54 protein-coding genes, 1 tRNA gene and 1 pseudogene (2 of these 56 running past the window's edge) are annotated in these 57,671 nt (G+C 53.2%); 34 read left to right on the forward strand and 22 right to left on the reverse strand.

Going from position 1 to position 57,671, the window contains the following annotated elements; translation table 11 throughout:
* The 3 genes in view from JOE25_RS02705 to JOE25_RS02715 are tightly spaced (each overlapping or abutting the next) and all read left to right on the forward strand, a layout consistent with a single transcriptional unit that may run on beyond the window.
* A protein-coding gene (locus JOE25_RS02705; protein ID WP_209632616.1) for a portal protein crosses the window boundary here: on the forward strand, window positions 1-751 show its end. It extends 872 nt beyond the left edge of the window; only the last 751 of its 1,623 coding nucleotides appear in the window; the start codon falls outside the window, past its left edge; the stop codon is at window positions 749-751.
* Complete coding sequence (locus JOE25_RS02710) at window positions 751-984, forward strand: hypothetical protein (protein WP_209632617.1); 234 nt, start codon at window positions 751-753, stop codon at window positions 982-984. Before JOE25_RS02705 ends, JOE25_RS02710 begins: the two co-directional genes overlap by 1 nt.
* Window positions 971-1,798: a hypothetical protein gene (locus JOE25_RS02715; RefSeq protein WP_209632618.1), complete on the forward strand. Its 828-nt coding sequence runs from the start codon at window positions 971-973 to the stop codon at window positions 1,796-1,798. The genes JOE25_RS02710 and JOE25_RS02715 overlap by 14 nt, the downstream gene beginning before the upstream one ends.
* Before the next feature lie 40 nt (window positions 1,799-1,838).
* Here the strand turns inward: JOE25_RS02715 and JOE25_RS02720 are convergent, their stop codons facing one another.
* Window positions 1,839-2,135 (reverse strand): hypothetical protein, encoded by a 297-nt coding sequence (locus JOE25_RS02720; RefSeq protein ID WP_209632619.1) that lies wholly within the window; start codon window positions 2,133-2,135, stop codon window positions 1,839-1,841.
* A gap of 185 nt (window positions 2,136-2,320) precedes the next feature.
* Here JOE25_RS02720 and JOE25_RS02725 point away from each other — a divergent pair, with 185 nt between their 5' ends.
* From JOE25_RS02725 to yccX, 4 genes are all read left to right on the forward strand, one after another.
* Window positions 2,321-2,725: a phage capsid protein gene (locus JOE25_RS02725; RefSeq protein ID WP_245209682.1), complete on the forward strand. Its 405-nt coding sequence runs from the start codon at window positions 2,321-2,323 to the stop codon at window positions 2,723-2,725.
* Between the two features lie 34 nt (window positions 2,726-2,759).
* Window positions 2,760-3,590, forward strand: coding sequence for a phage tail fiber protein (locus JOE25_RS26520; protein ID WP_245209683.1), 831 nt, complete (start codon window positions 2,760-2,762; stop codon window positions 3,588-3,590).
* Complete coding sequence (locus JOE25_RS02735) at window positions 3,587-3,844, forward strand: hypothetical protein (RefSeq protein WP_209632620.1); 258 nt, start codon at window positions 3,587-3,589, stop codon at window positions 3,842-3,844. Before JOE25_RS26520 ends, JOE25_RS02735 begins: the two co-directional genes overlap by 4 nt.
* 264 nt (window positions 3,845-4,108) lie before the next feature.
* On the forward strand, window positions 4,109-4,387 hold the full coding sequence (gene yccX / locus JOE25_RS02740; RefSeq protein WP_209632621.1) for an acylphosphatase: 279 nt from the start codon (window positions 4,109-4,111) through the stop codon (window positions 4,385-4,387).
* A 4-nt stretch (window positions 4,388-4,391) separates the two neighbouring features.
* Here the strand turns inward: yccX and tusE are convergent, their stop codons facing one another.
* Together tusE and yccA are read right to left on the reverse strand one after the other, a co-directional pair.
* Window positions 4,392-4,721, reverse strand: coding sequence for a sulfurtransferase TusE (gene tusE / locus JOE25_RS02745; protein WP_037419323.1), 330 nt, complete (start codon window positions 4,719-4,721; stop codon window positions 4,392-4,394).
* Window positions 4,722-4,831: 110 nt separating this feature from the next.
* Window positions 4,832-5,491, reverse strand: coding sequence for an FtsH protease modulator YccA (yccA, locus tag JOE25_RS02750; protein WP_004942825.1), 660 nt, complete (start codon window positions 5,489-5,491; stop codon window positions 4,832-4,834).
* A 228-nt stretch (window positions 5,492-5,719) separates the two neighbouring features.
* Here yccA and JOE25_RS02755 point away from each other — a divergent pair.
* A tRNA-Ser gene (locus tag JOE25_RS02755) sits at window positions 5,720-5,807 on the forward strand.
* A gap of 140 nt (window positions 5,808-5,947) precedes the next feature.
* Here JOE25_RS02755 and JOE25_RS02760 read toward each other — a convergent pair.
* A pseudogene (locus tag JOE25_RS02760) lies at window positions 5,948-6,410 on the reverse strand (DUF4942 domain-containing protein); the annotation flags it as partial.
* An 882-nt stretch (window positions 6,411-7,292) separates the two neighbouring features.
* Between JOE25_RS02760 and tssB the strand changes: the two are divergent.
* The 22 genes from tssB (at window position 7,293) to JOE25_RS02875 (ending at window position 36,636) form a co-directional block, all read left to right on the forward strand.
* Window positions 7,293-7,790 carry a type VI secretion system contractile sheath small subunit gene (gene tssB, locus JOE25_RS02765; RefSeq protein ID WP_209632622.1) on the forward strand — a complete coding sequence of 166 codons (498 nt, stop codon included), beginning with the start codon at window positions 7,293-7,295 and terminating at the stop codon, window positions 7,788-7,790.
* 34 nt (window positions 7,791-7,824) lie between these two features.
* Window positions 7,825-9,372 (forward strand): type VI secretion system contractile sheath large subunit, encoded by a 1,548-nt coding sequence (gene tssC, locus JOE25_RS02770; protein ID WP_209632623.1) that lies wholly within the window; start codon window positions 7,825-7,827, stop codon window positions 9,370-9,372.
* 17 nt (window positions 9,373-9,389) lie between these two features.
* A complete protein-coding gene (tssK, locus tag JOE25_RS02775; RefSeq protein ID WP_209632624.1) occupies window positions 9,390-10,730 on the forward strand; it encodes a type VI secretion system baseplate subunit TssK in 1,341 nt (446 codons plus the stop codon).
* Window positions 10,727-11,416, forward strand: coding sequence for a type VI secretion system protein TssL, short form (gene tssL, locus JOE25_RS02780; protein WP_209632625.1), 690 nt, complete (start codon window positions 10,727-10,729; stop codon window positions 11,414-11,416). The genes tssK and tssL overlap by 4 nt, the downstream gene beginning before the upstream one ends.
* Complete coding sequence (locus JOE25_RS02785; protein ID WP_209632626.1) at window positions 11,413-13,125, forward strand: OmpA family protein; 1,713 nt, start codon at window positions 11,413-11,415, stop codon at window positions 13,123-13,125. The genes tssL and JOE25_RS02785 overlap by 4 nt, the downstream gene beginning before the upstream one ends.
* A gap of 4 nt (window positions 13,126-13,129) precedes the next feature.
* Window positions 13,130-13,621, forward strand: coding sequence for a type VI secretion system effector Hcp (hcp, locus tag JOE25_RS02790; protein WP_024558534.1), 492 nt, complete (start codon window positions 13,130-13,132; stop codon window positions 13,619-13,621).
* A gap of 300 nt (window positions 13,622-13,921) precedes the next feature.
* Window positions 13,922-16,576 carry a type VI secretion system ATPase TssH gene (tssH, locus tag JOE25_RS02795; RefSeq protein ID WP_209632627.1) on the forward strand — a complete coding sequence of 885 codons (2,655 nt, stop codon included), beginning with the start codon at window positions 13,922-13,924 and terminating at the stop codon, window positions 16,574-16,576.
* Window positions 16,573-18,924, forward strand: a complete 2,352-nt coding sequence (gene vgrG, locus JOE25_RS02800; RefSeq protein ID WP_209632628.1) for a type VI secretion system tip protein VgrG — start codon at window positions 16,573-16,575, stop codon at window positions 18,922-18,924. Before tssH ends, vgrG begins: the two co-directional genes overlap by 4 nt.
* Window positions 18,925-18,938: 14 nt before the next feature.
* Entirely contained in the window at window positions 18,939-21,227 is a 2,289-nt protein-coding gene (locus JOE25_RS26525) for a M23 family metallopeptidase (protein ID WP_245209684.1), read from the forward strand.
* A gap of 3 nt (window positions 21,228-21,230) precedes the next feature.
* A complete protein-coding gene (locus JOE25_RS02815) occupies window positions 21,231-21,935 on the forward strand; it encodes a hypothetical protein (protein ID WP_209632630.1) in 705 nt (234 codons plus the stop codon).
* A gap of 139 nt (window positions 21,936-22,074) precedes the next feature.
* Window positions 22,075-22,290 carry a hypothetical protein gene (locus JOE25_RS02820; protein WP_209632631.1) on the forward strand — a complete coding sequence of 72 codons (216 nt, stop codon included), beginning with the start codon at window positions 22,075-22,077 and terminating at the stop codon, window positions 22,288-22,290.
* Between the two features lie 445 nt (window positions 22,291-22,735).
* Complete coding sequence (locus JOE25_RS02825; protein WP_209632632.1) at window positions 22,736-23,944, forward strand: hypothetical protein; 1,209 nt, start codon at window positions 22,736-22,738, stop codon at window positions 23,942-23,944.
* A complete protein-coding gene (locus JOE25_RS02830) occupies window positions 23,941-27,405 on the forward strand; it encodes an ImcF-related family protein (RefSeq protein ID WP_209632633.1) in 3,465 nt (1,154 codons plus the stop codon). Before JOE25_RS02825 ends, JOE25_RS02830 begins: the two co-directional genes overlap by 4 nt.
* Window positions 27,406-27,409: 4 nt before the next feature.
* Window positions 27,410-29,011, forward strand: coding sequence for a type VI secretion system protein TssA (tssA, locus tag JOE25_RS02835; RefSeq protein WP_209632634.1), 1,602 nt, complete (start codon window positions 27,410-27,412; stop codon window positions 29,009-29,011).
* A gap of 31 nt (window positions 29,012-29,042) precedes the next feature.
* Window positions 29,043-30,323, forward strand: a complete 1,281-nt coding sequence (locus JOE25_RS02840) for a PAAR domain-containing protein (RefSeq protein WP_209632635.1) — start codon at window positions 29,043-29,045, stop codon at window positions 30,321-30,323.
* The gene (locus tag JOE25_RS02845) at window positions 30,320-30,736 is read left to right on the forward strand and encodes a hypothetical protein (protein ID WP_209632636.1); all 417 of its coding nucleotides are present in this window, start codon (window positions 30,320-30,322) and stop codon (window positions 30,734-30,736) included. Before JOE25_RS02840 ends, JOE25_RS02845 begins: the two co-directional genes overlap by 4 nt.
* Before the next feature lie 86 nt (window positions 30,737-30,822).
* The gene (locus JOE25_RS02850) at window positions 30,823-31,251 is read left to right on the forward strand and encodes a hypothetical protein (protein ID WP_209632637.1); all 429 of its coding nucleotides are present in this window, start codon (window positions 30,823-30,825) and stop codon (window positions 31,249-31,251) included.
* 89 nt (window positions 31,252-31,340) lie between these two features.
* Window positions 31,341-33,095, forward strand: a complete 1,755-nt coding sequence (tssF, locus tag JOE25_RS02855; protein WP_209632638.1) for a type VI secretion system baseplate subunit TssF — start codon at window positions 31,341-31,343, stop codon at window positions 33,093-33,095.
* Entirely contained in the window at window positions 33,059-34,144 is a 1,086-nt protein-coding gene (gene tssG / locus JOE25_RS02860; RefSeq protein WP_209632639.1) for a type VI secretion system baseplate subunit TssG, read from the forward strand. Before tssF ends, tssG begins: the two co-directional genes overlap by 37 nt.
* Entirely contained in the window at window positions 34,122-34,667 is a 546-nt protein-coding gene (tssJ, locus tag JOE25_RS02865) for a type VI secretion system lipoprotein TssJ (RefSeq protein ID WP_209632640.1), read from the forward strand. Before tssG ends, tssJ begins: the two co-directional genes overlap by 23 nt.
* Window positions 34,667-35,116, forward strand: coding sequence for a type VI secretion system baseplate subunit TssE (gene tssE, locus JOE25_RS02870; RefSeq protein ID WP_209632641.1), 450 nt, complete (start codon window positions 34,667-34,669; stop codon window positions 35,114-35,116). The genes tssJ and tssE overlap by 1 nt, the downstream gene beginning before the upstream one ends.
* Window positions 35,117-35,244: 128 nt before the next feature.
* Window positions 35,245-36,636 carry a VasL domain-containing protein gene (locus JOE25_RS02875; protein ID WP_209632642.1) on the forward strand — a complete coding sequence of 464 codons (1,392 nt, stop codon included), beginning with the start codon at window positions 35,245-35,247 and terminating at the stop codon, window positions 36,634-36,636.
* A 170-nt stretch (window positions 36,637-36,806) separates the two neighbouring features.
* Here JOE25_RS02875 and betT read toward each other — a convergent pair whose 3' ends face one another.
* The gene (betT, locus tag JOE25_RS02880; RefSeq protein WP_209632643.1) at window positions 36,807-38,801 is read right to left on the reverse strand and encodes a choline BCCT transporter BetT; all 1,995 of its coding nucleotides are present in this window, start codon (window positions 38,799-38,801) and stop codon (window positions 36,807-36,809) included.
* Between the two features lie 468 nt (window positions 38,802-39,269).
* Between betT and JOE25_RS02885 the strand changes: the two genes are divergently transcribed.
* Window positions 39,270-39,485, forward strand: a complete 216-nt coding sequence (locus JOE25_RS02885; RefSeq protein ID WP_037419327.1) for a hypothetical protein — start codon at window positions 39,270-39,272, stop codon at window positions 39,483-39,485.
* A gap of 105 nt (window positions 39,486-39,590) precedes the next feature.
* Here the strand turns inward: JOE25_RS02885 and JOE25_RS02890 are convergent, their stop codons facing one another.
* From JOE25_RS02890 to JOE25_RS02925, 8 genes are all read right to left on the reverse strand, one after another.
* Window positions 39,591-41,000, reverse strand: coding sequence for a cytochrome c (locus JOE25_RS02890; RefSeq protein WP_209632644.1), 1,410 nt, complete (start codon window positions 40,998-41,000; stop codon window positions 39,591-39,593).
* Complete coding sequence (locus tag JOE25_RS02895; RefSeq protein WP_209632645.1) at window positions 40,997-42,652, reverse strand: GMC family oxidoreductase; 1,656 nt, start codon at window positions 42,650-42,652, stop codon at window positions 40,997-40,999. Before JOE25_RS02895 ends, JOE25_RS02890 begins: the two co-directional genes overlap by 4 nt.
* 15 nt (window positions 42,653-42,667) lie before the next feature.
* Window positions 42,668-43,228, reverse strand: coding sequence for a sorbitol dehydrogenase family protein (locus tag JOE25_RS02900; RefSeq protein ID WP_209632646.1), 561 nt, complete (start codon window positions 43,226-43,228; stop codon window positions 42,668-42,670).
* Window positions 43,229-43,638: 410 nt separating this feature from the next.
* A complete protein-coding gene (locus tag JOE25_RS02905; protein ID WP_209632647.1) occupies window positions 43,639-44,436 on the reverse strand; it encodes a DNA/RNA non-specific endonuclease in 798 nt (265 codons plus the stop codon).
* A 170-nt stretch (window positions 44,437-44,606) separates the two neighbouring features.
* Entirely contained in the window at window positions 44,607-46,067 is a 1,461-nt protein-coding gene (locus JOE25_RS02910) for a TrkH family potassium uptake protein (RefSeq protein ID WP_209632648.1), read from the reverse strand.
* Window positions 46,068-46,204: 137 nt separating this feature from the next.
* On the reverse strand, window positions 46,205-46,516 hold the full coding sequence (locus tag JOE25_RS02915; protein ID WP_037419344.1) for a hypothetical protein: 312 nt from the start codon (window positions 46,514-46,516) through the stop codon (window positions 46,205-46,207).
* A gap of 239 nt (window positions 46,517-46,755) precedes the next feature.
* Window positions 46,756-47,355, reverse strand: coding sequence for an NAD(P)H:quinone oxidoreductase (wrbA, locus tag JOE25_RS02920; RefSeq protein ID WP_209632649.1), 600 nt, complete (start codon window positions 47,353-47,355; stop codon window positions 46,756-46,758).
* A 78-nt stretch (window positions 47,356-47,433) separates the two neighbouring features.
* Window positions 47,434-48,051 (reverse strand): LysE family transporter, encoded by a 618-nt coding sequence (locus JOE25_RS02925; protein ID WP_209632650.1) that lies wholly within the window; start codon window positions 48,049-48,051, stop codon window positions 47,434-47,436.
* Between the two features lie 68 nt (window positions 48,052-48,119).
* Between JOE25_RS02925 and JOE25_RS02930 the strand changes: the two genes are divergently transcribed.
* Complete coding sequence (locus JOE25_RS02930) at window positions 48,120-49,043, forward strand: LysR family transcriptional regulator (RefSeq protein ID WP_209632651.1); 924 nt, start codon at window positions 48,120-48,122, stop codon at window positions 49,041-49,043.
* Here the strand turns inward: JOE25_RS02930 and JOE25_RS02935 are convergent.
* Complete coding sequence (locus JOE25_RS02935; protein WP_209632652.1) at window positions 49,027-49,497, reverse strand: helix-turn-helix domain-containing protein; 471 nt, start codon at window positions 49,495-49,497, stop codon at window positions 49,027-49,029. The genes JOE25_RS02930 and JOE25_RS02935 overlap by 17 nt on opposite strands.
* Window positions 49,498-49,627: 130 nt before the next feature.
* Window positions 49,628-50,203 (reverse strand): XRE family transcriptional regulator, encoded by a 576-nt coding sequence (locus JOE25_RS02940; RefSeq protein WP_209632653.1) that lies wholly within the window; start codon window positions 50,201-50,203, stop codon window positions 49,628-49,630.
* A 67-nt stretch (window positions 50,204-50,270) separates the two neighbouring features.
* Between JOE25_RS02940 and JOE25_RS02945 the strand changes: the two genes are divergently transcribed.
* Entirely contained in the window at window positions 50,271-51,188 is a 918-nt protein-coding gene (locus tag JOE25_RS02945; RefSeq protein ID WP_209632654.1) for a DMT family transporter, read from the forward strand.
* Window positions 51,189-51,216: 28 nt separating this feature from the next.
* Here the strand turns inward: JOE25_RS02945 and rutG are convergent, their stop codons facing one another.
* From rutG to rutA, 6 genes are all read right to left on the reverse strand, one after another.
* Window positions 51,217-52,536, reverse strand: a complete 1,320-nt coding sequence (gene rutG / locus JOE25_RS02950) for a pyrimidine utilization transport protein G (RefSeq protein ID WP_209632655.1) — start codon at window positions 52,534-52,536, stop codon at window positions 51,217-51,219.
* 70 nt (window positions 52,537-52,606) lie between these two features.
* Window positions 52,607-53,134, reverse strand: a complete 528-nt coding sequence (gene rutF / locus JOE25_RS02955; protein ID WP_209632656.1) for an NADH-dependent FMN reductase RutF — start codon at window positions 53,132-53,134, stop codon at window positions 52,607-52,609.
* Between the two features lie 15 nt (window positions 53,135-53,149).
* Window positions 53,150-53,953, reverse strand: a complete 804-nt coding sequence (gene rutD / locus JOE25_RS02960) for a pyrimidine utilization protein D (protein WP_209632657.1) — start codon at window positions 53,951-53,953, stop codon at window positions 53,150-53,152.
* A 24-nt stretch (window positions 53,954-53,977) separates the two neighbouring features.
* The gene (gene rutC, locus JOE25_RS02965) at window positions 53,978-54,364 is read right to left on the reverse strand and encodes a pyrimidine utilization protein C (RefSeq protein ID WP_209632658.1); all 387 of its coding nucleotides are present in this window, start codon (window positions 54,362-54,364) and stop codon (window positions 53,978-53,980) included.
* A gap of 48 nt (window positions 54,365-54,412) precedes the next feature.
* The gene (gene rutB / locus JOE25_RS02970; RefSeq protein WP_209634163.1) at window positions 54,413-55,159 is read right to left on the reverse strand and encodes a pyrimidine utilization protein B; all 747 of its coding nucleotides are present in this window, start codon (window positions 55,157-55,159) and stop codon (window positions 54,413-54,415) included.
* Window positions 55,159-56,259, reverse strand: coding sequence for a pyrimidine utilization protein A (gene rutA / locus JOE25_RS02975; protein ID WP_209632659.1), 1,101 nt, complete (start codon window positions 56,257-56,259; stop codon window positions 55,159-55,161). Before rutA ends, rutB begins: the two co-directional genes overlap by 1 nt.
* Before the next feature lie 327 nt (window positions 56,260-56,586).
* On the opposite strand from rutA, the gene rutR reads away from it, so the two are divergent.
* Complete coding sequence (gene rutR / locus JOE25_RS02980; protein WP_209632660.1) at window positions 56,587-57,225, forward strand: HTH-type transcriptional regulator RutR; 639 nt, start codon at window positions 56,587-56,589, stop codon at window positions 57,223-57,225.
* A gap of 48 nt (window positions 57,226-57,273) precedes the next feature.
* On the opposite strand, the gene cycA is transcribed toward rutR, so the two are convergent.
* Window positions 57,274-57,671, reverse strand: partial view of a D-serine/D-alanine/glycine transporter gene (gene cycA, locus JOE25_RS02985; RefSeq protein WP_209632661.1) — the 3' end only. It continues 1,003 nt past the right edge of the window; the window shows 398 of its 1,401 coding nt (coding positions 1,004-1,401); the start codon falls outside the window, past its right edge — the gene reads right to left on this strand; its stop codon occupies window positions 57,274-57,276.

Raw genomic sequence — 57,671 nt, forward strand, 5'->3', positions numbered from 1 at the left:
CGCACAAGATCTGGCTATCTCCGGCATGTGGATTGCTGAGGATGACGGCGTGCTTAACCCGCGAACCGTCAAGGTGGGCCCACGCCGCATTATAGTGGCGAACAGCGTTGACAGCATGAAGCCGCTGCTCACCGGCGCAGACTTCAACGTTGCATTTACCGCGGAAGAACGCCTGCAGGCATCCATCCGCAAAATCATGATGGCCGATCAACTGCAGCCGCAGGACGGACCGGCCATGACCGCTACTGAGGTGCATGTTCGTGTTGCCCTAATCCGCCAACTGCTTGGGCCCGTTTACGGTCGCTTCCAGGCTGAATACTTGCAGCCATTGGTTGAACGCTGTTTCGGCATTGCCCTGCGCGCTGGCGTGTTCCCTGAGCCACCAGAAAGCATGGCTATGGCCAACTTCAACGTGCGCTACATCTCCCCGCTGGCACGCGCACAGAAACTGGAGGACGTTACGGCAATTGAACGCTATGGCCAGAACATCATGCAGCTGGTTCAGGTATATCCCGACATTGTGGATAACATGGACAGTGACGAGGCAAGCCGCGTTGTGGGTGAGGCGCTCGGGGTGCCAGCCAAGGTTATGCGCTCTTCCTCTGATGTAACGACCATGCGCGACCAGCGCGCCAAAGCGCAACAGCAACAACAACAGCAGGCAATGATGATGCAGGCCGGACAGCAGGCCGCAGATGCCGCAGGGCAGTCAGCTGGTACCGCAATCGGCCAACAATTAGCGGGGGGATGATGGGCATTAAGAAAGTTTCACCACTGGATTACAAACGGCTGTTTGAAGAAACGGCCGGCGGGGCAGAAGTCCTGGACGAATTAACAAGGCGTTTCGGTGGATCAATTTTTGTGAAAGGTGGCCCGGAAGGTGATCGCCAAACTTGTTTTAAGGCCGGGCAACGCGATGTGCTCGATTTTATTTTGCTGCAACTCAATAGAGCTGATGGAGTAAACGACGATGTGGAAGCTTAAACACTTATTCATGAATGCTGCCGCCGGTGAAGGTGGCGAGGGTGGCAACGGTGACGCAAATGATCCAGGCACTGGCGACAATGGCGGTACTTCTCTGCTTAACACCGGGGCGCAAAACCAACCGGCCGAGGGTGATTTTATTCCTGAGAAATACCGCACCAGCGGCGAGGATGGAAAATTTAACCTGCAGGACTCGGCGCGCAAGCTGGCTGATGCTTACACGCACCTCGAGAAGCGCTTCGGGAGTGGCGATGCGCCGCCGAAAACGTCTGATGAATACGCGCCCAAGGTAGAGGTTGATGGTTTCAAGTGGGACGAGTTCAAAGCTGACCCTGAAATGCAGGGGTTCCTTAAAGCAGCTCACGCAAAGGGCATCACCAACGATCAGATGGGCTTTATTCTCGGCGAATACATGCAGCGTGCATCTGGTCTGGTGAGCGGTGCTGCCGAGTTGGATGCGGAAACTGCCACTACCGCACTGCGTGAAACGTGGAAGACTGATGCGGATTTCCAAAAAAACATCGGTTTGGCGCACCGCGCATTCATGTCGCTGGTCGATCCGGCTGACAAAGGCAAGATGGACGAAATCGGCAATAACCCGATGGTGATCCGTATGCTGGCGAAAATCGGTGCGGAAATGGGCGAGGATACGCCTGTCGGCAATGGCGAGATCAATCTCGAAGAGCAGCGGAGCATCCGAGATATGATGAAGACGGAGGCATACACCAATCCTAAGCATGCTGACTATGAACGAGTTACTGCCCAAGTTCGTGCGTTCTACCATAAAACCTATGGTGAGCAGGCCGTTGCGTAATAATGGTAAGAATCTATTGGCCGGATTTATCCGGCCTTTCTTATAAACCCATTGTTGCTTTTTGAAATAAGTAATCCTCGGTAACTTTAGTTTTTTTCCCAGATGTATTTTCTAGTTTTTTCTTCTCCTCATGGAAGTGCCACTCTTTATGATATTTACCCAGGTAAGTGCATATTAAACAATTTTCACTGTCAACTATTATTGGGTAATACCACTCACCGCCAGAAACGGTTTTACCTGGAGGGATATCTTTTTCAATTATCCATGTGTCACCCATACCAGATAACTTATCGTAAAGTTCATCTGTACGGCACAGGACAGGTTCTTTTTCGCTCACAACTAACCCCCTATTGATTTGGTCGGGATTCCGACCGCCCACCTCACACATTATCACTCCAACAGCCCGGGGTGGTAGCCGGATACCTGATTTCCCCGCTGCCCGTAAGCGCCAACCGGTCAGCGTAGAACCGAGCCGGGAAACCGACACCTTACCAGGCGATAATTGATATTGGAGTGTGCACTATGGCTTTCGATGCCAACAAGAACATGATTAACGCTGCATTTGTGCAGCAGTTCCATGATTCTTTCGAAATTGCGTCGCAGCAGAAGGACTCGCGCCTGCAGGCTGCCGTTCATGACCGTGGGATGATCACCGGCGCGTCGTTCACCATCAACGATATGGGTACCATCGAGATGAAACAGGTCACTGAGCGTTTTGGTGACACTGTTTGGGATGTGCCGGAAGCCGGTACCCGTAATGCGCTGATGGCGGATTACGCTGTATTTGTGCCTGTAGAGAAACGCGACCTGCGCAAGCTGATTGCTGACCCTCAGGGGCCATACCTGAATCTGACTTTATCTGCCGCCAATCGCAAAAAGGATGATGTGATTTATCGCGCGCTGCTGGACATACGATGGCGATCATGAGGTCGCAGTGGATTATTAAAACCGAGGCTGCCTTATGTCGGTACCCAACCAGACCCCATACAATATTTACACCGCCAACGGCCTGACAACCGTTTTTCCTTACGAGTTTTATCTGCTTAATGCCGGTGATATCGCGGTATCAATTAACGGTACCGTCATCACATCGGGCTATACGATCACCGGCGTTGGCAACGTTGACGGTGGCGATATTACGTTCCTGACGCCGCCTGCTAATGGCGTCACTGTCATGCTTGAGCGCGTGATCCCCACTTACCGCCTGACCGATTACCAGGACAACGGCGATCTGTTGGCTGATACCGTAAACAAGGATTTCGATCGCCTGTGGATGGCTATTCAGCAGGCGTTTATCTACCTCGGCCTGGCGCTGACTCGCCCGCTCCTCGGCGGACCATTTAATGCTAAAAAATATCGAATTGAAAACGTTGGCGATCCTGTAAACGATCAGGATGCAGTCAATCGACGCTCGATGTATTCCTGTGTCGAGAAGATGATCGCCGGTGTGGTCGGTGGTTTTGGTTGGTTTCGGCAGTTCGGAGCAGGCGCAATTGACAGGACGTTTCAAGATAAGATGCGGGAGCGTCTTTCTGTCATTGATTTTGGTGCTGACACCAGTCGTCAGCAGTCGGCGACAATCACCAGCCAGAACGCTGGCATTGAGGCGTTACGGCGTGCGGATGCAGAACGAGAAGCCAAGGCTAAGGCCGCTCAGGAAAAAGCCCGCAGGGAGGCGCAGGGTGACTACGGCAAGGCTAACGAGGTTCTTTCTGAGCGCACTACCGGCGCAGCCTGCGCAGCGGCATCGGCTGCGTTTGACGAAGAGCTGCGCAGGGAGCGAGCACAATGAAAATTCTGATCATGGTTTGCTTGCTGGTGCTGGTAGGTTGCGCCGGCGCGCCGCCTGCACCTTCCTATGTTGAAGTTAAAGTCCCGGTCACCGTACCGTGCAAAACAGCCGACGTTGCGCGACCAGCGTTCGTTGTTGAGCAGTTGCCGATCGGTTCTCCAATCGACACTCAGATGCGAGCGCTGCGCGCTGAGCGTCATCAGCGTATCGGTTATGAACGTGAGTTATTGGCGGCAAATGAGGCGTGTAAATAAGATTTGGCAGGTCACTATTGAGCGTAAATTATTGTTTAATAGTGACTGATAACGTAGTTTTTTGCAGTGTGATGTAGTGTGTTATTTGCGCTAATTTTTATTTAATACATTGAATATTAATGTTTTTTATTGGGATTTCACTTCTTTTGGCGAGAAACAGGCGTACGGTCATAATTAAGAATGCTGCCAGCTAGGTAAAAAGAGTGATATCGCCGTACGGAAACACAGGCAATACCATAAACGATAGTGATAAGGGGGTCGATTATGACACAAGTTTGCATTGCTGCGTATGTCTATGGCGTGGTGCAGGGCGTAGGGTTTCGCTATAACACTCAGCATCAGGCGACTGCGTTGGGATTAAGCGGTTATGCGCGTAATCTTGATGACGGCAGCGTTGAAGTGGTGGCCTGCGGTGCACAACCGCAGGTAGACAAGCTGGTGGAATGGCTGAAAAATGGCGGCCCGCGTAGCGCACGTGTCGATCGCGTACTGGTAGAGCCACGCGGCACGGCCGATTATCAAGGTTTCAGCATTCGCTATTAATGCATCAGATGCATTTTACCGGTTTTGGCAGACCCGCTATTTTTGTTGCCTGCTTGGCTGGCCCTTTAGGGAATAAACGGTAGAGATAGCGGCTGTTGCCTTTCTCTTCACCGTACTTCTGCGCCATGGCTTTGACCAACATGCGGATTGCCGGTGAGGTATTAAACTCCAGGTAAAAGCCGCGTACGAAACGCACGACTTCCCAATGTGCCTCGGTAAGCGTTATTTCTTCCTGGGCGGCCAGCAAAGGCGCGAGGGCCTCATGCCAGTCGGCGCTGTTTTTCAGGTAACCCTGTGCGTCGGTTTCAATAACCTGACCTTCATACTCCAACATACTGCCTCGGTAACGGGTAATTCAGAACGGTCGCCAGTTTAGCAAACTTTGCCGCTGCAAAAAATAAAGCCCCGCCGGAGCGGGGCTTTAGGTATTTATCACGTGCGATATCAGTTGCTGCGTGCGAAGCCTAAAATGCTCAACAGGCTGATGAACATGTTGTACAGCGACACATACAGGCTGACGGTGGCGCGGATATAGTTAGTCTCGCCGCCGTGAATAATGTTGCTGGTCTCCCACAGGATTGCGCCTGCAGAGAACAAGATAAACAGCGCGCTGATAGCCAGATGCAGGGCAGGGATCTGCAGGAACAGGTTAGCGATGACGGCAACCAGCAGTACCACAAACCCAGCCATCATCATCCCAGACAGGAATGACATATCCTTGCGCGTGGTCAGCACGTAGGCTGAACAGCAGAAGAACACGACTGCAGTGCCACCCAATGCAAGCATAATCAGGTCGCCAGCACCGGTATTAATGAATGAACTGAGGATTGGCCCCAGGGCATAACCCATAAAACCGGTCAGTGCGAATGCGGCCAGAATGCCCGCAGGGCTGTTTGCCAGCTTGTGGGTCAGGAACATTAACCCATAAAAACCGACCAGCATCAGCAACAGACCCGGTGCCGGCAGCCCCAACATGGTGCTGGCAGTGGCGGTAAGCGCCGAAAACGCCAGCGTCAAAGAAAGTAGAAAATACGTGTTACGCAAAACCTTATGTGTACTCAGCAACGAGTCACGCGAGGAGGATGAGACGACAATACGGTCCATAATGATCTCTCTTATCAGGTCATCACAAAATTAGTGACGATGATAGGCAGCGCAAGCGTTTGATTAAAGTTTGTTTACCAATCTTTACCCTTAGTTATCATTGTTGCAACCTTAAGCGGGAGTTGATGGTTTCTTCAACGCTTGCGTGTCAAATGCTGGTTTTTCGTTCGGTTGAACAGTAATGGGCTTTACAAGCGGATCAGCTCTGTTTATAGTTCGGCTCGTTGCGGAGGGGTGGCCGAGTGGCTGAAGGCAACGGTCTTGAAAACCGTCGACGGGAAACCGTTCCAGAGTTCGAATCTCTGCTCCTCCGCCATTATTTAGCTCATGTTATTTATTAACATGGGCTTTTTTGTTTTATGCTTTCCTCGATATGCCATCCAGTATGCCAATTCCGCCTGCCTTGCGCTGGTAGCCATGAGAATACATTGGACAGGTTATCATTCACCTCCGGTTTCATCTTGTTGCCAGCGCTCCCGGATAATGTCTGGCGATAATGTCATTCAACTTATCAACCCGTTCCAGTCACTTAAATGTGATACGCGCCATTCCCTTCTGAAATTCTTAATAGAAAACGACTCATCCTTATAGCGGGTGCTGTGGCGCTCCTCATGGATATGTTCGCCCAGATGATGGGTAACATCGGGGCGGTTGTCGTGAATAGGTTGGCCATCGAGTATCATCGCATGCGCTCAAGATCGGCTAACTTACCACGTTGCCAGCCCCAGTTGAGTCCAAATCCCCATTCGTCGTGTTTTACGACACCTTCCACAATAATCTTTTTCCCGAATATGCAGGGACTATTCGATTTGTAGTCCCCACTAAGATTTTTGAACATGTTGATAACGCTCCGCTCAAACACCTCTCCCTTGCTCTGATGGAGTTGTTCAAAAGAACTGGGGATGTTGGCTTCGCTGACGGTTCGGTCTGCATGTTTTGTCTCCATAAATAAAAATACCCGCCGGTTTAAGGGCGGGCGCTATGCGATGTTGTTAAGAGTGTTACTCGGGGAAATGGCGGTGTTAGCGTCAGGGATTACCAATCGAATAGGGCAAAGCCCGGCAGGGGGACAGACTGACAGGGTTCGAACTACTGAGGCGGCGGAGGATGCATCGATGCGCATAGTACCTTTTCAGTCGAAAGCACCGCATGCCGTTATCCTGGGAGCGCAGAGAGTGTGAATAGGAGAGTAGAATCGATATTCTTAGCCGGGTTGCACAACCCATGATTTCCTCACCCCCGTATGTTACGAAATAAATAAATTTATCTTAAGTAAAAGATTGCAGCCTTGCCGCTAAGTCTGATCGTTGCATTTTTGCTTGCCCAGTTATGCGTGGCCTCTCATTTTTTTAAATAAAGCCTTAAATGAGACTTTTCTTACAACGTTGTCGTAAGTTATCCCATCTTGAACTTAAGTCAAACCGATCACTTTCTGAATACCCTTACCCCATGCGGTTTATAAGGCGCCTTCTAAGAAATCTCTTATTAATCAATTTGATGATCTATTTTTGTTAAATTAACTTTCTGTAATATCATGTTACATTTATTTATTTCCAATGACCCAACTAACGTTTCTACACTCCGGCAATAGGTATTTATCCGAAATCTTCCGGCTTCAGAAAAATGCTTAAAAACATTGTGTCATGCTCGCTGGTGAATGGAATGTGCCTGCTTTTGACCCTAGCTTTATTGGCGTCGCTGGGTGACGTAAGGGAAGAATTGCTCTGGTATTATTAATGTTTCTTATTAATTTCACGGTGGCATTGACCATTTCTATATATTTCATAGAACAGGGACAGCCATGTCTAACTCCTATCAGTCCGAGATCCCCAAAGCGCGCGTCAATATCAAACTCGACCTGCATGTCGGTGGGGCGCAGAAAAAAGTCGAATTGCCTCTCAAATTAATGGTGGTAGGGGATTACAGCAACGGTGCCGAGCAACGTCCGTTATCGGAGCGTGAAAAGGTCAACGTTAATAAAAACAACTTCGACAGCGTGATGGCCGAGTTTTCCCCTTCTGTAAACCTTTCCGTTGTAAACACGCGGGCCGGCGATGGCAGTGAGGAAAACGTCAGCCTTTCCTTCAATGAAATGAAAGACTTCGAGCCTGAACAGGTTGCCCGCCAGATACCCCAGTTAAAGGCGATGCTCGCTATGCGCAACTTGCTCCGTGACCTCAAAGCCAATCTTTTAGACAACCAAACCTTCCGTAAAGAGCTGGAAAAAATTCTGCTCGACCCAGCGCTGAGCGCTGAATTGCGCAGCGAACTGTCTGCTCTGGCACCGAAGCAAGCCTAGCGGTCGTGATGTTTAACGGATTAACGAAGAGAAAATGCTGATGTCTGTAAAAAATGAGAACGCCACGGGTGGCGAAAGCACCGTGCTGGAGCGTCAGGACGCGGGTAGTGTGTATGCCTCCCTGTTTGAAAAAATCAACCTGAACCCGGTGTCAGAGCTGAGTGCGCTGGATATCTGGCAGGACAACCAGGCGATGTCGGATGCGACCGCCGATGAGCGTCTGACTGCCGGGATGCAGGTCTTTCTGGAGTGTCTGACGAAAGCGGGTTCAAAAATCGAGAAGCTGGACAAAACGCTGATTGACCACCATATCGCGGAATTGGACTTTCAGATTAGCCGCCAGTTGGACGCAGTCATGCACCATGAGGCATTTCAGCAAACAGAAAGCACCTGGCGTGGGCTGAAATCCCTGGTCGACAAAACCGATTTCCGCCAGAACGTCAAAATCGAGCTGCTGGACCTGTCGAAAGACGATTTGCGTCAGGATTTTGAAGATGCGCCGGAGATTATTCAGAGCGGATTATACCAGCACACCTACACCGCAGAATACGACAGCCCGGGTGGGGAACCGATTGCCGCACTGATTTCTGCGTATGAGTTTGATGCCTCTGCGCAGGACGTCGCGCTGTTGCGCAATATCTCTAAAGTCTCAGCTGCCGCGCATATGCCATTTATTGGTTCTGCGGGCCCGAAATTCTTCCTCAAGGACTCGATGGAAGAAGTCGCGGCGATTAAAGATATCGGCAACTACTTTGACCGCGCCGAGTACATTAAGTGGAAATCCTTCCGCGAGACGGACGACTCTCGTTATATCGGTCTGGTGATGCCTCGCGTGCTGGGTCGCCTGCCGTATGGCCCGGACACCGTGCCGGTGCGCAGCTTCAATTATGTCGAGGAAGTGAAAGGCCCGGATCACGACAAATACCTGTGGACCAACGCCTCCTTTGCGTTTGCCGCCAACATGGTGAAAAGCTTCATCAACAACGGCTGGTGTGTACAAATCCGTGGCCCGCAGGCCGGTGGCGCAGTGAAAGACCTGCCGATCCATCTGTACGACCTGGGTACAGGTAATCAGGTGAAAATCCCGTCAGAGGTGATGATCCCGGAAACCCGCGAGTTTGAATTTGCGAATCTGGGCTTCATCCCGCTGTCCTACTACAAGAATCGCGACTACAGCTGCTTTTTCTCGGCGAACTCGACCCAGAAACCGGCGCTGTATGACACCGCGGATGCGACGGCTAACAGCCGCATCAATTCGCGTCTGCCATATATCTTCCTGCTGTCGCGCATCGCGCACTACCTGAAGCTTATCCAGCGCGAAAATATCGGTACCACCAAAGACCGCCGTCTACTGGAGCTTGAGCTCAACACCTGGGTGCGTGGTTTGGTCACCGAAATGACCGATCCGGGCGACGAGTTGCAAGCCTCTCACCCGCTGCGTGACGCGAAAGTGGTGGTGGAAGACATCGAGGATAACCCGGGCTTCTTCCGCGTGAAACTCTATGCCGTGCCGCACTTCCAGGTAGAAGGCATGGACGTCAATCTGTCACTGGTTTCCCAGATGCCGAAGGCAAAAGCGTAACGTAAGGCAGGAAGCCGATGAAAACGGAACAACCGTTATGGGGCAGGGGCATTATGGTCTCTCCCCAGCACTTCCAGCAACAGGCTGCGTATGCGGCCTGGTCTGCGGAAGGCATTGTCCGACTGGGATTATCACAGCCCTGGGGAGTGATTGATGCCACTTTTGAACCGGATGCACTGAAACTGGGCCGCCTGCAGGCCCGCCATCTGCACATCCGTTTCCCTGATGGCACGCTTATCGACACGGATAATGCTGACGACTTGCCACCGGTGCTGGCGCTTGAGGCGGAATCACAGGATGTGGTGGTGGTTCTGGTACTTCCGCTGCTGCGGGCAAATGGCGACAACTGCCTTAAACCCGATGAGGTGGCCGGGCGTCCTGTTCGCTATCGCCAGCGCTGGCGGGATGTCCGTAACATGTTCGGAGATGATACCCGCCAGATTGCGGTGATGCAGCCAGAGCTGATGCTGCGTTTCACCCATCAGAACAACAGCGATTACCTGACCTGCCCAGTCGCCCGTTTGCAGCAGGATTCACAGGGGGCGTGGCAACTCGATGAGACGTTTCTCCCCCCGCTCCTGACCATCCAGGGCAGCCGCTGGCTAGTGACCCAGTTGGAACAGCTGATGACGCAACTGCGTGCCCGTCTAAGTCGCCTGATGGCAATGCGCCGGGAAAGTAACGAGCGCATGGCAGATTTTGCCGTAGCCGACGTGTCCCTGTTTTGGCTGCTCAATGCCCTGAACAGTGCCGAACCCGTGCTTGGGCAGTTTCACCGTAATCTACAAACGCCGCCGGAGCGTCTGTATCCGGAACTGGCGCGCCTTGCCGGCAGCCTGCTGACGTTCTCATTGGAACATCAGGTGAACGCCATTCCTGCGTACCAGCATGAACAGTTGAATGCCGCTTTCCCACCGCTGTTTGATTTATTGGGCGACCTGCTGGAGGCCAGCCTGCCGTCGCGGGTGGTGGCGATTGAGCTTGAGCATGATACACGGCTTCACTTCTGGCAGGCCCGTCTGCATGACCCGCGGCTACGCGAGGGGGCAGATTACTACCTCTCCGTGCGTTCACCGATGCCGGTGGCACAGCTACAGGAACAGTTCCCGCGCCAGTGCAAGGTGGGCAGTCCGGATCATGTCAGGGGGATTGTTAACTCATCTAGAGTGGGGGTTCCGCTGACACCGCTTCGCCATGTACCAGCCGCCATTCCGCTGCGTCTGGAAAACCAGTATTTCAGCCTTGATGTGTCCCATCCGCTGGCCACCGACATGCTCCAGAGCGGCACCTGTATGTTTTATGTCCCGGGTATGCTCGGTGAGCCTGAACTTGAACTCTTTGCGGTACTGAGAACATGAGTGAGCGTAAGCGCGGCGCGGCCGCGTCCATTGATATTGATGCCCTGCTGCAGGACACCTGGCTGCAGGTGATCAGCCTGCGCCACGGCCCGCAGTTCCAGGAGGGGGAAGGGCGCGCGTTGTGGGAGCGCTGCATTGCTGATGTCGAACATGTGCAGCGTGAGCTGAAAGCGAGCGGACTCGATGAAGCCGGCTGCCAGCATATCCTCACCGCACAGTGCGCACTGCTCGATGAGGCGGTTAAAGGCCGCGGCGTGGAGGATGACGCCTGCGTACAGTGGTATGGCATTCCGTTGCAGGGACATTTCCTCGGCACCATGGACGCCGGTGACACCCTGTGTGACCGGATGCGTGATGTGCTGCGGGAACCGGCACTGGACAATGCCGTGCTGACCTGCTTCCAGCGGGTCATGATGCTCGGATTCCTAGGGAACTTCCGCTCCCTGAACGATCCGGATCGCCAGAAGCTCGTCAACGCGCTCAGTGAACATGTCACGCCGTTCAGCTATCCACAAACCCATCCGGTACTGGCGGAAAGCCGTACCGGACGAGGAATGGTCGGCTGGCTAGCGTCATGGCCCGTACGTATTGGCCTGAGCGTGATTGTGATTGCCGCACTCTGGTGGGGCCTGGATCACTGGCTGACGCAGATGCTGCTGACCCTGCTGCCAGGAGCCGTGAAATGAGTCCTGCACAACAGCGCGGGCTTGCGCTGTGGGCAGGCCTGCTGAGTGTCGTGGTCTGCCTGGGTTTCCTGCAGGTCACCCGACTGGTTTCTGTGCTTGTTCTGCTGGCGATCCTGGGGCTTATCCTGGCGTTCTGGACTGTCGCCAGTCGTCGTGCGGAGCATCACGTCACCCTGTGTCTGGATGACCTCCCGGAAGCCACTTACCGTCAGCCCGTGGTGCTGGTCTGTGGCGATCTGCCGCTGGCCTGGCCGCAGCAGTCACCGGTGCTCACGGTCACACAGGGATGCTGGATCCGCGTGGTGGATCATCAGGATCTGGAGCTGGCAGCCCGCCAGGTACTGTGGCTGCGACCTGACTGGGGGCGCCAGCTGTCGGTAATGGCCAGCGTCTGTCCGCAGAAACACGCCGACAGCGAAGCGCTTACCCGTCGCCTGCTGGCCCTGCGCTGGCAAATCAGCCAGTTGCGTAAAGAAACCGGTCATTCTGTGCCGCTGGTTCTGAATGGTCAGGTTGGCAGCGCAATGATGAATGACATGCTCTGGCAGGCAGCTATACCGGGAGAAGGGGTGAGGGTCTGGCGTGAGTCTTCAGCGTCGAGCTCAATCGCTGCACGGGTCACTACCGGTGGGTCGCCTGCGATGCAGCAACAGGTGCTGATGAATAGCCTGATGAGCTGGTTCCATCAGCACGTCAAAGCTGTCTTTATGGATGAGAACCCCGATGTTCCTGTTATTGCACCTACCGCGGTGCTGTGGGGAATGGGACCGATCCTTGCCGGAAGTCTGGCCACATCGGCCTGGACGGCGTGGCTTTCCCGCCACACTGCGATGCAGCAGGTGGCAGGCTGGCAGCCGTTGGGAACGGACAGTACCGTTATATCCCGCTTCCCGGATTTTATCCTGCCGCTGCTGCCCGAAGGACGGGGCCTGACGCCGTGTGGGCGTACCTGGCGTTGTGCGTTCGGGATTTTCACGCTGGCGGCCATTGCTGCGCTGGTCAGTACTGGCTGGAACAATCACCATCTGCTGCAGCGTGTGAGCTTCGATATTGCCCGCTATGACCGTATCCCGATGCATGATTTCGGACCCAAAGCCGACGCCGTTGCCATCCTGCGTGACGATGCGGCGCAGTTGGATGGCTGGGCACGCAATGGCATACCGGTCCGGATGAGCCTCGGTTTATATCAGGGTGAGCGTCTGCGCATGCCAGTGCTGGATGCCATCCGCTCGTATGTTCCACCACCGCTACCACCTAAACCGCAGCCGAAGCCAGAACCGGTACCGAAAATTGTCCGCCTCGACAGCCTGTCGCTGTTCGACTCAGGCAAATCCGTGCTGAAAGCAGGCTCCACCAAAATGCTGGTGAACTCACTTGTTGGCATTAAGGCCAAAGCGGATTGGCTGATTTTGGTGGCGGGTCACACCGACAACACCGGTAATCCGGCGCTCAATCAGGCGCTGTCCCTGAAGCGCGCCGAATCGGTGCGTAACTGGATGCGCGATACCGGCGATGTACCGGAAAGCTGTTTTGCGGTGCAGGGTTATGGCGAAAGCCGCCCTGTCGCAACCAACGACACCACGGAGGGCCGTGCGCTCAACCGCCGTGTCGAAATCAGTCTGGTACCGCAGGCCAATGCCTGCCAGATACCCGGCAAACACCCGGCGCCATCTCAGGATGATGGCGCATTACAACACAATGGAGAGTAACCCCATGGCAATTCCTGTTTATCTTTGGCTGAAAGACGACGGCGGCGCGGACATTAAAGGGTCGGTGGACGTTCAGGATCGTGAAGGCAGCATCGAAGTGGTGGCGCAGGAGCATAACCTGTACATCCCGACCGACAACAACACCGGCAAGCTGACCGGTACACGTATCCATACGCCATTCCTGTTTACCAAGGAAATCGACTCGTCCAGCCCGTATCTGTACAAGGCGGTGACCACCGGCCAGACCCTCAAGTCTGCGGAATTCAAGTGGTACAAAATCAACGACGCGGGCCAGGAAGTGGAGTACTTCAACACCAAACTGGAAAACGTGAAAGTGGTGAAAGTGAATCCTGAAATGTATGACATCAAGGATCCTTCTAAAGAGAAGCACAACCACCTAGAGCGCATTGAATTGCGTTACGAAAAAATCACCTGGACCTACAAAGACGGCAACATCATTCATTCCGATTCGTGGAACGAACGCGCTACTGCCTAAGTTACTCGTCATATTGCGCGCGGTAACGGCGTTGGCTGCGTTCGCTTACCCCGGTCACTTACCGCTGTAAGCTCCCGGGGATTCGCGAACTTGCCGCCTTGTTACCGCACAAACTTTTTAGAGTAACCACTCAGACGGGCAGTTCGCTCTGCCCGCCTTTTTCTTTGCTGAACGGCTGCGTGACGGACGTTGAGCAAAGAAACCCACAAACTGCCAGCCTGACCGTATGCGCTTTGGTCCCCTTCACGGGAAACAGCGATGGGCGGTAGCGTGTCCAGGAACCGACAAAGAGAGAACTTCATGGAAAATCCAGCCATCCTGTTGCGACGTCTGAACCCTTACTGTGCCCGTGCGATGGAAGGTGCGGCGTCGCTCTGCCAGACCCGCGCCCATGCGGAAATTTTGCCAGAGCACTGGCTGCTGAAGCTGTTAGAACAGGGGGAAGGTGACCTGACGGTGCTGGCCCGACGTTATGAGTGGGATATGGATGCGCTGTGGCAGGATTTGCTGGGCTGGCTGGATTCACTTCCCCGCTCTGTTCGCAGTCGCCCGCAGCTTTCAGACAGTATCCAGACGCTGATGCAGGAAGCCTGGCTGATTGCCTCCCTTAACGGCGAAGAGCACATTCGCAGTGTGCATCTGCTGATGGCGCTAGTCGACAAGCCTAAACTGGCGCGATGCGACGGGTTGTGGCCGCTGATGACGCTCGGGCAGAGCCAGCTTGAGCGGCTTCGCCCGCTGCTGGACGCGCAGTCAGATGAACGCCTGGATGTGCAACAGGAAGCTGAACTGGCACAAAACCACGGTGGTGAAGTGGAATTTGTCGGACGTCCGGTTGGTGCTGAGATAAAAGAAGGTGAACTCAATCCGGCGCTGCAGAACGCGCTGGATAAATTCACCCTTGACGTTACCACCAAAGCGAAAGAGGGCAAGATCGACCCGGTCTTTGGTCGTGATACCGAAATTCGCCAGATGGTCGATATTCTCTCCCGCCGTCGTAAAAACAATCCGATCCTGGTCGGTGAGCCGGGTGTCGGCAAAACGGCACTGGTCGAAGGCCTGGCGCTGCGTATTGCCGAGGGCAACGTACCGGAATCCCTCAAACCGGTTATCCTGCGCACCCTTGACCTCGGCCTGTTGCAGGCGGGCGCAGGCGTGAAGGGTGAATTTGAGCAGCGCCTGAAAAACGTCATCGATGCAGTGCAGCAGTCGCCAGTGCCGATTCTGCTGTTTATCGACGAAGCCCACACCATTATCGGTGCCGGTAACCAGGCGGGTGGCGCGGATGCTGCGAACCTGCTGAAACCGGCTCTCGCCCGTGGTGAACTGCGCACTATTGCGGCGACAACCTGGAGCGAATACAAACAGTATTTCGAGCGCGATGCCGCGCTGGAGCGTCGCTTCCAGATGGTGAAGGTGGATGAGCCGGATGACAACACGGCGTGTCTGATGCTCAGAGGCCTGAAATTCCGCTATGCGGAACACCACGGTGTACACATTAATGATGATGCCGTAAAAGCTGCTGTTACGCTGTCCCGTCGCTATCTCACCGGTCGCCAGTTACCGGACAAAGCCATCGACCTGCTGGATACGGCTTCTGCCCGAGTCCGCATGAGCCTCGACACCGTGCCGGAAGCGCTGACGCAGTACCGGGCGCAGCTCTCTGCGCTGGAGATGGAAAAGCAGGCGCTGCTGGAAGATATCGCACTCGGCAACCATCGCCACGGCGAATGCCTGGCCACGATTGAGCAACAGCAAAACGATCTGATTGTCGAACTCGATTTGCTGGAGAGTCAGTACGGCCTCGAGTTGGACCTCACGAAACAGTTACTGGAAACGCGTCAGGAAATCAGTCGCCAGACTGATATCAATCAGCTGCAAAATCAGCTTTCTGTTCTGCAGGGCAACACACCGCTGCTTTCAATGGATGTGGACACCCGCACGGTCGCCAACGTGATTGCCGACTGGACCGGTGTCCCGCTTTCTTCCCTGATGAAAGACGAACAGACTGAACTGCTGACGCTGGAAAACGAAATCGGCAGCCGTGTCGTCGGGCAAGACGTGGCGCTCAACGCCATTGCGCAGCGCCTGCGCGCCGCCAAAACCGGCCTTACTTCGGAGAATGGCCCGCAGGGGGTGTTCCTGCTGGTCGGCCCGAGTGGCACGGGTAAAACCGAAACCGCACTCACGCTGGCCGACGTACTGTACGGTGGCGAGAAGTCGCTTATCACCATCAACCTATCGGAATATCAAGAACCACATACCGTTAGTCAGCTCAAAGGCTCACCGCCGGGCTACGTCGGTTACGGTCAGGGCGGCATTCTGACCGAAGCGGTGCGCAAGCGCCCGTACAGCGTGGTACTGCTCGATGAGGTGGAAAAAGCCCACCGCGACGTGATGAACCTGTTCTATCAGGTCTTCGATCGCGGCTTTATGCGCGACGGCGAAGGCCGCGAAATTGACTTCCGTAACACGGTCATCCTGATGACCTCCAACCTCGGCAGTGATCACATCATGCAACGGTTGGACGAACGGCCGGACGCCAGTGAAGGGGATTTGCACGAACTGCTGCGCCCGATATTGCGCGACCACTTCCAGCCTGCACTGCTGGCCCGCTTCCAGACGGTGATTTACCGTCCGCTGAATGAGCCCGCGATGCGCATCATTGTTGAAATGAAACTCGGACAGGTCAGCAAACGCCTGCACTGTCACTACGGCCTGACTACGCATATCGAAGAGAACTTGTACGACACTCTCACCGCCGCTTGCCTGCTTCCGGATACCGGTGGGCGTAACGTTGACAGTCTGCTAAATCAGCAAATCCTACCGGTACTCAGCCAGCAGCTGTTGACTCATATGGCTGCAAAACAGAAACCGCAGTCGTTACACCTTAGCTGGAGTGAGGAAGAAGGGATTGTGCTGGAATTTGAACGGACTGAAGGAGAGAGCGCATGAGCACCAATCCCCTAATCAGATTTAGCCACAATCACCACCTGCTGGCGGTAAAAGGTTGTGAAGCCGTACTCGACGTGCTGGCGTTTGAAGGTTACGAAGCCCTGAGTACGCCGTTCAGTTACCGTATTGAATTCACAAGCTCTGACCATGCCACCAGCAAAGAAATGATGCTGATGAAAGCGGGTTCCTTGACGCTACAGGCACCGGTAGACCAGGGCTACGGCATTAAGATGCAACAGGTCGTGCGCACCCTTCAGGGCGTGGTGAGTGGCTTTGAACGCCTCAGTACCTCGAAGGATGAAACCCACTACGCTCTGACGCTCCAGCCACGTCTGGCGCTGCTTGACCGTTCGCATCAGAACGCCATTTATCAGGACATGTCGGTCCCGCAAATCGTGGAAAAAATCCTGCGCGAGCGTCACAACATGCGCGGCCAGGATTTTCTGTTCTCGCTTTCAAAAGAATACCCGCGCCGTGAGCAGGTGATGCAGTATGGCGAGGACGACCTGCACTTTATCACCCGCCTGCTGGGCGAAGTCGGTATCTGGTTCTGTTTTACCACCGACACGCGCCTGAACATCGACGTGGTGGAGTTTTACGACAGCCAGCAGGGTTACGAGAAAGGCCTGACTCTGCCGTCAGTACCGCCCTCGGGCCAGCACTCAAAAGGTGTTGACTCGGTGTGGGGGATGGAGAGCCATCACAACGTGGTGCAGAAGCAGGTCAGCACCCGGGATTACAACTACCGACAGGCTACCGACGACATGAACACCCAGGTGGACGCGACCCGTGGAGACACCACCACCTACGGCGATGCCTATCACTATGCGGACAACTACCTGACGCAGGGCGGTACCTGGGACCACAATCCGGCCCCGGAGTCCGGGGCGTTTTATGCCCGCGTGCGTCACGAACGCTACCTGAACGGCCAGACGCAGACTCGCGCCATCACCAGTTGCCCGACACTGGCGCCCGGGCAGGTGCTGAACGTCACCGGCGGAAATGAAGTAGCCGAAGTATTCAGTCAGGGTGTGGTCGTCACGGCGATGCGCAGTCATGCGCGGCGGGATGAAGATTTTGGTGTCAGCTTCCACGGTATCCCGGACAGCACGGACTTTTGTTTCCGCCCAGAACCTGGCCCACGCCCGGTGATGGCCGGCACATTACCGGCCCGCGTCACCAGCACCACCGAAAATGACACCTACGGGCATATCGATAAAGAGGGCCGTTATCGCGTCAACATGTTGTTTGACCGAGATAACTGGGAGACCGGGTTCGAGAGCTTGTGGGTCCGTCAGTCCCGCCCCTATGCCGGGGATACCTACGGTCTGCACCTGCCGCTGCTGGCGGGCACTGAGGTGGCGATTGGCTTTGAGGACGGTAACCCGGACCGGCCGTACATCTCCGGTGTGCTGCACGATTCGGCCCACGGCGACCACGTCACCATCCGCAACTACAAACGTAACGTCCTGCGCACCCCGAGCAACAACAAAATTCGCCTCGATGATGAGCGCGGCAAAGAACATATCAAAGTGTCCACCGAGTATGGCGGCAAAAGCCAGCTGAATCTTGGTCACCTTGTCGACAGTGAAAAGCAGAAGCGCGGTGAGGGTTTTGAGCTCAGAACCGACAGCTGGGGGGCGATTCGGGCGCAGAAGGGAATATTCATCAGTGCGGACGGCCAGGCGAAGGCGCAGGGGCAGGTACTGGAGATGCAGCCGGTAGTCAGCAATCTGGGTAATGCCCGGGAGCAGATGACATCCCTCTCCGATGACGCGCAGAGGGCGACCGCAAACCCGGCCGATCTCCAGGCGCAGATCAAACTGCTGGAACAGCAACTGACAGACCTCAAAAAATCGGTGCTGCTGCTCAGCGCGCCGGATGGTATAGCGATGACCAGCGGACAACATCTGCAGGTGTCTGCCGGCCAAAACCTGATTGCCACAGCCGGTAAAAATGCGGACGTCAGCGTGGTTAAAAATCTGTTCATCGGGGTGGGCAATGCCTTGAGCGTATTTGTGCGCAAGCTTGGCATCAAGCTGATTGCCAATCAGGGGGCGGTAAAAATACAGGCGCAGAACGGCCTGATGGAACTGCTCGCGCGCGGCGAGCTCAGCTTCACCAGTACCGAAGATGAAATCCATATTACTGCGAAGAAAAAAGTCACGATTAACGGGGGCGGAAGTTATATCACCCTTGATGCCAATGGTATTGAGTCTGCCACTCAGGGGGAGTTCCGGACAAAAGCCGGGCATTACGGGCGAAAAGATAAGGCCAATGAGCCAAAAGACTTCCCGAATGTGGCACCTGAAACCACAGAACCTTCCAGTAACTTCAGCTTTTCCTGACAAGGAGTCACAACATGATTATCAGTCCTCCATTTCTGAGAGAGAAAGATGCCACACAGTCTGACGCAGACTGGATTGAAGCGATGATGCCTGTCAACTCTCGCCGGGGATATCCTCTCAATGCATCAGAGTCCTGGCATGGGGGCATCCATATATCACATACGGATGCAGGCACAACGTCGGAGAAAGTGAGGGCAATCGCTGACGGGACCGTGATGTCGTTCCGCAAGCCCTCTCCGCCAGAGAAAAGAGATCAGTTCCCACTGAAGTATGCCCCTATCAGGGGAACGGATGATGGCTATGTTTTATTGAAACATGAGACAGAAATAGGTTCCGGAGAGGAGAGTAAGGTAGTTTTTTACTCTCTGTATATGCATCTGAAGTTTCTGGAAGCAGAGATAAAAACTGACGTCAAAATCTACCGTAAAGATCCGCTAGGCTCCTCCGGAATGACTGACGGCCAGAATGAATTTCACTTCCAGGTTTTCTGCGATGATGACAACATCAGTAAACTGACGGGACGAAAAACGAAGGAACTGGATATTTCGAAAGACGGTCGCACCGATGCGGTTTACGGTGATATCCATTTTTATCTGCCAGCAGGAACAAAATTTTATGACAAGCCTCCGGCAGATAACAGTACTTCCATCACCGGACTTTGTGAACGCTATACCAGCAATGCGCCTCTGTATGCCAGCATGACTCTGGCACAAGGCAACTGTACGATGGTGACCCGGAAAAAAAATACGCAAATTGACGGTAAGTATGATCTGCTGGGTGAGCCGCTGGTTAACGTCGATGGTGAAGACTACGAATACAATCTTTATAAAACTGCTATGCGGAATTATAAGGAGAGCCCCAGCGCCGGGTTTGAATTGCTTCGTTTTGGCCGGGTTATCAATACGGATAATGAAACACTGGTGCCAGCAGACGCGCCATTATGGATGACGATCAGTTATCCGGGGGGAACTGGGGTGGTAAATCTTGCCGATCCCAGCATTAAAAAGTTTAGCGATGCCGATTTTCCTCACTGGACGGGATGGCTGCTGGTTGATGATGACAAAGATACCCACAGCCAGTGTAATTCGGCGATCATCAGAAAGTTACAGGAAGAGGGCAGGTACGAGGCTCAAAGTGACAGACTTATTTGCTGTTTACCGTTCGAATGGGAAAAAAGCACTATTGATGACAGGTATAAATGGTTGATGACCGGTCTGCCCTGGGAGAAGTGCACATCGGAAAATACGGCAACGTGGAAGATGCCAGGCACGCAGGAATCTAAGGATCGGGTACTCATGAGTGAAGAGGATTATGGCAAGTTTAAACAGCACGCAGAAGCGCTATGTTTTGATTCCGGAACTCTCGGGAGCGGAAAACTGTGGCATTTTGAGTCAAAGATGTTTATTTCCCATTTTCGTAAATGTAACTGGCTCAGTCGAGAAGAATTTAAACAAGTTGTACCTCGTAATATAATCAGGCCTTCGGGTTCTCGCTATAATTGGGAGCCAGTCACGTTTCATGAAGGTGACACATCTGTTTTCTCAAGGCATTATCCAATGCTGAATAAGATGTTTAGAAAATATTGTATAAACACACCTTCCCGGTTGGTGAGTTTTTTAGGGAATTCAGTACAGGAAACTAAATGGCTGAGTGTAACTAGAGAAGATTATCGTTATTCTGCTACAGACGAAAATGGGCATAGATACCATTATAACATTTGGTATTTTCCTTGGTACGGCAGGGGGTTCTTACAGTTAACTAACCCTGATAATTTTTATAAATATTTTACATATCGGGGAAGAACATTTAATAAAGATGTTCGGGACGAATTGGTCAGTGACTACAGAAAGGTCCAAGGAGATCGTGCTCTCAGGGAACGGGAAAAAAGATTAGATAACAGGGTTTTATATGATAGACAACATCCTGGACTTGAGCCAGAAGTGGTGTCTTGGCGTGAAGATGTCGATATTGGAGTATTCGACCCGGCCGATAGCGCAGGATTTTATTGGTCATTAACTGGTATGGCAAAATATGCCGATGAGACTCATGAACTACAGCGACAGGCTGTGACTGCAGGGCATGGTATTAGGATCTATTATCGTAGCCCAGCATTCTGGCGGGCGAGTGCAACAGTGAACTTGCCAGGAGCTATCAGCAGACGAAATTATCAAGGGATAAATGGATTTATAGAACGTTGCTGTGCATATACTTGTGCTTTGGCTGTGTTGACAGAAATAAAATTCCCAGACGAAAACAATGCGTTTACTTTAGATAAACCTGAAGGGATTGTGTTAAGGAGATAAGAGATGAAAATTAAATATTTTGCTTTTTTTATATTTTTTATTTGTAAGTTCGCTTTTTCAGATATTAATCCTGAAATAAACATACCCTCTGATTTTAATAGTGATAAATTCATAGTAAGAGAAATTAATGACAATTCGTCAGTTTCCTACAATACTGTAGAGTCTAGCGGTTGTAGTAATATAAAATTTAAAGAATATGAGTCTTCCTCTAAAAATAAAGTAAACACAGAAAGTGATAATTCCGCGGACACATTCCCGGTCAATACTTGGGTCTGTTTATCGTCCGATACTATCTACGGTAACGGGTATGACAGAAGTATGAATGAAAGAATTGTTTATTCGAGAAGTAAATCTTTATGGGTTAAAGAAAACAATAAAAAGTCTGACATTATTCCTTCGGATCAAGATGGACCTTACAAGCCGCTGAAGTTATACAATATCAAAGCAAAGAATACTAAGGGGTATGTTGTATTTGATGAGAATCTTACAAAGGATGATAAAGAAACCTATAAAAATGCAAAGGAACTGGTTAGTTTTTGCTTAGTTCAAGATTCTACCTATAACGCACTTTGCGGCTCAGGTAGTCTTGCCTCAGATAGTGGCCTGATCCCTTACGTATTAAAGACTCTTGAAAGTATGGAAATAGGTCTGAACAATAAAGTGAATGAAAAAATATTGAATGACTGCAACGAAGATAAGGTTAAATAAAAATATTATCGGTGGTTTTTTTGTGTTAGTTAGTTCGTTATGTTTTCTGCTCCTGTGGCTAAAACTGAAAGGGTATTAGTAATAAATAAATTAAGTGAATTATGCCGACTATGTCGTTGATACTATTAATTGGGAATGTATGAATAATGAAATTCACAAAATTTTTTCTCTCCACGGTGAGTGGGTTGGTATCAAATTTGACTTTTTACATTCTCTGCGTTTTTTATCGACAAGTTATTGTCTTGCAAAGGATGATGTTGACAAAAAATCTGTTTCAATGTGTTCTATGTTTCGCACTAATGCATTTCATAATGTGTGTGAAACTATTGGTGTTAAAGCCAGTAAAGATAATTAATACATTCTTCTAACGGGTTCCAGTGATGTAAATTATTCTTCGGGTGACGATAGGTTAGCAATCGATGGGCATGCTTATATTTTAAATGACACTCTTTTAAAACTAGATTCCTTGATTATATTCAGCATGAAAAATGACAGGACAACTGGCGAGGTTATATATTTAAGTAAATCTAATAGTGTCGTCGGAGGGATGTTTTATCGTGGTATTTCTAGAAATGGATTTCCTGATGTAAATGTCATTTATATTAATGGTGATGGTCACGTTAGTCATTTTCATGCAACAGTAATCCCTGAATGCCTGAGCCATTTCCCTAAAAGTGTTTTGTCCAAGATATATACTGGGTAGAAGTTTTGACTATGCATTGTTGAACCAAGTTTTATTACGATGAGTGTTTCTCACAATCATAAAATTAGTTTGTGGTATTTTTATATCGAGATAATTAATGTCGTATTCCCTTAAGCATCTTCCTGAATGTTATCCACGGCCAGTTCCACCAAAAACATCACGTTGGTTTGCCGTATTGGTGGCGATGTTGGTCATCAGCGTGATCCTCATGCGTATATTCGGACGATACATCGATAATAGCCACTTCTGGATGTTTGCTATTGGCACGCCAGTGGTTTTGTGGATTGTAACTTTCAGTTTTCGAATGTGGATCTGGTCACTACAGGACAGTAAAGCGAATGGTTTTGACCGGCGTCGGGAGCGTTGGATCTTAAGTGAGACCCGTAAAGCACGCCGTGCGCTTCAGGTGCTGAATACGACATTTATTACTGCCCATCAGGAAGATGAACAAGCTTCTGTTGCCGTTGATATGCTCAATAACCACAGCATTATCATTTCGCAGTCGGACTGGAAAGGCGACAAAAGCAGGAGGCTGAGCCGTATTACGATTGAGCCAGAAGATACTCCTGAATTGGTCACCTCGCGTCTGTTCTCTGAACTCATTGCTAATTTGCCAGTTGACCAGTTTTCGGAAAACACCTCGCTTGTTGTCATCCTTGATGCCTCTTCATCTCTGTCATTCCCTGCTGTTCGGGATATTTGGCAGGAAGCCTGGCAGGAGAGCGGCATAACCTGCGCTGTTGAATATGTAGACAGCAATGGACCGCGGGTAGTCAGCCACTGGCTGGATCACCGCATTAAAGATGAAGCGATGTTATTGATTGTTGGTCTCCAGATTGATCCGGTTGTTTCAAACAATACTGCTGAAGCAGTCGTTGCTCTGCTTCTTGGCAACCGCCTGACACAGGAGGCGCTCGAACCTCTCGCGTTGCTGCATCGACCAGATGCTGCTCCATCAGGTGAACTGCGTGGGGGGATGAGCATGGCTGCCTATAACGTCCCGCTCAAAGAAAATATCGTGAAAAATTTATGGCTTGCCGGGCTGACGGGTGAGCAGCGCGCAGAAGCGATCGCGTGCCAGAATGCACATCCTGCGCAGTCTGTAGAGGACGAAGCCGTTATTTCGCTTGATACATCCATGGGGCATGCCGGAGCCGCAGCCCCCTGGCTGGCTATCGCTGCCGCCACTGAAATCGCCCGACAAACACAGTCACTGCAGATGATTATCTGCGGTGATACCACGCAGAATGTGCTGTGGAGCACGCTCATTACCCCGATTGCTTCCCGACAGGAGATGGATCCGTGAAGCTACCTTTAGCACCGAAGACTACGGAAGGCTGCTATCTTGCTGTCGCATTGATTTTCTTTTTGCTGTTAGCCGTTATGACGTTCATGGTCTGGAAGCATCCGGATGTTGCCGGGATTGAAGACGATAGTCAGCAGCAAATTTACTGGCTTATCGCCGGCGGATGTATTTCAGGCTGTGCCCTTATCGTATCAGTGGTGCTCCTGGCGGCGGTACGTAGTGCCGGGAAACAGGAGTTTAATGCGCTTATCGACAACACCAGCGGCGATGATGAGAAAAAGAAGCGGGAAAATGATAAAGCGCCTGTTCACCCTGCGGTGGCCATGTGTAACAAGATTCGGGCGCATCTCCGCTCCCGTATTGGTCTTTACTGGCGTCGTAAAACCCGTCTGCTGCTGATCACTGGCGATGAGGCGGCAATCGAACTACTGGTACCCGGCTTGCAGGAAAACCAGTGGCTGGAGGGTAACCGTACCGTTCTGATTTATGGCGGCAGCCTGACGGCAGAGTCGGATAAGGAAAAATACACCGTGCTGCGTAAACTGCGCCGCGGGCGTCCGCTGGACGGAATTGTGCGCGTTATGCCACAGTCGCTTAACCTGACCCCACAAATCAGTGACAACGATTTACGCGGACTGGAAAAAATCAGTGAATTACTGCGCTATTCTGCACCGGTCTGGCTTTGGCAACTGTGTGACAGCACCTGGTCGCAGGCAAAACGCACTGAACAGACGGTAGGGGCCAGTTTCCCGCTGCGTGCGAAAGCCGACGAGATTACCCGCCAGCTTGAGCTGATGCTGCCGGCCCTGCGAACGCAGGGGGTGAGTCAGGTCGCTGAGAGCAACAGTCACGACTTCCTGCTGCGACAGGGCCAGCACCTCAACGACGGCGGTATCGCCCGCTGGGTTCAGCAACTGATGCCATGGCTGGCTGCTTCCCAACAGCGTGTTCCACTGCGTGGCCTGATGTTCAGCCTGCCGGAGAATAAACCAACCGATATCGCAGGGGGAACCACCGACGCTGAGAAATATATCCCGGAATCACAGCGCCATGCGCTGACCCTGCCGGTGACCTGGCAGGGTATCGTAGATGACTGCACCCGCGTGCGTGGCCGCCGTGTCGGTATGGCGTGGGAACAGACGCTTGCATGGACGCTGATGGCGATTATCGTTGTCTGGGGGGCGGGGATGCTGCTGTCGTTTGTGGTTAACCGGTCGCAGATAGTTTCTGTCGCCGAACAGGCTCACGCTCTGGTGGAACACCCTTCCGTTTCGGATTACCAGCTCACGGCCCTACATACGCTGCGTAATGATGCAGGCCGCCTGCAGCACCGTATTCAGGAAGGCGCGCCCTGGTACCAGCGTTTCGGTCTGGATCATAACCAGCAACTGCTCGACGCGGTGCTGCCCTGGTACGGCGTGGCGAACAACCACCTGATTCGTGACCCGGCAAATGCCGCTCTGACGCAAAAGCTCAATGCGCTGGCAGGCTCCGCACCTGGCAGCGACCAGCGGGCCCAACTGGCGAAGCCGGGCTATGACCAACTGAAAGCCTGGCTGATGATGGCCCGCCCGGATAAGGCAGACGGCGCGTATTACGCTCGGACCCTGAAAGTCGTGCAGCCGACGCGAATGGGTATTTCAACCGGCCTGTGGCAAAGCCTGTCGCCGGATCTCTGGGCCTTCTACATCACCGAACTGCCAAAGCAGCCACAGTGGAAAATCACACCGGATGCACAGCTGGTGAGCCAGAGCCGTCAGGTGCTGCTCCAGCAGATTGGACGCCGTAATGCCGAAAGCACGCTGTATGAAAACATGCTCAAATCCGTTCGCCGCAACTTTGCGGATGTCTCCCTGGAAGACATGACCAGCGGCACCGATGCCCGCCGCCTGTTCACCACCGAAGAAGTGGTGCCGGGGATGTTCACCCGCCAGGCCTGGGAAGGGGGGATTCAGCAGGCTATCGAAAAGGCCGCAAATTCCCGCCGGGATGAAATTGACTGGGTGCTGAGTGACAGCCGAAAAGCCATCTCCTCAGACCTGTCGCCGGAAGCCCTGAAAGCACGCCTGACGCAACGTTATTTCACAGACTTTGCTGGCAGCTGGCTGAGCTTTCTCAACAGCCTGCGACTTAACCCCGCAAACAATATTGCTGACGTTACTGACCAGCTGACGCTGATGAGTGACGTCCGGCAGTCGCCGCTGATTGCGCTGATGAACACGATCGCCTGGCAGGGGCAGACCGGGCAGAAAAGCGAAGGGCTGTCTGACTCCATCATCAGGTCAGCCAAAGACCTGGTGGGCGGAAGTGATAAACCGGCCATTGACCAGACGGCATCCGGTCCACAGGGGCCAATGGATGAAACCTTTGGACCGCTGCTGACCCTGATGGGCAAAAACACCGGCAGCAACGTGATGTCGGCCGATACCTCGCTCAGCCTGCAGACGTATCTGACCCGCATCACCCGTGTTCGTCTGCGCCTGCAGCAGGTCGCCAGCGCCTCAGATCCGCAGGAGATGATGCAGACCCTGGCCCAGACGGTGTTCCAGGGAAAAAGTGTCGACCTGACCGACACCCAACAGTATGGCAGTCTGATTTCGGCAAGTCTTGGTGAAGAATGGAGTGGCTTTGGTAGCACGATGTTTGTGCAACCGCTGACCCAGGCCTGGGAGACCGTGCTCCAGCCCTCGGCGGCGAGCCTGAATGATAAATGGAGCCGTTCGGTGGTGGCGAACTGGCACACCGCCTTTGACGGGCGTTTTCCGTTTGCAGCGAGTAAAAGTGATGCCTCTCTGCCGATGCTGGCTGAGTTTTTGCGCAAGGACAGCGGACGTATTGAGCGCTTCCTGACGGCAGAGCTCAGTGGTGTGTTGCACAAAGAGGGCAGCCAGTGGGTACCGGATAAGGTCAACAGCCGGGGACTGAGTTTTAACCCGGCCTTCCTGCGGGCCATTAACCAACTGAGCCAGCTGTCAGATATTCTGTTCACCGATGGCAGCCAGGGCATTAGCTTTGAGCTGCAGGCGCGCCCTGTACCGCAGGTGGTGGAAACCCAATTGACCATTGATGGCCAGCCGCTGCACTACTTCAATCAGATGGCTGACTGGCAGAGCTTCCGCTGGCCAGGAGACACTTACAAGCCGGGGACAATGCTGACCTGGACCACGGTCAACGCCGGTGCGCGGTTGTTCGGGGATTACAGCGGGACCTGGGGTTTCATCCGCTGGCTGGAGCAGGGCAAACGTCAGCAACTCGACCGCAGCCAGTGGATGATGAGTTTTACTGCACCGGATGGTCGCACATTGCAGTGGGTGCTGCGTTCCCAACTGGGAAAAGGCCCGCTGGCGCTGCTTGATCTTCGAGGGTTCACCTTACCGGACCAGATTTTCAGTGTGGACAGCGCCGCTACGGCGCAGGCACTGATGAGTTCAGGAAGCAGTGACATGGACGGAGTGGAATAACACAATGAGCACACTGCATAATCTTGTGACTGCCTGTCAGGCTGATGAAACCCAACTGAAGCAACAGGCACAGGCGCGTACGGAGAGTTGGCATCGCTGGACTTCCCCCGTCAGCGACAGTCACCCGACCGGTGAAGATCCCGGATACGACGATGACTTCCAGAGGATCCGGGAAGAGGTCAATAAACTCTCCGGCATCGATACAGCGCTGATTTGCCAACTGACGGAAAAGCTGCTCACCACCTCGGCACAGGACATCCGTGTTGCCACCTATTACTGCTGGGCGCGCCTGCATCAGGAGGGTGAGGCCGGGTTCGCCGAAGGGCTGGCGTTGCTGGCCGGGATGCTGCAACACTTTGGCACGCAGCTGCACCCGCAGCGCGATCGCAGCCGTAAAGCGGCTCTGGAGTGGCTGGCGGGTTCCCGCGTGCTCGACAGCCTGTCGATGTATCCGGAAGTCGTGGCCGATGATGCACAGCATACTGTCGGCGCGCTGTTGCTTATCCAGGGATGTCTGGAGGCAGAGCCGGAGGCATCACGGCCAGAGCTGAATGCGCTTTACAGTGCACTGGAGTCCCGTTTGATGAAAGCCGGCGGCGTGGATGCGGTAGTGCCGCAGAATGCCAGCGATACCCCACAGAATACTTATGCGTCCGACGCGACGGGCAGCACCGCACCGGTTCTGGGCCGGGTCACTTCCGGCCAGGATTTGCTGGCACAGGCCCGCACCCTGACGGGATATCTGCGTGAGCAACCCGATGGCTGGCTGGCCGCACATCGGCTGATGAAAAGCCTGCGTCATGACACCCTGAGTGCTATTCCGGCCCCGGATGCACAAGGAAAAACGCGCATCGAACCGCCGCGCGCTGACCAGCGGGCCATGCTCAAACGCCTGTATCTGCAACAGAGCTGGCTGGAGATACTGGAGCAGGCAGACAGCGCCTTTTCGCGTGGTGCCAACCACCTCTGGCTGGATTTGCAGTGGTATATCCACCAGGCCCTGATGAAGTCGGGGCAGGATGTGCTGGCTGATATCATCGCCGCCGACCTGAAAGGGCTGCTGCGCCGCCTTACCGGGCTTGAAACCCTGGCTTTTAATGACGGTACGCCGTTTGCTGATGAGGTCACGCTGAACTGGATAAATCAGAGCGTGCTGGACGATATGTCAGGCTGGCGGGATGAGCCGGTCAGTGCCGTCGGTGAGACGGATAACGATATCCTGGCCCTCGAGCCGGAAGCGCTGGAGAAAGCGGACACTGATGGTCTGGATGCCACGCTCCACTGGTTGCAGACACGGCCGGGTACCGACTCTGCAAAAGATAAATGGTTGCTGCGTCTGCTGATGGCCCGTGTAGCCGAGCAAAAGGGCAAAAATGAACTGGCGCTGCATCTGCTCGGTGAGCTCGATGGTGCAGCTCAGACAATCACCCTCACGCAGTGGACGCCGGCGCTGTTGTTTGAAGTGAAATCGCGCCGCCTCAGACTGCTGCGTATGAAAGCCACACGCAGTGAAACCGATAAATCACGGCTTCAGCCTGAGATGGATTTGCTTCTGTCTGGTCTGATAGCGCTCGATCCGGCCAGCAGTGCAGTGCTTTGCGTATAACCCGGACATAATTCAGCTAAAGGGAAAAAATATGGCTGCAGAAGGCTTTTATCTGGTGCAGGGCGACAAAACGACCTGTGGCGGGAAAATCACTACGGGCGCAGAGGATCACACGCTGTTTGATAAACCGGTTGCCCGGGAACAGGACAGCGTCACCTGCGGGAAGCATGCCGGGCTATACAAGATAGCCGGCGGCATCGATAACGATACCATTCACGACAGGCGAATGGCTGGAACCCTTGACAGTTACAGCACCTGTCCCTGTAAGGCGAAATTTATCCCGTCGATGTGGGACGATACATACGAGAAGAGCTCGGGGGGATCTAGTTCAGATACTCCCGAAACAGAAAAAGCACCTGTCGCTGATGCTGTTTCCATGGCATTCCTTGCTGACTCGCAGAGTGACACAATGCTGGCTCCAGGTTATCCGCAATTGATCAATACCTATACCGTTCCGGATAACAACGTCAGAGGGATGTTAAGACACAACCGACGCGATTTTCTGTTGTTGACTTTGGAAGAGTGTCAGAAGGTTATAGATGGCTGGGATTTTGTTAAGCAGACCTGGACAAAAGGGACGTCCAATCCTGTCGGGGATGCGGTTAAAACCTACGCAACGAATATTGATGATGTCGCAAATGCTTCTGTCATGATCTACAAATTGGGGAGCATAGGCATTACTGCAACAGTATTTGTTAACCATAAGGGAACGCGACTAATTAGAATAAGCGGGTATGCTGCGGTAAGAAAAACGCTCAATGCACCTGTTTTTGCAGAGATGAATCCTAAAATTATAGAAGCAGGGATCGGGAAATATGGAATACAGAAATCAATAGTTGAAGGTGCAATCCTTGGCTTTGTCTATGTTTCGGTGATAGATACTATTGACTTTATTTTGAATGATGAGACTACATTGTCTAAATTCCTTGGTACGCTAGCAACTGACCTCGCTAAAGTAGGCATTTCATCTGCAGCACTTTACGGTGTAGGTTTGTATACCATGACATCGTTTGTTGTTCTTAATCTTGCAATTGTGGTTATCGCTGGCGTGGGTATTGCCATTGTACTGAACTATCTGGATAAAAAATATCACATTACTGATGACCTTGTTGAGTTTATTTCTCCATATATCGAATCCGCACAGCAGGAGTTTATGGAAAAATCAAGGGAAGTATCAGATGGTATCCTTGACCTTGGGGCGATGTATGTAGATGGTATGCTCAGAAAAGGCCGGAAGGTCATAGAGTCAGAGATAGAACAGTATGTTAAAAAGTACATTGGTGACCTTCTTCCCCAGGTTATGAAATTATGAATGAAAAAAAACGGTTTATTGGGAATGTAATTATCTGGAGTGTTTTTTCTCTGGGTTCCCTTTGGTTTTCAAAAGAAATTTTTGGCGAATATTTTAGTTTTGGAGATGAGGTCGTTTTTTCACCCTATTCATCTGTTTTGCCAATGATACCAGTGGTTTTATTGTTTCCATGTATTTATTGGTTTATGGCCATGAAGTATGGTGAAATTGTTGCCATAGTGAAATGCAAAAAAGCAAATAGGATATTTATTGGCTTGATCGGAGTTTTTGTTATCGCTGCAATAGTGTTTTCATTTTCCTACACTTCAGTGCTTGAAGATAAAGGGTATCAGAAATGCTCAGAGAGACCAGATGGGTGGATGCCGGGAATGGCAACAAAATACGTTCTGCCCCCAATGTCTTGTTCATCTTAACTCGGGCAGGAAAAGGTTTTCGATTACAGAGATAAGATTGCATCTGCGCAAAACACTGCAAGTATTTATAATACTGGGTTATTAAAATGTATCCTTTAAAACAACGTGTGATTGCTTTTGCTGAGGTCATATTCTTCATGGGGCTTGCTGTCGGGATTTCATATCTCGGAATATATGAATTAGCTGAATATCTTTCCTACCCTGATGTCGTCAATTTTTCATTTTGGGTGTTTTTCGCTGCTGCTTTTTTCTTCTTTTTCTCTCCATTATTAGCGATGCTTTTTCCTGTTATTTTTACCGGAAAGCAGATAAGCGTTACATCAGGTAAAAAATTACTGAAGGCCGTGTTTATCATCTTAGGGCTTACTATGCTTGGAATGTTTATCTTTTCAGAAAGATATACGACATCACTCATGGATAAAGGCTACACCGAATGTCGGGGGATCCCTTCAGGATGGATGCCTGGTATGGCAAAAAAATATGCTATAGAGCCTTCCCTTTGTGCTCAGTATTGATGGGCCTCGATTCTTTTTGATACTCCCGCCAGACTCGCGAAGTCTGCTTCAGCGTTTAACACGCAGCAATTAACTAAGCAGAAAAAAATATGGATGATTTAACCCTGCGTTATTACGACGCCGAAATGCGCTACCTGCTGGAGGCCGGCGACGAGTTTGCCCGCGCTCATCCCGAGCAGGCGGCGATGCTCAATCTCGATAAAGCGGGCGCGCGCGACCCGTACGTGGAGCGCCTGTTTGAGGGCTTTGCCTTCCTGATGGGCCGGCTGCGTGAGAAGCTCGACGATGACCTGCCGGAGCTGACCGAAGGGCTGGTCAGTCTGCTGTGGCCGCACTATCTGCGCACCATTCCGTCGATGTCGGTGGTGGAGTTCACCCCCGACTGGCGCGAAATGAAAGAGCCGATGCGCATCGCCAAAGGCTTCGAGGTGAACTCGCGGCCGATCGGTGAGAAGGGTACGCGCTGCCGGTACACCACCACCCAAGAGATTACCCTTCAGCCGCTGTCACTTGAAAGTGCGCGTCTGGCAACCGATGCGGATGGTCGCTCGGTTGTCACGCTTCGCTTTAGCTGCGGAGAACTGGCGGACTGGAGCCGTGTCGATCTCAGCCATATTCCGTTCTACTTTAATGCCGATGCGTCGCTGGCCTGCGCTATGCACGAAGCCTTCACTCTGAATGTGTCCCGGATATGGCTGCGGATGCCCGGCGATGCGGAAAGAAGACTGCTGGAGGGGCATTTCACTGCGCTTGGGTTTGCCGATGACGATACCCTCTGGCCGAAGAGCAACAGCAGTTTCAGCGGCTACCAGCTGTTGTTGGAGTACTTTACCTTCCGCGAGAAGTTCATGTTCATCGGCCTGCGTGGGCTGGAGACCGTGGCCTTTCCGGCTGAGCTTCCCTGGTTTGAAATCGACGTGGTGCTGGCCGAACGCTGGGCGCATGACTTCAGCTTTAACGAGAAGCATCTGCGCCTGAACTGCGTGCCGGTGATTAACCTGTTCCCGCTGGAGTCCGACCCGCTGACGCTCAACTCCCTGCAGACCGAATACATGCTGCGCCCGATGCGCGTGCAGGATGGTCATACCGAGATATATGCGGTCGATTCGGTGATGTCATCAAGCCAGCATACCTACGTGCCTTTTTCGAGTTTTCGCCATAAAGGCGGAATGATGCGCCACGCAGCGCCGGAGTATTACTACCACACCCGCGTGCGTCGGGGGCCATCCGTGCTGCATAACACCTGGTTGATCCTCGGTGGTGAAGCCTTTGATAATCACACAGTACCGGAAGATGAAAGTCTGTCGCTGACGCTCACCGGCACCAACGGTCAATTGCCGCGCCGGGCGCTGCAAAGCACGGTGCTTGATACGGTAATGAAAACCACCTCGGCCAGCATCGCCGTGCGCAACCTGTGTGCGCCGACGCTGCCCTGTTATCCCCCGGCGCAGGACCGTTTCCACTGGCGGGTGCTGAGCCATCTTGGCAGCGGGTTTCTGTCGATGATGGATAATGCCGACGTGCTGCGCGGTACCCTGGCGCTGTACGAGTGGACAGACAGTGAGATGAACCGCCGTCGCCTTGAGGCCATCCTCGACGTGAAACACAGTGAAACGGAGCGTTTTGAGCAGGGCTACCTGGTACGCGGCGTACAGATTGAAGTGGCGCTCGACAGCCACGGCTTTGCGGGAAGAGGGGATATCTGCCTGTTCGGTGAGATGCTGAGCCGTTTCTTCGCCTTGTACACCGATATCTATCTGTTTAACCGCCTGATTATCATTCTGCAACCGACCGGAGAGCGTCTGCAATGGGAAGAGAAGCACAACCGCCGTATTCCCGGCTGAGCCCGCGACTGGAAGCCGACCTTCACCGCATTAACTTTTACCGTTTCTGTCAACTGCTGGAGAAGCGTAATCCGGGCAAACCGCTGATGGGCTCAACCAGCCATCCTGATGACGATCCGGTACGCTTTGCGCCCCATCCAGGGATGGGCTTTCCTGCCAGTGAGTTGAAGGCAGTGGAGTACGACGAAGATGATGACAGTAAACCACCGGTCATCCGCACCACGTTTATGGGAATGTACGGCGTGGATTCGCCACTGCCGACAGCCTACCTTGATGACATTACCCAGCGCCGGGAAGGGCATGAGGCACTGCAGGGTTTTCTGGATATCTTCAGCCACCGTATCCTGACCCAGTTTTACCGCATCTGGCGTAAATATTCCTACCCGGCAACGTTCGAGCCCGGAGGCACAGACAGCATCTCTCAGTCTCTGCTGGGTCTGGTGGGACTGGGTATTCCCGGCACCGCAAACCATATTGCCACACCCGTGTCCCGCTTTCTGGCGCTGCTGGGTGTGCTGCAGCAACCGGGCAAAACCCAGGAAGGAGTGCAGGCGTTGGTGACCGTGCTGGCCCCGAATACCACTGTGCAGGTGAGTCCGTACTGCCTGCGTCCGGTGGCGTTAAGTCAGCCGCTGGGTTTTTACGGCGATGATGATTTTCTTTTGGACGGCAACACGCCGCTCGGCGATGAAGCGATGGATGCCGCTAGCCAACTGCGGATTGCGCTCACGACAGATAGCGAACTGGAAGCGCAGGGCTGGAAGCCGGATGGTCTGCTCTATCAGGATTTTCTGGTGATGCTGCGGGTGTATCTCGGCTGGCGCTTTAAGGCAAAAATCACCCTGACGACCCATACCCGACTGCTGGTGGCTCCGCCGCTGGGCGAGGGGCCTTTCTGGCTCGGCATGAACGGCGTGCTGGGCGCTGAAGAGGGGGAACCCTCAGAGGATATTCCTCAGATCTTCACGACGGAGCTGGGCTATTACAGCGGTATGAAACCTGCCACACCACAACAAGGAAACCGACGTGTTACGTATACGTTTAACTAGAACCGCACGCTGGCTGTTGCCGCTGATAGCATTCAGCCTGGCGGGATGCGGGGTGACGCAGAGTGTCACCGATGGCACCAAGTCGGCCTTCAGCGCCCTCTTTTACAAGAAGATTAAGGTCCTGCACCTGGATTTCACGGCACGTGAGGCGCTGAATACCGACTCCCGCGAGAGCAACGCGTTGTCCGAGCCGGTAGTGGTTCGCGTTTACCAGCTGAAAGACCGCAAGACCTTCGATAAAACGGTCTATCAGCAACTGCTCAAGGATGACGGCATCATTCTGAAAGCCGACCTGCTTGCCAGCCGTGATGTGGTGCTGAAACCGGGCGGGGATTTGAACCTTGACATGCCGATGGAAGAAGAGGCGCAGTTTGTGGCGGTGGTGGGGTTATTCCGCTATCCGGATATGGATAACAACACCTGGAGGCTGACGATGGGCCGTGAAGAGCTCGATCCGGACAAGGCCCGGGTGATCGAGGCCGGGAACAATCATCTGACGCTACTCCACGTAAAGGATAAGTGATGCCTCATACTCACCAATCACCTTCGCTGTATGAAATGCTCACCGGTCATTTTACCGGGGGCTTTGGTCTCAATCAGGTCAGCGAAGAAAATCAGGTCATATTGTCCGTGCTGGACAATATGCAGCGCATTCTCAACTGCCGCGCCGGCACGCTGGCTCATTTACCCGATTATGGCCTGCCTGATATGGCGAAAATCCTGCAGGGAATGCCGGGGACCGCCCATCAATTGATGGGGATGCTCTCAGAGGTACTGCTGAAATATGAACCACGCCTTAAAAACGTTGATGTAGTGATACAGGAGCAGACTCAGCCCGGTAAGCTGCGTTACGCCATCGATGCAGAGCTGAAGAGCATAGGTCTGGTGCGTTACGGCACCGAGTTTATGCCTGAGGGGAGGGTGTTGCTGCGCCACCTGAAACAACAGCAGTATCTTGATAATTCGCTGTAAGCCTGAGCAAACTGGATGGCACCAGGGCTTTGGTATTCCCTTCTTATATGGACATTCTGAATGAAATTGCAAACCGGCATAAACAATAACCCTCCGGCGTGGTAAACGAGTTAAATGGATATCTGGTCATGAAAGACTTTCCTTCCTGCAAAATCAAAACCGGTAGCGACCCGCGCACACTATCGGATTATGTCACCCTGCGCGATGAACTGAGTAAGCTGACGCATCCTGCGCGCCCGGATGTGAACTGGCGTTATGCTGAAGAACTTTGCCTTTCGCTGTTTGAGCAAAATGGTGTGGAGCTGCAAACGGCAGCCTGGTACACGCTGGCCCGCGCGCAGCTGGCCGGGGTGTTCGGTCTGAATGAAGGATTATCCATCCTGGAGACCCTGATAAGCCATAAATGGGGCGTGCTCTGGCCGCAGCCGGTACATGCCCGCATGGAAATCCTAAGCAGTCTGAGCCAGCGGTTGCAGCAACTGATGCGTATGCTCCCCCTGAATTATAGCGATCTTAGCCAGCTTTATCGGGCGGAACAGCACCTTGCTCGCTTGGGGGCAGTATTACAGCGCCTGGAGCTTAAACATCTCAGTCAGCTCGATACCCTACGTACCGTTATGCACAACAATGCCGTCAGACTGGAAAACAGCGATGACGCAACCCGCACCGCTCCGACTATTCAATCAGGTATCACGTTGCCTGCTACGGTGATGAATGATGCAGGGGCATCCACCGGGGCTCTTTCCGGTAGTCCGGCGGAGGAGAATAGTGCAGCGGACAGCGCAGAGAAATGGATATACGTTGCGCAGCCGGAACAACAGCCGAACGTAGAAGTTTTGAGGGCGACACCAGCACCGGAAAAAAAGTGGAAATCCTTTACTGCTGGAATGATCACCATGCTGGTGATAAGTGCGGTAACGGTGTGGGGTTGGCATGTCTTACACCGACCTGACCCGTTACAGGCTCAGTTTGCTGCATCCCTGGCGCCGTTACCCGCAATACTCACGCCTGAACAATTGGATATGTTGCGTCAGCAATCTCCGTTACCACACACTGTAATCGCACAAACAGAGCAGCAGCTTGCCCGGCTGGACAAGCTTCCCCCTGGCTGGAGTATTGCCTACAGCCGGCAGCTTCTGGAACAGGCTCAGTCGTTGTGGCCGGAACAGGCTAAGCCTCTGGTACGACAGTGGCAGCGGCAGTTGAACGCTGCCAGCATACCGACAGAAAACCTGAATGGCTGGTATCAGGGAATGGCAACGCTACAAAAGCTGAGTGACAGGCTGAACGGGCTTGATGAACAGAAAGGTAAATACATGACCGTCAGTGAGCTGAAATCAGTGGTATTTTCCACCATGCAGTCCTTTAATCAATCGATACCGGCTGAAGAGCAACTGCGAGCATTGTCAGAAAAACCGGCTCAAGAACCTTTACCTGCCGCGGCTATGGCTCAATTGGAGATGCATCTGAAGCAACTGACTGTCCGTTATGCTGAAATAAAACTGAAAGCATCAAAATAAACAAATGTTAAGAACTATGAGCGTTGCTACTCTTTACCCGAATAACCGTGTCCGGACAGGACCAAAGAAACGGTGGAAAAAGCGCGTTTTTTTGTGTCCAGAAAAGTGCGTTGTACCGCGGGCATAAAAAAGCCGCCCTGGATGGGGCGGCCGTGTCGTCGCTGAGGGGATTAGCGTACCAAGTGCAGGAAGTGCAGGTGCTTCTCGTACTGGTCAAGAATATCGTGAATGATCTGTTCTTGTGTCCAACCCATCACATCGTAATCCTGCCCACCTTCTTTCAGATGCACCTCACCACGATAGTATTTATGTTCTTCGTCGCGTTCCTCATCGTTCAACCCAGCCAAGGCAAAGGCCGGTTGAATGTAAGCACGCAGGCGAACTTCATAGACAAAGTTCAGATCTTCACCCAAATCAACTTCAAAACGGATGCGGTCGTCCTGCGAATCGTCAATCGAGGACGTGGTGTTTTGTTTAGCTAATTCGGCCTCCACCAACATCATGGCTGGCTGAACCACTTCACTGACAAAACGTTTTACCTGAGAACGTTTCGGGAAGTAGGCAATATTACGTAAGCGTCGCTGCCACGAGATTGGGTTACGTGCCGCAGTCGGTGCAATCGTGGTCATCACTTGGCTATCGCGTTTGTACGCATCGATACGCAAGGCTTTTAATAACCCGTAGATCGACACCAGCAAGATCATCGAGAACGGCAGGGCACTGGCAATGGTTACGGTTTGCAACGCGCTCAGCCCGCCGGCAATCAGTAATGCAATCGCGACGACCCCCATCATTGAGGCCCAGAAGATCCGCTGCCAGACCGGCGTTTTATCTGTGCCGCCGGAAGCTAACGTATCAACGACCATCGCTCCAGAATCCGCAGAAGTGACAAAGAACACCACGACCATTGCCATCGCGATAAACGACAGAATATTAGAGAACGGGAAGTGCTCCAGGAAGTTGAACAGCGCCAGAGCTACGTCGTTTTGTACCGTGTTGGCCAGATCGCGCGCGCCTTCGTTCATGATCAGATTGATGGCGCTGTTGCCGAAAACGGTCATCCAAAGCAGCGTAAAGCCCGCCGGAACGAACAGCACACCGGTGACAAACTCACGAATAGTACGTCCACGAGAAACGCGGGCTATGAACATACCCACGAATGGCGACCATGATAACCACCAGCCCCAATACAGCAGTGTCCAACCGCCCAACCAGTTGCTGGATTTTGGCTCGTAAGCATAGAGGTTAAAGGTTTTACTGACGATATCGGAAAGGTAGCCACCGGTATTTTCAACAAAGGATTTTAAAAGCAGTACGGTTGGCCCAAGCGCCGCGACCAATACCAATAACAATACGGCCAGACCGAGGTTCAGTTCGGACAGAATGCGGATCCCTTTGTCCAGACCAGACACTACCGACAGCGTTGCCAGCCCGGTAATCACCACGATCAGAATTACCTGTACCGTGGCGTTGATCGGCAAACCAAACAGGTGGTTGAGGCCGGCATTAACCTGTAATACGCCATAACCCAATGAGGTTGCGACGCCAAACACGGTACCGATCACCGCAAAAATATCAACCGCATGGCCAATCGGCCCATAAATGCGGTCGCCAATGATCGGATACAGTGCCGAACGTAGCGTCAGCGGCAAACCATGCCGATAGCTAAAGAACGCCAAAATCAACGCCACGATGGCATAAATCGCCCAGGCATGCAGGCCCCAGTGGAAGAAGGTTAGGCGCATTGCCTGTTTAGCCGCTTCCACTGTTTCCGGCGTCCCGGTTGGGGGCGAAAGGTAGTGCATCACCGGCTCGGCGACGCCAAAGAACATCAGGCCAATACCCATCCCGGCAGAAAATAGCATGGCGAACCATGAAACATAGCTAAAGTCTGGCTGGGCGTGATCCGGTCCAAGCTTGATATTGCCGTAACGCGATAAACCCAGATAAGTCACGCTTAACAGGATCAGTGCAACCGCCAGAATGTAAAACCAACTGGCGTTCGTGAATATACCCTGTTGCAGCGTTTTGAATTTACGATCGGCTAATTCAGGATAGAGGGCGGCAAATGCCACCAGGACGATGATTAATGCTGCAGAGATAAAAAATACTGGAGGATTGATATGGCTACGACGTGCCACAATTTCAGTGTCGTTTTGGCTCATAGAATACCTTCTAGCTAGTCCGTTAGGGAAATGGGGTTAATCCTTTAAAACAACGCCATAAAAAATGAGCAAACAACGTGCCCGTGAAATTTAACGCGGTAAGTATATCGAAAAAACGACGAAATTGACATTTTTTGGTTTAAACGGCTATTTTGAACGCCTTTATTAGACGTTTTAGCTATATAAAAATAAAGTAATCGGGGCAGGTAATTCCCTCTTTTCGAAGGAAAAAATGCGTTAGCTGTATCAGTAATACCCGTATGCACATAAATACAGCATCAGGTTGGCAAATAGGGGGCATATTGGTAACACAACGGTGTTGTTAGCGCGTGGTAGAGCAGATCGTGATAGAAACGCCTATAACAGTGGTCAGAACCCAGGAGGATGTGCCGTTAACTATTGATCAGGGCAATGCAAAGGTTAGAATAGGGTTACGCGACTGTGTTTCGCGCTGTCATGGAGATCAAGATGAGTGGGTATCAAATAGCATTGTGGACGATGATCTTTCTGAAGTCGGGTGCATTTCTGGTGTTTGTTTGGTGGTGGATGTTCAAGCGTGCAACCAAGCCTTATGTCCGTCCGCAAGATGTTGTTATTGACGAGACACCGGATGATGACAATCTGACAATGGAAGAAGTGATGAAGAAACACGGAATTACGCGTGTGGAAAATCAAACCCACTAAGTATTCCTCGCCGTGTCCTGTCCACATCAGACAGAGCCTATCTCTACATGACTTGCAGCCACACCTGCAAGCCAGGAATCACTTCCCGGCTTGCACGTCTTTGGGTTAACGCCGTTTCCTTCCGATCAACCACACCATGATTAATAGCGCCAATACCGCAATGCCGATAGCCGGAGCCATATAAGGCTGTAACCGAGCCAGCAAGGGTATTGGTCCGCCCTGTCTCAATACGGCAACGTCTACAGCGCTGACTTTAAGCGCCGGGTTGCCATACTGTTGCAGGACATAATTGCTGATAGCGGCGATCTGCCGATCGTTTAGCGGATTAACATATGACTGCGGGCCAAAGTTCGGCATCAGCACGTGCTGGTCGCCGACCTTACGTTCTACGCCGAACAGTATGGCCGAGATCAGGTTGGATGGGTTGCTGGCGCCAGTGGCAGTATTGTTGAACAGTGAAGGATAAGCCTGGTTTTTACTGCCGCTACCGTCCGCCTGATGGCAGCTGGCGCAGTTGCCGCTGAACAATGCCGCGCCGTCGGTCAGGGTGTTATTTGCATTGGCTGGATGTAACCCGCGCAGTTGCGCTTCTACATTAAACGGCTTGCCGTAGCTATCAGCAGCCTGATGGTCGTTGGCGTCTCTGATTGGCGTCGTGCTTTTCAGGTAAACGGCAATGGCCGATAAATCCTCATCGGAGAAATATTGCAGGCTGTTTTCGATAGCCTCGGCCATACCGCCAGCCGCCTGGTTCTTGCCGGCGACCTGACCCGTTTTCAAATACTGAACCAATTGCTGCTCGTTCCAGCCGCCAATGCCGCTGATGGGATCAGACGTAATATTCGGAGCATACCAACTGCCGACCATGCCGCCTGCCAGTGCCTGGCCACTGTCCTCCGCCATCAGCACGTTGCGTGGCGTATGGCAGGTATCGCAATGCCCTGGCCCATTGACCAGATAAGCCCCTCGGTTCCATTGTTCACTCTTGCTGGCATCCGGTGCGAATCGGCCCTCTTTCAGGAACAACAGATTCCAAGCCGCCATGCTAAAACGCAGGTTGAATGGGAATGGCAGATCGGTCAGCGTATTTTTCTGATCGACAGGTTTCACGCCGTGCATAAAGTAAGCGTACAGCGCCTTGATGTCTGCATCGCTCAGTTTTGTATAAGAGGTGTAGGGCATTGCGGGATAGAGATGGGTGCCATCGGCACGAATCCCGTCCCTGACCGCATGCGCAAACTGCTCTTCGCTATAACTGCCGATGCCTTCAGCGTTTGAAGGGGTGATGTTGGTCGCGTAAATCACTCCCATAGGGGAACTGATACCATAGCCGCCGGCATAAGGCGTACCTCCTCCCGGTTGGGTATGGCACGCCTGACAGTCCGAGGCGATGGCAAGGTGCTCACCTTTTTTGATTAGCGCAGCGCCGCTCAACGCGGTGTCATCCGCGGCTTGTGCGACGCCACCGCCAATAAGCAGCAGAGATAACAGTGTTAGTTTCAGCTGTTTTTTCATGCTTTCACCGCCAGCTTACGCGCAATATCATCTGCGGCCTTGATGCCTAATGCCGCCATGGTCAGGGTACTGTTCACCACGCTGGCCGACGGAATGGCGCCACCGCCCGGCAACCAAAGGTTGGCATGGTCGTGAGCCCGGCAGTTGCCGTCTACTACCGAGTCTTTGGGGTTATTGCCCATAATGGTGCCACCCATAATATGGTTATTGGCATTCAAGCTGGTGGTGATGTTGAACTCTTCGGCGTCAAACAGCTGGCCTATATGCTCAAGCTGTTTATGTGCAGCCTCAGCGCCTTTGCGAACATAATCACCGACGTCGTAATGGATGTCTGGGCAAGGCAGACCATGAGCATCTGTACGGGTTTTACTCAATGTCAGGCGATTATTTGGATCTGGTAACGGTTCCAGACTAATGGAGAGATCGACGCCATAGGCGGCACGTCGGCGGATCTCAGCATCTAACTCTTTACCGACTAACCCTTTCGCCAAAGCCTGCTGTGTGGCTGGAACCACCCGGTTGATATTGTTGAGGATCATTTTATTGGCTGAGTAATCCTTGCGGAACTCGCCGTCACGTGGGCCAACCAAGCAGCTGCTTTGGGCGGGACCACGCCCCAGCCAGAGCGGTTCTTTCGCCAGGAAAGTACAGTGGAAACCAGAGTGGTCCATCATATTACGGCCAACCTGATCGGACGTGTTGGCAATGCCGTTCGGGTTGCGTTCGTTTGCCGCCATCAGCAGCAGGCGCGGTGTTTCTATACCGTTGCAGGCGAGTGCGAAAGCGTTGGCCGTGGCCTTGTGGGATTGTTTTTTGTTGTCCAGCCAATGGACGGCGGTAACCTGGTTCTGTTCATCAGTATCGATCTTGTATACCACGGCTTCTGCCAGTACCACGGCGCCTTTCATTTCAGCACGCTCAACGTGATGGATGCCGTTGTACATAGCACCTATCGGGCAAATAGGTTGGCAGTTGTTATTACCACAGCACGTAGGGCGGCCTTTCCACGGGTGGATGCTTCGCCCCTGTGGAATAGGAACTGAACGGTAACCGTGCGGGTTAACCACTTCAGCAAAACGGATATCGCCGTGAGCCCAGGGCACCATATCCATCGGATAAGGCTTACTGCGCTCAGCCGGAGACTGTTGTTGCGGATCGTTGGGACCGGCGACGCCGATCTCTTCCTCAGCCCGGCAATAGTAGGGTTCCAGCTCGTCATAAGAGATGGGCCAGTCGCGGCCAACGCCGTATAACGTTTTCATTTGAAAATCACTGGGCACGTGGCGCCAGCAAGAGGCGGCCCAATGCCAGGTGGTACCGCCGACGGTACGCAGATAACCCTGTTTGAAACTGCCGGCACTGGGGCCGCTCAGGGCTACATAGTTATTTTCCGGGAAATAAAGCGGTGCGGTGGCAAACTCTGATTGCGGGTATAACCCCTGGTAATCGGAGCCAGCGCGGTTATCAAAAGGCATATTGCGCCAGTTCTCAACAGCCTGGGCACGTTCTATACGCAGGCCAGCTTCCAGTACCAGCACGGAAAAGCCTTGGCTGACCAATTGATCGGCCATCATGCCGCCGACAATACCGGAGCCTACGATCACGATATCAGCCGATGCATCGCCATCGGCGGTAAATACAGGTTTTTTCATTAAAAAGCTCTCAGATCACAGGGGAACATTGACGGCAGGCGGGGTAGCGGTCCACCACAGCGGCCCATTGCCACAATAGGTAGGAACGATCAGGGCATCGCTGGCGGGGCGATACATCAACGCGTCTTTATAGGCGATCAGTTCTGCCGTTTGCCCGTGGCCGACGGTACCGGTGTACCATGCGATGATGATTGCCGTAAGCACGTCTTGCAGGCCTGCCTGTGTCGCTTGCTGTTGCAACTGTTTTGCACTTTGGCCTGTGTGCAGCAAGCCGCTGATCTGCTCAATCTGCGAGCTAAACTGGGCATCCCGGTTATGCAGCGCGGTAAAAATACGCGCCGACATTCCCTGATCGATATCCTCATGTTCAGTTAATGTCTGAGAAATTTTGAAGAAACGAGCAAACTGCAACGGGTTGGCCGCGGCGGTATGTTGTTCCGCTTGACTGAGGAAAGGATAGCTAAGCAGGGACGTTGCCAACAGGGTTGAGGCCAGTCCCAACAGGACTTCTCGTCGACTGAAACCGGTTCCATTTTTGGCCGGTAATCCACCATCGTCCGATAACAAGTTTTCCATGTGTTTTTCTCACAGCAGGTGTTAGTGCCGAATAAGGCAAAGGGAAGCGGGTAAAGAGTGATAAAAAATAATCAACAATGGAATAACTCCATTGTTTATAGTTTTGCGTCTAATAGTTTTGGCGAATATTAACTTGGCGATAACCTTTCGGCAATAAACTTGCTCAGGTGTCATGACAAAACAGCACGTAAAGAACAAAAAAAGCAGGGGCAACGCCACGTTAGGTTGGGAGAGGGCAATATAACTACGATTATTGAGGGGTAAACAATCAGCGCATTGAGCGACATTGGCCGCGCGATCTCAGAGCAAAATAGAAAACTAATAAAGCTTATTTATATTTTCTCTGCCGTTATTATTTTTTAATCCAAACAAATAAAAAAACCCGCCGCAGCGGGTTTCCGGTGAATAGGTTAACTTTTGCAGCCCATCAGTTCCGGCAGAACACCCGGTTTGGCCTTGAGTGAAGCCTGCACATCATCCGGCAGACCCGCCCAGATAATTAACCCAGTGCGCTTTTCGATTTCATTCACTGTCACGCGGTACTGGCAGAAGTCGGCATTCTTCGGGGTGTTTTGATCAAACAGAAACGCGGCATAGTGGTTCACCTCCGGGCTGTTGTTGATGAAGATCACCTTCCAATAAGCACTCGGGATCGTATGTGCTTTTTGAGTACCCGGCAATTTGCCCATATCACGCTCGTACAGTGGGCCAGTTACGGTATACACCGAGCTGATGTCTGCTCGATCAATCAGTTTTCGTTCCTGATCTTCCAATCGCGCCCAAGACCCTTGGTTCAGATCGGCCATTTGTGGCGTGATGTTGGAAAGGTAGTTCAAGGATTCCCAGTCTGACACACCCGCCAATGACGCCAGCGGTGCCTGATGCCCACGATCCACCTTCAGCGCTGCATTGGCGCCGGTATAGTCTGCCGGCACCAGCGTATCAGCTGGGTTCAGCGCCGGATCGGCCTTCCAGTTGCGTGTCTTGCCACTGGCAGGCGTGTCCTTGGTAATGTGATAAGCCACCCAGTTGGCGAATTTGGTGGTGCTATTGTTATTCAACGTATAAGCATGACGAACGATTGACAGGTTACTGCTGCCGCCCGTTGGGCAACCGACCGCACAGTTGTCGATAGACTCCAGCGTGTCTGCGGAGGCCTGGGCAGTAAATAGCAGTGCGGCGATAGCGAACATCTTGTTAAAGCGCATATTCATATCCTCAATAAGTAAAATTATGCTGTATGTATATACAGTAAAATTAACTTATCTCAATGAAACGAATACAACAATGAAACACATTCACATTACGAATGTGTCATCGTTGGTACAGCACAGTGGGTAATTAATAAAGAGACTGGGCTGACAGCGCCGTAAAAGTATTAAAAACGCCAAAAGGCGCGTGAGCAGAGGATCAGCATAGGGTAGATCTCAAGACGCCCAAGCAGCATCGCCGCGCACATCAACCATTTTGCAGCGTTGCTGAGCGTGCCAAAACCGGCGGCTGTTTCCCCGAATCCCAGGCCCATATTATTGATACAGGCGGCGACGGTCGCAAAAGAGGTGACCAGGTCATAACCCATCAGGTTCAGCAACCAGACGAAGAAACAGCTGAAAAACACGTAGAGGAAAAAGAAGCTCCAGACAGAACGCAACACGCGATCCTGAATGGGGGCGTTGCCGACCTTGATCGTGAAAACGGCGTTAGGGTGCACCAGTTGGTTAATCTCATGCCGGCTCTGTTTGTACATAATCAGAAAACGCAGCGCTTTGATGCCACCGCAGGTTGAGCCGACGCAGCCACCGAAAAAGCTCGCTGCCAGAAGGAGCATGATCGTGTGGGAGGGCATTTTGGCATAGTCGGCGGTGGCTAAACCATTATCGGTCATCATCGAACTGGTGAGGAAAAAACCGTGAACGAAGGCGTCCTTGGCACCGTACATCCCCGAACGGTAAAGCTCGAAACAGACAATCGCCACGATGATCGACAGTACCAACAGGAAAAAACGCAGTTCCGGGTTTTTATACAGTGGTTTCAGGCTGCGGCGGCCCACGGCGACGAAATACAGCGTGAAATTTACTGCCGCCAAAATAGAAAAAATACCGCCGACCATTTCGACAGCCGAACTGTCGTAATAGCCCAGGCTTTCATTACGGGTGGAGAATCCCCCGAGTGAAACGGTGGAAATCCCATGGCAAAGGGCATCGAACCACGGCATACCGGCAAGACGAAATGCGACCGTACAGGCCAGCCCCAAGCCGAGATAGATAAGCCACAGATTTTTAGAGGTGTCGGCCAGGCGCGGGGTCAGACGTTCTTCTTTAAAAGGCCCAGGCATTTCCGATTGATAAAGCTTGGCACCCCCAATGCCCAACAACGGCAACACTGCGACGGCCAAGACAATGACGCCGAGACCACCGATAAAATTGAGTTGAGAGCGGTAGTAGAGGACGGATTTAGGTAAGCCAGAGACGTCATTAAGTACCGAGGCACCCGTGGTGGTAATACCGGAGACGCCTTCAAACATGGCATCTGTCAGGCTGATGTTTAACGTGTTATCCATCCACAATGGCAGGGCACTGACGACAGAGAACAGAAGCCAAAACATCACAATGATCAGAAAACCGTCTTGAGTGCGCAATTGTACCCTGGACTGTCGGGTACTGAACCAGCCCAGGCCGCCAAGTGAGCCGGCAATGACCAACGTATAGAAGAAGGAAAAGACGCTTTTTTCTTTATATAAAAGTGCCACCAGTAGAGGTGGGATCATCGACAGGCTGTAAAGAAAAACTAAAAAACTGCAAAGGTGAATAACGACCAGAATCTGCTTGTTCTTGACCATACTTGCGCCCGAGTTGCCTGTCGGCAATGCGTCAATTTATTCTTTAAGAATACAAAGAATAAGGCAGACGATATAAAAAAAACGTAAAAATTCATATCGCCTGAGAAGGTTGGCACGTTTTTTAACCGTGCTGGTGATTATTCCAACAGGTTATTTACAGTGCGACGCACGTATTGCGTCATTTGCGCCAGATCCTCGGGTGACACCGGGCCGCCGCCGGCACGTACCACTTGTTGTTCTATTTGAGCGATCTCTTGCTCGACTTTATTGGCAATCTGCACCTTGACGATTTTATCCACCGACGAGAGCAGGACTTTAAGTACCACTTTCAGTGCCACATTCTCGCAGAACGAATCGTAGTGATGGATCGCAGGCGGCGCCGCAGGGGGTTCGGGTGCGCGCGGGGCCATAGCCTTAAAACTGTCTACATTTTCAATAATAAGATCCATGTCTCTTATTAGTTCATCAAAATCTTTAGACACTGACTTATTTCCCTTCGCTATGCGCAAAAACAGAACGCCCGTCATCAGGGCAAATGCCGATGCTTGACGGGCAGAACGAATTTCGACCGTGACGTTCAGGTAGTGAATGGCAGGCTGAGCGGCATTTTAACCTTGCTGCGGGTTGGCAACAAGATGGGGCCGAACGAATCAACGGCCCCGTCAGGCAGGTAACGGCAGGTTATCGCTTAACTTTTCAGCTTGGTGGTGATTTTCGTCACGTGTTCACCCTGGTAGCGGGCGATAGTCAGCTCTTCTTGGCTAGGTTGGCGTGATCCGTCGGCACCGGCAATGGTTGTTGCACCGTAAGGCGTGCCGCCGCGCGTATGGGAAACGTCAAACAGTTCTGGGGTGGCGTAGCCGATGGGTACAATAATAAAACCGTGGTGCGCCAACGTGGTCCAGGTGGAGGTGATCGTGTGCTCCTGGCCGCCGCCTGTTCCTGTAGAGGAAAAGACGCTACCTACCTTGCCATATAGCGCGCCAGAAGCCCACAGCCCGCCCGTCTGATCGAGGAAGGTGCGCATCTGCCCAGCCATGTTGCCAAAGCGCGTCGGCGTGCCGAAGATAATACCATCGTAATCGGCCAGTTCCTGTGGCGTAGCGATAGGGGCTTTTTGATTTTGCTTACCGCCCGCTTTGGCAAAGGCGTCTGCCGGGATGGTTTCCGGAACGCGTTTGAGTGTGACTTCAGCACCACTGACTCTGCGGGCGCCTTCTGCAACCGCCTCTGCCAGGGTTTCAATATGTCCGTACATTGAGTAATACAGAACCAAAATTTTCGCCATGTTCCTTGCTCCGTTCGGGGGGATTGAAAGATATGCCCCCTAAGCATAGGAGTGAATGCGGAACTTATCCTTACGGCGTTATTTTATCCCTGCCACTGCCAGCAGTGCACCAAAGGTGATCAGCAAACCACCAAACACCCTGTCGATGCCTTTACGCAGCCGCAGGAGGCGCGCATTGATACCGGGCGCGGAAAACAGCAGGGCGACGGCACCGAACCAGAGGATATGAGCAAGTGCAATGAATAATCCGTAACCTATTTGCACACTCAATGGCGTCTGTGGGTTAACCACTTGCATAAACAGGCTGACGATAAAAATGGTGGTTTTGGGGTTTAGCACGTTAGTTAAAAAGCCGGTTTTCAGCGCGGCGAAGTCGCTAACGGCGGTCGGCGTGGCCGAAGAGTCTACCGTATTGGTGCCGGCGTGGCGCAGCATACTGACGCCAAGGTAGATCAGGTAGGCGGCACCCACCGCTTTCAACAGCGTGAACAGCCACAATGATTGTTGGATCAATACACCCACCCCAATCAGGGTATAGCTGACGTGGATAAGCACACCAGCGCCAATGCCGCAGGCAGTCAGCACGCCGGCACGGCGGGAAAGCAGCAGGCTATTGCGTGACACCATAGCGAAATCGGGCCCCGGGCTGATGACGGCGAGTAAAGTGATGGTGACGACAGCGATGAGTTCGGTCATAGTTATCCTGTAGGAAAATCAGAAGAGAGTGGCTGATTTATAAAAGGAATGGCCGACGATGACAAACGATGAAAACTGACGATATCGGTGAGAAAAACTCACGCAAGATTAACCGACCGCTGTCGCTGGGGGGCTTGCGTTGTTTTGAGGCGGCAGCAAGGTTGGAAAGTTTCACTCAGGCGGCAAACAGCCTGAGCCTGACGCACGGCGCGGTCAGCCGTGCGGTCAGGGCGCTGGAAGATGAGCTCGGCGTTGCGCTGTTCGAACGCCGCCATCGGCGGGTACATCTCACTGATGGCGGGAGAATGCTGTTGCAAGCATCACAACAGGCGTTCGGCATTCTGGAACATACGGCACAAACACTGCGACAGCAGGCGCAGGATGCCCCGCTGGTCTTGTCGTGTGAGCCGACGCTGTTGATGCGTTGGCTGATACCGCGTTTGCCCGCTTTTCAGTTAGCACACCCTGATATCAACCTGCAGCTGGTTGCGGGGGGCGGGCCGTTTTCGTTTCAAGACGGTATTAGCGCCGCTATCCGCCGTAACGATTTTGACTGGGGCGATAAACTGCACAGCGTGGCGCTGTTCGATGAACGGGTCGGGCCGGTGTGCAAGCCTGAAATGGTGCAACGTTTTATTGCCGTTAATGCTGGCCAGTCCACCCTGAGTCATGATGCCGTATTGCTGCATTCCGCTACGCGTCCCGATGCCTGGCAACAGTGGGCGCAGTTCCAGGGTATGGCACTTGAGGGGCGAACGGACCAGCGTTTTGATCACTTTTACTTCAGTTTGCAGGCGGCGGTGGCGGGGATAGGTGTTGCTATCGGCCCATGGCAGCAGGTGCGGGATGACGTTGCTTCCGGGTTGTTGAGTGCGCCTTTTGGCTTCATGCCGGATGGTAGCGGCTACTGCTTGCTTACGCCGCAGGAAATCCAGCCGGACAGTGCTCTGGCCCGGCTGGCCGAGTGGCTGCAGGTTACGGCATACGCCTGAGTTTTTGTGCCAGGCGTTGCTGCTGCCAGCGGCTGATGACGTCACGTAGCAGTAAGGTCCGCATAGCCCGCATGAGGATCGCGAAGCTCATACCGCCGATGGCCCACAGCGACCAGAGGTATTGCGGATGGGTAAACCAGTTGATGGCAAACAGCATCAGGCCGATAAGGGCAAAACGTACCGCCATGCTCAGCAACTTGGCTTCCGCTTCAACCTGCCGACGAAGCGTTTGCTCGGCCTCACCCGTGCTTTCGTCCTGTGCGGGTATCGGCTGATAGAGGTCGCTGACCTGTACTCCCAATACGGCGGCAATTGCGGTCAGGGTTTCCAGGCTGGCTTGCTCGCCATTTTCAATACGTTGTACGGTGCGGGTACTGAGGCCGGCGATAGTGGCCAATTGTTCCTGTGACCAGCCTTTGTCCAGCCGTAGTTGCCTGATGCGGTAGGTTTGCATTGCGTTCTCCAACGTGAGTCATCACTAAGGCAAAGTGTAGGGGCAGACATTGCCGATCGCCACGACAGCAACATGACATATGCACGACAGACAGGTGACAGCACAGGGAAAACGCGGGCTGCCGTGGTGATCAGAAGGTGACGTTGCGAATAAAACGTAACGGGTGATTTGTCCGGTTAGCGTAAGCATAGTGCTGATCGCTGTTGAATACCTGGGTTTGTCCGGCATCCAGAATCAATGTTTGCTGTTCCAATACCAACGTCAGGCTGCCGACGATCACGTAGATAATTTCGCTCCAGCCTTCAGCATCGGGCATGGAGTCATAGTGTTCGCCCGGCATCAATGTCCATTCCCACAGTTCAACCCGTTGGCGCGCAGGCACGCTGGCGGAGAACAGCGCCTGGCTTTCTGGTTGCTGCCCTTGCCAGGCCAACTCACCCACCAGGTGGCTACCGCGTGCTTCGGGCGCTTGGATCAGATCGGTGAAGGCGATATTCAGTGCGTCGGCGAGCTTGTCCAGTACCGCCAGACTAACGTTGCGGTCACCGGCTTCAATACCCGCCAGCATGCGGCGGCTGACACAGGATCTTTCTGCCAACGCGACTTGGCTTAGTCCCGCCTGTTGGCGATAGCTGCGCAGATTGCTGCTCAGATATTGCAGCACCTTGGGCGCTTCATGTTTACCGCTGTTCTCTGCATTGCTCATCCGCGGGCTTTACCTCATACTGGCAGGATCTGTGCATTATATTGCACCCAGCAGGAAGGGCAAGCCGGTGTCTGTAGTAAAAAAATCCTTTATTTCCACCTTTATACCCACGATAAAGCGGCAGGAAGCGGTGTTGATTTTTATCACCATGATCTGGGGCGGAACCTTCCTGGCGGTACATTACGCGATGAAGTTCAGCGGCCCGTTCTTTTTCGTGGGCTTGCGATTTGCCGCCGCCACCTTGGTGCTGATGCTGTTCTCCTTTCGCACGTTGCGTGGGCTGACCTGGTATGAATTAAAAGCGGGCGTGTTTATCGGCATTGCCATTATGTTCGGTTACGGCTTGCAAACCGTGGGGTTGCAAACCATATCCAGCAGTCAGTCGGCGTTTATTACCGCTATGTATGTGCCGATGGTACCGCTGTTGCAGTGGCTCGTGCTGGGGCGTTTCCCCGGCGTGATGGCGTGGGTCGGCGTGTTGTTGGCATTCACCGGTTTGATGCTGCTGGCGGCACCGAGCAGTACCGACATGACGCTCAGTGTGGGTGAGCTACTGACCTTGATAGGTACGTTGGGCATGGCTGCCGAGATCATTTTGATTGGTGCCTATGCCGGCAAGGTGAATGTTAAACGGGTAACGGTGGTGCAATTGGCGACAGCCTCGGTGGCGGCGTTTTTGATGATGGTGCCGACCGGCGAGTCCGTGCCGCCGTACTCCCATTATTTGCTCTACAGCGCGATAGGACTGGGGCTTGCCAGCGCCATCATTCAGCTAACGATGAACTGGGCGCAGCGCAGTGTTTCACCGACACGTGCCACGGTTATCTATGCGGGCGAGCCGGTGTGGGCCGGGCTGGTTGGGCGCCTTGCCGGTGAGCGCCTGCCCGGGATCGCGTTGTTAGGTTGTGCATTAATCGTATTAGGGGTGTTGGTCAGCGAACTGCGCATACGCCGCAAAGGAAAAGCGGCGGCGCTTGTTGAATAAGGCCCGGTTGCCGGGCCATTGCGAGGCATTAACGCAGGGGGCTGTCCGCCAGTGGCAATGTTTTCCGCTTGCGCAACAGCGCGTTGAGGATAATGGCACCGAATGTGGCGGTGCCGATACCCCCCATAGTGAAGTTGCCAATGGTCAAGGCAAAATCCCCGGCGCCCAGCACCAACGTAACCGCCACCATAATCAGGTTGCCGTTATCACCAAGATCTACGTGGTTCTGCACCCAGATACGTGCGCCGGCGACGGCAATTAAACCGAACACCACGACGGATGCGCCACCCAGCACGGGACCGGGAATCGTGTGAATCAGCGCACCGAACTTCGGTGAAAAGCCCAACAGGATAGCTACGATAGCCGCCGCAACGAATATCAGCGTAGAGTAAACTTTGGTCACGGCCATTACGCCGATATTTTCAGCATAGGTGGTCACCCCGGTACCGCCCACCGAGCCCGATAGCAGTGTAGCCAGCCCGTCACCGACGAAGGCGCGGCCGATGTAAGGATCGAGATCCCGGCCGGTCATTCCCGCCACGGCTTTCACATGCCCGAGATTTTCTGCCACTAAAATAATCGCTACCGGGGCGATCAGCAGCATAGCGTGCAGGTTAAATACTGGCGTGGTGAACTGTGGAAATCCAAACCAAGCGGCGTGGCTCAGTGCGCTGTAATCCACCGGTTTGCCAAGACCAAAACCGTTGGTTGCCACCACGTAGATCAGATAGGCGACGATTAACCCCACCAGAAGCAATAGCCTCTGCATCAACCCGCGGGTAAATACGGCTACCGAGCCAATACAGAGAATGGTGACCACCGCCATCCAACTGTCAAAATGGGAGGCCGAAACGCTGCGTACGGCGATAGGTGCCAGGTTAAGCCCAATCGCCATGACCACGGCACCTGTCACCACCGGCGGCATCAGACGCTCTATCCAGCGTGTTCCAACGCTCATCACCACAAAGCCGATGAACAGATACACCAGGCCGCAAGCGATGATACCGCCGAGTGCCAGCGCAATATTGGGGTTGGCCCCTTGGCCGCTGTAACCTGTCAGGGTGATGACCAACCCGACAAAAGCCGCACTGGAGCCGAGGTAGCTCGGTACCCGTCCACCTACCACCAGAAAAAACAGCAGCGTGCCGATACCGGACATTAAAATCGCCAGATTTGCATCAAAGCCCATCAGGAGTGGCATCAGAACGGTGGCACCAAACATCGCCACCGCATGCTGTAAACCCATCACCAGCGTCTGCGCAAGCGGTAACCGTTCATCGGGTGCGACGATTGCACCGTCCAGACTGCCTTGTTTCACGCGCCATAGAGGAAACCAGGTATTCGCCATCGTTATCTCCAAAATTGTGTGGGGCAGATTTGCGGTGTGGGTGAGCCTGCTTCAGGCTGTTATTCGCCAGTTACTGTTTCAGTAAAGAGTGATAACGCCGATCGAAGTAGGCCAGGCCGTGGCCGTCGTCATTACGGGTTATCGCCACGACCTGGCAGAACAGAATGTCGTGGGTGCCGACACTGACCAGTTGGCTAATCTGGCAGTCGAAAGACACGATGGCACCGTGCAGAATCGGGGCGCCGGTTACCAGCGTAGACCAGCGTGCCGCCGAGAATCGCAGGTCCATCGGTGTTTTACCGCCGAACAAATTCGACAGCGACTCGTGTTCTGCTGCCAGTGTATTGACGCACAGCGTTTGGTTCTGTTTGAACACCGAATAGACCGATGCCGATCGGTTCAAGCACACCAACAGCGTGGGCGGTGTGTCGGTGACACTGCATACCGCGGAGGCGGTAAAACCGGCACGGCCTCCGGGGCCGTCAGTAGTAATAATATTCACCGCCGATCCCAGGCGTGCCATGGCATCGCGGAAGTCTTGTTTTTCTACGCACCGCGGTTGTAACGGTGCATCGGCAAGCAGCATGTGGCTTTGCATGAGGTTCCTCCAGGTCTAGAGTACGAAGCTGGTTTTGGCGTTCGGCGCTTTCAGCAACCAGTCCAGCAGGATGCGATTAAAGTTCTCGGTGTCGGTCACGCTCATGGCATGGCCGCCGTATCCCATTTCTACGAGTTCGCCATTCGGCAGACTTTGAGCCAACTGATGCGAGCAGCGATAGGGCACCAGCAGGTCGTCACGGGAACACAACGCAAGAGTCGGCGTGGTGATGTCCGCCAGGTACGGCCGGAAATCCGTGTTCATCAATGCCTTCAGGCGGCGCAACAGGTTCTCCGTGCCCTGAAAATGTGCGGTCTGATGCCGCAGTTCTTCATCCAGCAGGGCCTCATGCTGTGACAGCCAGTCGGCGGGAAACAGGAAGAGAGGTTGGGCACGCACGTAGGCCTCTACACCGCTGTTGAGTAACAGGTCCTGACGGACGTTAAAGCAGCGCCGGGTCTGGCTGTCCAGCGTCGACCAGCCGTTGACCACCACCAGTTTTTCGACCAACTGCGGGTGGGTAAGTGCTAATTGCAGGCCAATCATGCCGCCAAGCGCATGGCCGACGAAACAACAGCGTTCGATGCTGAGGGTGCGCAGCAACTGCGCGACTTCATCGGCCATGTCGGCCATGCTGTAACCTTCCGGTACCTTTCCTCGACTGCTGGCGGTGCCGAAGTGGTCGTAAACCATCACCTGGAAATGCTGGCTCAGCATGTCAATCTGTGGATGCCAGAAGCTGCCTGCACCGCCCAGCCCGGCGGAAAGGACCAGCGTTGGGGCCAGTGGCGTGCCTTTGCCTAAAATTTCAAAGTACATGCTCGCTCCTCTGCGGGTAATGGTTCAACGGCCGATATGGGCGACGGTGGCGATCTCAATCAGTGCGTCCGGCTTCACGAGTCCGCACTGAATGCAGTAGCGAGCCGGTTTGTCACCGGGGAAGTACTCGGCATACACCTGATTGATGGCGGCATAGTTTTGCCAGTCGGTGAGGAATATCGAGTTAAAGGTCACATCGTCCATAGTGCCACCGGCGGTTTCGATCACGGTCTTAATGGTCTCCAGCACGTGCCGGGTTTGCCCCGCGGCATCACCGACATGCACCACGTTATTTTCTTTATCGAACGCCAGCGTCCCCGAGACGTAAACCACGCCGTCAGCCAGTGTACCGGGGACAAACGGCGCGAGTGGCTTGCCGGTGCCCGGCGGTGTAATGATTGTTTTTGGCATTGTCGTGCTCCTGGTGAATGATGTTGTTCGCCTTGAGGCAGGCAAAACTCATGCCGTTTGGCTGAGCGGGGTGGAAAGTGCATCACAGAAGCTGTCGACGTCCGATACCCAACCGAAGAAGGTCTCGATGTTATACAGCGCGGCTTGCTGAGCAAATAGTGGCCCGGCTTGGTGAGTGGCGTCGGCGAGCACAATGCCGAAGTACTCGAGAAAAAAACCGTCGCGCAGCGTAGATTCCACACAGACGTTGGTAGCGATGCCGGTAAACACCAGATGATGAATGCCATATGAGCGCAGCAGGCTGTCGAGCTGCGTATTGAAGAACCCGCTGTAACGGGGTTTCGGGATCACAATATCGCCTGGCTGGGGTTGCAGTTCATCCACCAGATCGTAATCCCAGTCGCCCTTCGCCAACAGCTTACCCATCAGTTCTGGGCGTTTGCGCATGGTCTTCAGTGCGTTGGATTTATGCCAGTTTGGCGACCCCTGACCGCCAGCTTCGACATACTGGTTGTCCCAGCCGTTTTGGAAGAAGATCACCTTGACGCCTGCGGCGCGTGCGCTGCTGATCGCACGTTTGATGTTGGCGATCACCGGGGCGGTGGCAGAGACATCAAAACCGGCGAGGTCCAGATAACCGCCTGGCGAGGCGTAGGCATTTTGCATATCAACCACGATCAACGCCGTTTCCTGCGGCGCAAAGGCGATGGCCTCCGGGCGGGCGGGCAGGGTTACTGTGTCCCCAGCCTGCGGTATCTGACGGCGTACTACGGGTTGGCTCTCGACAATTTTCATCATGCCACCTCACGGTTTGTGGCGGTTTGTGGGCAAACGTCGGCGCGGCTTTTCATCAGCGGCTGGATCCGCTCGCCGAAGTCTTCCACCCCTTTGATGAAGTCATCGAAGGTCAGCAGCACGCCTTCGGTACCGGGTACGGTAGCGATGTCATCCATCATGCGTGCTACGTTGGCGTAGGAACCGACCAGCGTACCCATATTGATGTTAACGGCAGAGGTCGGGTCCGCCATTTGGCGCACGTTAGTGTCGGCCCCGGAGGTGGTGTCTTTGCCGCTTTGCTCGGTCAGCCAGGCCAGGGCCTCGGTATCGGCTCCCGCTTTATAGCTTTCCCATTTGGCGCGGGCGGCCTCATCGGTTTCATCGGCAATAATCATAAACAGCACGTAGCAGGCCACGTTGCGACCTTCGCTGTCGGCGGCGATTTTCAAGCGTGCCGCGGTCGGCGCAAAGGCGGTGGGCGTGTTGACACCCTTGCCAAAGCAGAAGTTGTAATCGGCATATTTGGCTGAGAAGGCCATGCCTGCATCGCTTTGTCCGGCGCAGATCACTTTGATGTCCGCCTGCGGCTGCGGGCTGACGCGGCAGTCGTCCATTTGGAAGAACTCACCTTTGAAATCGGATTTACCGGTCCCCCACAGGTCGCGCAGCACATTGACGTACTCCGCCAGATAATCGTAGCGACGGCCAAAGTAATCGTCGCCCGGCCACATGCCCATTTGCTCGTATTCCGGTTTTTGCCACCCGGTCACCACATTAAGGCCAAAGCGCCCGTTTGAGATGGAATCAATGGTGGAGGCCATACGGGCGACGATCGCGGGTGGCATGGTCAGGGTAGCGGCTGTCGCGTAGATCTTGATGCGAGAGGTGACGGCGGCCAACCCGGCCATCAGTGTGAAAGACTCCAGATTGTGATCCCAAAACTCGGTTTTGCCGCCGAAGCCGCGCAGTTTTATCATCGACAAGGCGAAATCGAAGTTGTAGTGCTCGGCCTTCTGCACGATGGTTTTATTGAGTTCAAACGTGGGTTTGTACTGTGGTGCATTGCTGGAAATCAGCCAGCCGTTGTTGCCGATCGGAATAAATACGCCAATTTTCATTTGAACACCTCGGGTCTGCGAATAGGGCGGTACGCACGTTGCCTGAATTGGTTCCTTCGGGCTGCGTGGGATACGACAGTTATTGCAAACGCAGTGCCAGTTTTAAAAATGTCTTGTTTATCAATGCATTGTTTATAAAACGAAGTTGCCTGGTTGAGCAAATGGTCTAAAACAGACCATTTGGTAAAAATGGAGTGCACAAAAAATAAGCGCGGCTGCCCGTTAAAGGTGCAAAAAATCACTCGGAAGGGGTAGTCGGCAAAGGCGTAGGTTTCATTGGGTGGCTTTGTTATGCTGGCTTGAATCAGCTTGCTTTAAGGAGCCGTAGTGAAGCCACAAGCCGCTAAATCGCCCACGCGCCGCTCACGTGCGGTGGCCGCAAAGCGCAGCACCATTATGGATGCTGCGCTGGAGTTTTTCTCACTGTACGGCATTCACGGTACTAGCCTGGACCAGGTGGCGGAGCGTGCCGATGTATCTAAAACCAACTTGTTGTATTACTTCCCTTCTAAAGAAGAGCTGTATGTGGCGGTGTTGAAAGGCATTCTTGAGGTATGGCTGGCGCCGTTGAAGGCGTTACGGGCCGATCAGGAACCGCTGCAGGCTATTGGCGAATATATCCGATTGAAACTTGAAGTGTCCCGCCATCATCCGCAGGCGTCACGGCTTTTTTGCCTGGAGATGATCCAAGGGGCGCCGCTGCTAAAACAGGAACTGCAAGGGGGGCTGAAGGCGCTGGTGGACGAGAAGTCTGCCATGATTGAGCGCTGGATTGCCGAGGGGCATATCGCGGCGGTAGATCCACACCACCTGATCTTCATGCTGTGGGCAACCACCCAACACTATGCCGATTTTTGGGTACAGGTAGAAGCCGTGACCGGCAAGACCTTAGAGGATGAGGCATTTTTTCTACAGACGGTGGAAAACGTGCAGAGAGTGATTATCGATGGGATCCGGCCGCGCTAAGCGCCAGCGGAGGGGGGAGGGGGACAGTGAACCGCCCCCTGGAGAGGATTAAGCCACTTTTTTCTTGCGCAAGAACACGTAGGACAGACCGAGCACCACGAACCACAGTGGCGTGACGATCAGCGCCTGACGGGTGTCATCACGCAGCGTCAGCAGTACCAGTACAAAGGCGAAGAACGCCATACACACCCAGCACATCAGTTTGCCGGCCGGCATCTTGTAGATCGATTTCTGGTGCAGCGCTGGGCGTTGCTTACGATAAACCAGATACGAACACAGAATAATGGTCCATACAAACATAAACAGGATCGCCGAAACCGTGGTAACCAGCGTGAATACCGTCATCACGTTCGGGATCAGGTAAATCAGCACCACGCCACCCAGCAGGCAGATACACGAGAAGGTCAGGCCGTTAGCCGGTACCGCTCTTTTGGACAAATTAGCAA

The sequence above is a fragment of the Serratia sp. PL17 genome (genome assembly GCF_017832355.1).
In the GTDB taxonomy this organism is placed as follows: domain Bacteria; phylum Pseudomonadota; class Gammaproteobacteria; order Enterobacterales; family Enterobacteriaceae; genus Serratia.

What these genes read in the sequence shown, in the direction of transcription:
- JOE25_RS02710 (WP_209632617.1), top strand. Translation starts at nt 751, where the DNA reads ATGGGCATTAAGAAAGTTTCACCACTGGATTACAAACGGCTGTTTGAA.
- JOE25_RS02715 (WP_209632618.1), top strand. Translation starts at nt 971, where the DNA reads ATGTGGAAGCTTAAACACTTATTCATGAATGCTGCCGCCGGTGAAGGT.
- JOE25_RS02725 (WP_245209682.1), top strand. Translation starts at nt 2,321, where the DNA reads ATGGCTTTCGATGCCAACAAGAACATGATTAACGCTGCATTTGTGCAG.
- JOE25_RS26520 (WP_245209683.1), top strand. Translation starts at nt 2,760, where the DNA reads ATGTCGGTACCCAACCAGACCCCATACAATATTTACACCGCCAACGGC.
- JOE25_RS02735 (WP_209632620.1), top strand. Translation starts at nt 3,587, where the DNA reads ATGAAAATTCTGATCATGGTTTGCTTGCTGGTGCTGGTAGGTTGCGCC.
- yccX (WP_209632621.1), top strand. Translation starts at nt 4,109, where the DNA reads ATGACACAAGTTTGCATTGCTGCGTATGTCTATGGCGTGGTGCAGGGC.
- tusE (WP_037419323.1), bottom strand. Translation starts at nt 4,721, where the DNA reads ATGTTGGAGTATGAAGGTCAGGTTATTGAAACCGACGCACAGGGTTAC.
- yccA (WP_004942825.1), bottom strand. Translation starts at nt 5,491, where the DNA reads ATGGACCGTATTGTCGTCTCATCCTCCTCGCGTGACTCGTTGCTGAGT.
- tssB (WP_209632622.1), top strand. Translation starts at nt 7,293, where the DNA reads ATGTCTAACTCCTATCAGTCCGAGATCCCCAAAGCGCGCGTCAATATC.
- tssC (WP_209632623.1), top strand. Translation starts at nt 7,825, where the DNA reads ATGCTGATGTCTGTAAAAAATGAGAACGCCACGGGTGGCGAAAGCACC.
- tssK (WP_209632624.1), top strand. Translation starts at nt 9,390, where the DNA reads ATGAAAACGGAACAACCGTTATGGGGCAGGGGCATTATGGTCTCTCCC.
- tssL (WP_209632625.1), top strand. Translation starts at nt 10,727, where the DNA reads ATGAGTGAGCGTAAGCGCGGCGCGGCCGCGTCCATTGATATTGATGCC.
- JOE25_RS02785 (WP_209632626.1), top strand. Translation starts at nt 11,413, where the DNA reads ATGAGTCCTGCACAACAGCGCGGGCTTGCGCTGTGGGCAGGCCTGCTG.
- hcp (WP_024558534.1), top strand. Translation starts at nt 13,130, where the DNA reads ATGGCAATTCCTGTTTATCTTTGGCTGAAAGACGACGGCGGCGCGGAC.
- tssH (WP_209632627.1), top strand. Translation starts at nt 13,922, where the DNA reads ATGGAAAATCCAGCCATCCTGTTGCGACGTCTGAACCCTTACTGTGCC.
- vgrG (WP_209632628.1), top strand. Translation starts at nt 16,573, where the DNA reads ATGAGCACCAATCCCCTAATCAGATTTAGCCACAATCACCACCTGCTG.
- JOE25_RS26525 (WP_245209684.1), top strand. Translation starts at nt 18,939, where the DNA reads ATGATTATCAGTCCTCCATTTCTGAGAGAGAAAGATGCCACACAGTCT.
- JOE25_RS02815 (WP_209632630.1), top strand. Translation starts at nt 21,231, where the DNA reads ATGAAAATTAAATATTTTGCTTTTTTTATATTTTTTATTTGTAAGTTC.
- JOE25_RS02820 (WP_209632631.1), top strand. Translation starts at nt 22,075, where the DNA reads ATGAATAATGAAATTCACAAAATTTTTTCTCTCCACGGTGAGTGGGTT.
- JOE25_RS02825 (WP_209632632.1), top strand. Translation starts at nt 22,736, where the DNA reads ATGTCGTATTCCCTTAAGCATCTTCCTGAATGTTATCCACGGCCAGTT.
- tssA (WP_209632634.1), top strand. Translation starts at nt 27,410, where the DNA reads ATGAGCACACTGCATAATCTTGTGACTGCCTGTCAGGCTGATGAAACC.
- JOE25_RS02840 (WP_209632635.1), top strand. Translation starts at nt 29,043, where the DNA reads ATGGCTGCAGAAGGCTTTTATCTGGTGCAGGGCGACAAAACGACCTGT.
- JOE25_RS02845 (WP_209632636.1), top strand. Translation starts at nt 30,320, where the DNA reads ATGAATGAAAAAAAACGGTTTATTGGGAATGTAATTATCTGGAGTGTT.
- JOE25_RS02850 (WP_209632637.1), top strand. Translation starts at nt 30,823, where the DNA reads ATGTATCCTTTAAAACAACGTGTGATTGCTTTTGCTGAGGTCATATTC.
- tssF (WP_209632638.1), top strand. Translation starts at nt 31,341, where the DNA reads ATGGATGATTTAACCCTGCGTTATTACGACGCCGAAATGCGCTACCTG.
- tssG (WP_209632639.1), top strand. Translation starts at nt 33,059, where the DNA reads ATGGGAAGAGAAGCACAACCGCCGTATTCCCGGCTGAGCCCGCGACTG.
- tssE (WP_209632641.1), top strand. Translation starts at nt 34,667, where the DNA reads ATGCCTCATACTCACCAATCACCTTCGCTGTATGAAATGCTCACCGGT.
- JOE25_RS02875 (WP_209632642.1), top strand. Translation starts at nt 35,245, where the DNA reads ATGAAAGACTTTCCTTCCTGCAAAATCAAAACCGGTAGCGACCCGCGC.
- betT (WP_209632643.1), bottom strand. Translation starts at nt 38,801, where the DNA reads ATGAGCCAAAACGACACTGAAATTGTGGCACGTCGTAGCCATATCAAT.
- JOE25_RS02885 (WP_037419327.1), top strand. Translation starts at nt 39,270, where the DNA reads ATGAGTGGGTATCAAATAGCATTGTGGACGATGATCTTTCTGAAGTCG.
- JOE25_RS02890 (WP_209632644.1), bottom strand. Translation starts at nt 41,000, where the DNA reads ATGAAAAAACAGCTGAAACTAACACTGTTATCTCTGCTGCTTATTGGC.
- JOE25_RS02895 (WP_209632645.1), bottom strand. Translation starts at nt 42,652, where the DNA reads ATGAAAAAACCTGTATTTACCGCCGATGGCGATGCATCGGCTGATATC.
- JOE25_RS02900 (WP_209632646.1), bottom strand. Translation starts at nt 43,228, where the DNA reads ATGGAAAACTTGTTATCGGACGATGGTGGATTACCGGCCAAAAATGGA.
- JOE25_RS02905 (WP_209632647.1), bottom strand. Translation starts at nt 44,436, where the DNA reads ATGCGCTTTAACAAGATGTTCGCTATCGCCGCACTGCTATTTACTGCC.
- JOE25_RS02910 (WP_209632648.1), bottom strand. Translation starts at nt 46,067, where the DNA reads ATGGTCAAGAACAAGCAGATTCTGGTCGTTATTCACCTTTGCAGTTTT.
- JOE25_RS02915 (WP_037419344.1), bottom strand. Translation starts at nt 46,516, where the DNA reads ATGGATCTTATTATTGAAAATGTAGACAGTTTTAAGGCTATGGCCCCG.
- wrbA (WP_209632649.1), bottom strand. Translation starts at nt 47,355, where the DNA reads ATGGCGAAAATTTTGGTTCTGTATTACTCAATGTACGGACATATTGAA.
- JOE25_RS02925 (WP_209632650.1), bottom strand. Translation starts at nt 48,051, where the DNA reads ATGACCGAACTCATCGCTGTCGTCACCATCACTTTACTCGCCGTCATC.
- JOE25_RS02930 (WP_209632651.1), top strand. Translation starts at nt 48,120, where the DNA reads ATGAAAACTGACGATATCGGTGAGAAAAACTCACGCAAGATTAACCGA.
- JOE25_RS02935 (WP_209632652.1), bottom strand. Translation starts at nt 49,497, where the DNA reads ATGCAAACCTACCGCATCAGGCAACTACGGCTGGACAAAGGCTGGTCA.
- JOE25_RS02940 (WP_209632653.1), bottom strand. Translation starts at nt 50,203, where the DNA reads ATGAGCAATGCAGAGAACAGCGGTAAACATGAAGCGCCCAAGGTGCTG.
- rutG (WP_209632655.1), bottom strand. Translation starts at nt 52,536, where the DNA reads ATGGCGAATACCTGGTTTCCTCTATGGCGCGTGAAACAAGGCAGTCTG.
- rutF (WP_209632656.1), bottom strand. Translation starts at nt 53,134, where the DNA reads ATGCAAAGCCACATGCTGCTTGCCGATGCACCGTTACAACCGCGGTGC.
- rutD (WP_209632657.1), bottom strand. Translation starts at nt 53,953, where the DNA reads ATGTACTTTGAAATTTTAGGCAAAGGCACGCCACTGGCCCCAACGCTG.
- rutC (WP_209632658.1), bottom strand. Translation starts at nt 54,364, where the DNA reads ATGCCAAAAACAATCATTACACCGCCGGGCACCGGCAAGCCACTCGCG.
- rutB (WP_209634163.1), bottom strand. Translation starts at nt 55,159, where the DNA reads ATGAAAATTGTCGAGAGCCAACCCGTAGTACGCCGTCAGATACCGCAG.
- rutA (WP_209632659.1), bottom strand. Translation starts at nt 56,259, where the DNA reads ATGAAAATTGGCGTATTTATTCCGATCGGCAACAACGGCTGGCTGATT.